Origin of the sequence: Streptomyces sp. 7N604, from assembly GCF_052245475.1 — a bacterium.
Classification (GTDB): domain Bacteria; phylum Actinomycetota; class Actinomycetes; order Streptomycetales; family Streptomycetaceae; genus Streptomyces.
Genome location: NZ_JBQQBX010000029.1, coordinates 57,114 through 111,840 on the forward strand (window position 1 = coordinate 57,114; position 54,727 = coordinate 111,840).

General features: G+C 72.5%; 51 protein-coding genes, 2 tRNA genes and 4 pseudogenes (2 of these 57 only partly in view). 29 read left to right on the top strand and 28 right to left on the bottom strand.

All coding sequences use genetic code 11. The features are described from left to right. From ACTWP8_RS28740 to ACTWP8_RS28755, 4 genes are all read right to left on the bottom strand, one after another. Nucleotides 1-526 carry the 5' portion of a class I SAM-dependent methyltransferase gene (locus ACTWP8_RS28740; RefSeq protein ID WP_443325010.1) on the bottom strand. 374 nt of this gene lie to the left of the window's left edge, so the window shows 526 of its 900 coding nt (coding positions 1-526); its start codon is at nt 524-526; the stop codon falls past the left edge of the window. Between the two features lie 97 nt (nt 527-623). Continuing rightward, nucleotides 624-2,129 (bottom strand): bifunctional phosphatase PAP2/diacylglycerol kinase family protein, encoded by a 1,506-nt coding sequence (locus ACTWP8_RS28745; RefSeq protein ID WP_443325062.1) that lies wholly within the window; start codon nt 2,127-2,129, stop codon nt 624-626. Between the two features lie 47 nt (nt 2,130-2,176). Next, entirely contained in the window at nt 2,177-2,623 is a 447-nt protein-coding gene (locus ACTWP8_RS28750; protein ID WP_443325011.1) for a CBS domain-containing protein, read from the bottom strand. Between the two features lie 125 nt (nt 2,624-2,748). Beyond that, complete coding sequence (locus ACTWP8_RS28755) at nt 2,749-3,129, bottom strand: DUF2795 domain-containing protein (protein ID WP_443325012.1); 381 nt, start codon at nt 3,127-3,129, stop codon at nt 2,749-2,751. A 152-nt stretch (nt 3,130-3,281) separates the two neighbouring features. On the opposite strand from ACTWP8_RS28755, the gene ACTWP8_RS28760 reads away from it, so the two are divergent. The 6 genes from ACTWP8_RS28760 to ACTWP8_RS28785 all read left to right on the top strand — a co-directional run bounded on the left by ACTWP8_RS28760 (nt 3,282) and on the right by ACTWP8_RS28785 (nt 6,526). Next, a complete protein-coding gene (locus ACTWP8_RS28760; RefSeq protein ID WP_443316989.1) occupies nt 3,282-3,530 on the top strand; it encodes a DUF6158 family protein in 249 nt (82 codons plus the stop codon). A 323-nt stretch (nt 3,531-3,853) separates the two neighbouring features. Next, nucleotides 3,854-4,003, top strand: a complete 150-nt coding sequence (locus tag ACTWP8_RS28765; RefSeq protein ID WP_443316988.1) for a hypothetical protein — start codon at nt 3,854-3,856, stop codon at nt 4,001-4,003. Continuing rightward, the gene (locus ACTWP8_RS28770; RefSeq protein ID WP_443325013.1) at nt 4,000-4,533 is read left to right on the top strand and encodes a phage holin family protein; all 534 of its coding nucleotides are present in this window, start codon (nt 4,000-4,002) and stop codon (nt 4,531-4,533) included. Before ACTWP8_RS28765 ends, ACTWP8_RS28770 begins: the two co-directional genes overlap by 4 nt. Then, nucleotides 4,530-5,066 carry a DUF3618 domain-containing protein gene (locus ACTWP8_RS28775; RefSeq protein ID WP_443325014.1) on the top strand — a complete coding sequence of 179 codons (537 nt, stop codon included), beginning with the start codon at nt 4,530-4,532 and terminating at the stop codon, nt 5,064-5,066. Before ACTWP8_RS28770 ends, ACTWP8_RS28775 begins: the two co-directional genes overlap by 4 nt. 16 nt (nt 5,067-5,082) lie before the next feature. After that, entirely contained in the window at nt 5,083-5,343 is a 261-nt protein-coding gene (locus ACTWP8_RS28780; protein ID WP_443325015.1) for a DUF4235 domain-containing protein, read from the top strand. Between the two features lie 358 nt (nt 5,344-5,701). After that, nucleotides 5,702-6,526, top strand: a complete 825-nt coding sequence (locus ACTWP8_RS28785; protein ID WP_443317126.1) for a SigB/SigF/SigG family RNA polymerase sigma factor — start codon at nt 5,702-5,704, stop codon at nt 6,524-6,526. A 64-nt stretch (nt 6,527-6,590) separates the two neighbouring features. On the opposite strand, the gene ACTWP8_RS28790 is transcribed toward ACTWP8_RS28785, so the two are convergent. After that, nucleotides 6,591-7,859 (bottom strand): PAS domain-containing protein, encoded by a 1,269-nt coding sequence (locus tag ACTWP8_RS28790; protein WP_443325016.1) that lies wholly within the window; start codon nt 7,857-7,859, stop codon nt 6,591-6,593. A 540-nt stretch (nt 7,860-8,399) separates the two neighbouring features. Here ACTWP8_RS28790 and ACTWP8_RS28795 point away from each other — a divergent pair. Both ACTWP8_RS28795 and ACTWP8_RS28800 read left to right on the top strand, forming a co-directional pair. After that, nucleotides 8,400-9,629: an aminotransferase class I/II-fold pyridoxal phosphate-dependent enzyme gene (locus ACTWP8_RS28795; protein WP_443325017.1), complete on the top strand. Its 1,230-nt coding sequence runs from the start codon at nt 8,400-8,402 to the stop codon at nt 9,627-9,629. Continuing rightward, the gene (locus ACTWP8_RS28800; protein ID WP_443325018.1) at nt 9,626-10,723 is read left to right on the top strand and encodes an MBL fold metallo-hydrolase; all 1,098 of its coding nucleotides are present in this window, start codon (nt 9,626-9,628) and stop codon (nt 10,721-10,723) included. Before ACTWP8_RS28795 ends, ACTWP8_RS28800 begins: the two co-directional genes overlap by 4 nt. A 43-nt stretch (nt 10,724-10,766) precedes the next feature. On the opposite strand, the pseudogene ACTWP8_RS28805 reads toward ACTWP8_RS28800, so the two are convergent. After that, nucleotides 10,767-11,413, bottom strand: a pseudogene (locus ACTWP8_RS28805) (DedA family protein). Nucleotides 11,414-11,421: 8 nt separating this feature from the next. Further along, nucleotides 11,422-12,204 (bottom strand): MBL fold metallo-hydrolase, encoded by a 783-nt coding sequence (locus tag ACTWP8_RS28810; RefSeq protein WP_443325019.1) that lies wholly within the window; start codon nt 12,202-12,204, stop codon nt 11,422-11,424. 179 nt (nt 12,205-12,383) lie between these two features. Between ACTWP8_RS28810 and ACTWP8_RS28815 the strand changes: the two genes are divergently transcribed. Together ACTWP8_RS28815 and ACTWP8_RS28820 are read left to right on the top strand one after the other, a co-directional pair. Next, nucleotides 12,384-13,298: a ketopantoate reductase family protein gene (locus ACTWP8_RS28815; protein WP_443325020.1), complete on the top strand. Its 915-nt coding sequence runs from the start codon at nt 12,384-12,386 to the stop codon at nt 13,296-13,298. Between the two features lie 133 nt (nt 13,299-13,431). Further along, complete coding sequence (locus ACTWP8_RS28820) at nt 13,432-14,274, top strand: aldo/keto reductase (protein ID WP_443325021.1); 843 nt, start codon at nt 13,432-13,434, stop codon at nt 14,272-14,274. 118 nt (nt 14,275-14,392) lie between these two features. Here ACTWP8_RS28820 and ACTWP8_RS28825 read toward each other — a convergent pair whose 3' ends face one another. Beyond that, nucleotides 14,393-14,593 (bottom strand): cold-shock protein, encoded by a 201-nt coding sequence (locus ACTWP8_RS28825; protein WP_443319977.1) that lies wholly within the window; start codon nt 14,591-14,593, stop codon nt 14,393-14,395. A gap of 269 nt (nt 14,594-14,862) precedes the next feature. On the opposite strand from ACTWP8_RS28825, the gene ACTWP8_RS28830 reads away from it, so the two are divergent. From ACTWP8_RS28830 to ACTWP8_RS28840, 3 genes are read left to right on the top strand one after another with little or no spacing between them, the layout of a single operon-like run. Further along, nucleotides 14,863-15,453, top strand: coding sequence for a sigma-70 family RNA polymerase sigma factor (locus ACTWP8_RS28830; RefSeq protein WP_443319976.1), 591 nt, complete (start codon nt 14,863-14,865; stop codon nt 15,451-15,453). After that, nucleotides 15,450-16,217 carry an anti-sigma factor gene (locus tag ACTWP8_RS28835; RefSeq protein WP_443325022.1) on the top strand — a complete coding sequence of 256 codons (768 nt, stop codon included), beginning with the start codon at nt 15,450-15,452 and terminating at the stop codon, nt 16,215-16,217. The genes ACTWP8_RS28830 and ACTWP8_RS28835 overlap by 4 nt, the downstream gene beginning before the upstream one ends. 9 nt (nt 16,218-16,226) lie before the next feature. Further along, nucleotides 16,227-17,606 (top strand): cryptochrome/photolyase family protein, encoded by a 1,380-nt coding sequence (locus ACTWP8_RS28840; protein WP_443325023.1) that lies wholly within the window; start codon nt 16,227-16,229, stop codon nt 17,604-17,606. A gap of 202 nt (nt 17,607-17,808) precedes the next feature. On the opposite strand, the gene ACTWP8_RS28845 is transcribed toward ACTWP8_RS28840, so the two are convergent. Both ACTWP8_RS28845 and ACTWP8_RS28850 read right to left on the bottom strand, forming a co-directional pair. Continuing rightward, nucleotides 17,809-19,098: a class I SAM-dependent methyltransferase gene (locus ACTWP8_RS28845; protein WP_443325024.1), complete on the bottom strand. Its 1,290-nt coding sequence runs from the start codon at nt 19,096-19,098 to the stop codon at nt 17,809-17,811. A 138-nt stretch (nt 19,099-19,236) separates the two neighbouring features. Beyond that, on the bottom strand, nt 19,237-19,554 hold the full coding sequence (locus ACTWP8_RS28850; RefSeq protein ID WP_443319972.1) for a 4a-hydroxytetrahydrobiopterin dehydratase: 318 nt from the start codon (nt 19,552-19,554) through the stop codon (nt 19,237-19,239). A 176-nt stretch (nt 19,555-19,730) separates the two neighbouring features. On the opposite strand from ACTWP8_RS28850, the gene ACTWP8_RS28855 reads away from it, so the two are divergent. Further along, a complete protein-coding gene (locus tag ACTWP8_RS28855) occupies nt 19,731-20,558 on the top strand; it encodes a helix-turn-helix domain-containing protein (protein WP_443325025.1) in 828 nt (275 codons plus the stop codon). On the opposite strand, the gene ACTWP8_RS28860 is transcribed toward ACTWP8_RS28855, so the two are convergent. The 4 genes and pseudogenes from ACTWP8_RS28860 to ACTWP8_RS28875 form a co-directional block, all read right to left on the bottom strand. Beyond that, the gene (locus ACTWP8_RS28860) at nt 20,548-20,922 is read right to left on the bottom strand and encodes a nuclear transport factor 2 family protein (RefSeq protein WP_443325026.1); all 375 of its coding nucleotides are present in this window, start codon (nt 20,920-20,922) and stop codon (nt 20,548-20,550) included. The genes ACTWP8_RS28855 and ACTWP8_RS28860 overlap by 11 nt on opposite strands. Before the next feature lie 228 nt (nt 20,923-21,150). Next, nucleotides 21,151-23,406 carry an alkaline phosphatase family protein gene (locus ACTWP8_RS28865; protein WP_443325063.1) on the bottom strand — a complete coding sequence of 752 codons (2,256 nt, stop codon included), beginning with the start codon at nt 23,404-23,406 and terminating at the stop codon, nt 21,151-21,153. Nucleotides 23,407-23,532: 126 nt separating this feature from the next. Next, the gene (locus ACTWP8_RS28870; protein ID WP_443325027.1) at nt 23,533-25,371 is read right to left on the bottom strand and encodes an AMP-dependent synthetase/ligase; all 1,839 of its coding nucleotides are present in this window, start codon (nt 25,369-25,371) and stop codon (nt 23,533-23,535) included. Between the two features lie 366 nt (nt 25,372-25,737). Next, nucleotides 25,738-25,904: pseudogene (locus ACTWP8_RS28875) on the bottom strand (LysR family transcriptional regulator); the annotation flags it as partial. A gap of 41 nt (nt 25,905-25,945) precedes the next feature. On the opposite strand from ACTWP8_RS28875, the gene ACTWP8_RS28880 reads away from it, so the two are divergent. Then, on the top strand, nt 25,946-26,140 hold the full coding sequence (locus ACTWP8_RS28880; protein WP_443325028.1) for a hypothetical protein: 195 nt from the start codon (nt 25,946-25,948) through the stop codon (nt 26,138-26,140). Here the strand turns inward: ACTWP8_RS28880 and ACTWP8_RS28885 are convergent. Then, nucleotides 26,137-28,056 carry an exo-alpha-sialidase gene (locus ACTWP8_RS28885; protein WP_443325029.1) on the bottom strand — a complete coding sequence of 640 codons (1,920 nt, stop codon included), beginning with the start codon at nt 28,054-28,056 and terminating at the stop codon, nt 26,137-26,139. The two genes, ACTWP8_RS28880 and ACTWP8_RS28885, sit on opposite strands and share 4 nt — an antisense overlap. Before the next feature lie 273 nt (nt 28,057-28,329). On the opposite strand from ACTWP8_RS28885, the gene ACTWP8_RS28890 reads away from it, so the two are divergent. Then, on the top strand, nt 28,330-29,547 hold the full coding sequence (locus tag ACTWP8_RS28890; protein WP_443325030.1) for a cytochrome P450 family protein: 1,218 nt from the start codon (nt 28,330-28,332) through the stop codon (nt 29,545-29,547). A gap of 89 nt (nt 29,548-29,636) precedes the next feature. Here ACTWP8_RS28890 and fdhD read toward each other — a convergent pair whose 3' ends face one another. Further along, nucleotides 29,637-30,485, bottom strand: a complete 849-nt coding sequence (gene fdhD, locus ACTWP8_RS28895; RefSeq protein WP_443325031.1) for a formate dehydrogenase accessory sulfurtransferase FdhD — start codon at nt 30,483-30,485, stop codon at nt 29,637-29,639. A 344-nt stretch (nt 30,486-30,829) separates the two neighbouring features. On the opposite strand from fdhD, the gene ACTWP8_RS28900 reads away from it, so the two are divergent. The 3 genes from ACTWP8_RS28900 to ACTWP8_RS28910 all read left to right on the top strand — a co-directional run bounded on the left by ACTWP8_RS28900 (nt 30,830) and on the right by ACTWP8_RS28910 (nt 34,132). Further along, nucleotides 30,830-31,729, top strand: a complete 900-nt coding sequence (locus ACTWP8_RS28900; RefSeq protein ID WP_443325032.1) for a glutamate ABC transporter substrate-binding protein — start codon at nt 30,830-30,832, stop codon at nt 31,727-31,729. A 216-nt stretch (nt 31,730-31,945) separates the two neighbouring features. After that, entirely contained in the window at nt 31,946-32,773 is an 828-nt protein-coding gene (locus ACTWP8_RS28905; protein ID WP_443325064.1) for a hypothetical protein, read from the top strand. Between the two features lie 132 nt (nt 32,774-32,905). Then, entirely contained in the window at nt 32,906-34,132 is a 1,227-nt protein-coding gene (locus ACTWP8_RS28910) for a lactonase family protein (protein WP_443325033.1), read from the top strand. A 204-nt stretch (nt 34,133-34,336) separates the two neighbouring features. On the opposite strand, the gene ACTWP8_RS28915 is transcribed toward ACTWP8_RS28910, so the two are convergent. Continuing rightward, on the bottom strand, nt 34,337-34,960 hold the full coding sequence (locus tag ACTWP8_RS28915; protein ID WP_443325034.1) for a GNAT family N-acetyltransferase: 624 nt from the start codon (nt 34,958-34,960) through the stop codon (nt 34,337-34,339). A 199-nt stretch (nt 34,961-35,159) separates the two neighbouring features. On the opposite strand from ACTWP8_RS28915, the pseudogene ACTWP8_RS28920 reads away from it, so the two are divergent. The 3 genes and pseudogenes from ACTWP8_RS28920 to ACTWP8_RS28930 all read left to right on the top strand — a co-directional run. Continuing rightward, nucleotides 35,160-35,427: pseudogene (locus ACTWP8_RS28920) on the top strand (succinate--CoA ligase subunit alpha); the annotation flags it as partial. Nucleotides 35,428-35,558: 131 nt separating this feature from the next. Continuing rightward, on the top strand, nt 35,559-37,109 hold the full coding sequence (locus ACTWP8_RS28925) for an aldehyde dehydrogenase family protein (protein ID WP_443325035.1): 1,551 nt from the start codon (nt 35,559-35,561) through the stop codon (nt 37,107-37,109). Nucleotides 37,110-37,580: 471 nt separating this feature from the next. Next, nucleotides 37,581-37,664 (top strand) — tRNA-Leu (locus ACTWP8_RS28930). A gap of 225 nt (nt 37,665-37,889) precedes the next feature. Here ACTWP8_RS28930 and ACTWP8_RS28935 read toward each other — a convergent pair. The 3 genes from ACTWP8_RS28935 to ACTWP8_RS28945 all read right to left on the bottom strand — a co-directional run bounded on the left by ACTWP8_RS28935 (nt 37,890) and on the right by ACTWP8_RS28945 (nt 38,968). After that, nucleotides 37,890-38,033, bottom strand: coding sequence for a hypothetical protein (locus ACTWP8_RS28935; protein WP_443325036.1), 144 nt, complete (start codon nt 38,031-38,033; stop codon nt 37,890-37,892). A gap of 199 nt (nt 38,034-38,232) precedes the next feature. Then, on the bottom strand, nt 38,233-38,685 hold the full coding sequence (locus tag ACTWP8_RS28940) for a PIN domain-containing protein (RefSeq protein WP_443325037.1): 453 nt from the start codon (nt 38,683-38,685) through the stop codon (nt 38,233-38,235). Beyond that, nucleotides 38,678-38,968, bottom strand: coding sequence for a type II toxin-antitoxin system Phd/YefM family antitoxin (locus ACTWP8_RS28945; protein ID WP_443325038.1), 291 nt, complete (start codon nt 38,966-38,968; stop codon nt 38,678-38,680). Before ACTWP8_RS28945 ends, ACTWP8_RS28940 begins: the two co-directional genes overlap by 8 nt. A 439-nt stretch (nt 38,969-39,407) precedes the next feature. On the opposite strand from ACTWP8_RS28945, the pseudogene ACTWP8_RS28950 reads away from it, so the two are divergent. Beyond that, nucleotides 39,408-39,521 (top strand): annotated as a pseudogene (locus ACTWP8_RS28950) (transcriptional regulator); the annotation flags it as partial. 157 nt (nt 39,522-39,678) lie between these two features. On the opposite strand, the gene ACTWP8_RS28955 reads toward ACTWP8_RS28950, so the two are convergent. From ACTWP8_RS28955 to ACTWP8_RS28970, 4 genes are all read right to left on the bottom strand, one after another. Next, on the bottom strand, nt 39,679-41,196 hold the full coding sequence (locus ACTWP8_RS28955; protein ID WP_443325039.1) for a carbohydrate-binding protein: 1,518 nt from the start codon (nt 41,194-41,196) through the stop codon (nt 39,679-39,681). Between the two features lie 334 nt (nt 41,197-41,530). After that, nucleotides 41,531-42,148, bottom strand: coding sequence for a DUF3060 domain-containing protein (locus ACTWP8_RS28960; RefSeq protein WP_443325040.1), 618 nt, complete (start codon nt 42,146-42,148; stop codon nt 41,531-41,533). Between the two features lie 32 nt (nt 42,149-42,180). Then, entirely contained in the window at nt 42,181-43,218 is a 1,038-nt protein-coding gene (locus tag ACTWP8_RS28965) for a sensor histidine kinase (protein WP_443325041.1), read from the bottom strand. Next, complete coding sequence (locus ACTWP8_RS28970; RefSeq protein ID WP_443325042.1) at nt 43,215-43,940, bottom strand: response regulator transcription factor; 726 nt, start codon at nt 43,938-43,940, stop codon at nt 43,215-43,217. The genes ACTWP8_RS28965 and ACTWP8_RS28970 overlap by 4 nt, the downstream gene beginning before the upstream one ends. A 111-nt stretch (nt 43,941-44,051) precedes the next feature. On the opposite strand from ACTWP8_RS28970, the gene ACTWP8_RS28975 reads away from it, so the two are divergent. Continuing rightward, nucleotides 44,052-44,966 (top strand): metallophosphoesterase family protein, encoded by a 915-nt coding sequence (locus ACTWP8_RS28975; RefSeq protein WP_443325043.1) that lies wholly within the window; start codon nt 44,052-44,054, stop codon nt 44,964-44,966. A 79-nt stretch (nt 44,967-45,045) separates the two neighbouring features. Next, nucleotides 45,046-45,876: a TylF/MycF/NovP-related O-methyltransferase gene (locus ACTWP8_RS28980; protein ID WP_443325044.1), complete on the top strand. Its 831-nt coding sequence runs from the start codon at nt 45,046-45,048 to the stop codon at nt 45,874-45,876. Between the two features lie 20 nt (nt 45,877-45,896). Here ACTWP8_RS28980 and ACTWP8_RS28985 read toward each other — a convergent pair whose 3' ends face one another. From ACTWP8_RS28985 to ACTWP8_RS28995, 3 genes are all read right to left on the bottom strand, one after another. After that, nucleotides 45,897-46,385 (bottom strand): glutathione peroxidase, encoded by a 489-nt coding sequence (locus ACTWP8_RS28985; protein ID WP_443325045.1) that lies wholly within the window; start codon nt 46,383-46,385, stop codon nt 45,897-45,899. 53 nt (nt 46,386-46,438) lie between these two features. Then, nucleotides 46,439-46,512, bottom strand: a tRNA-Met gene (locus ACTWP8_RS28990). A 196-nt stretch (nt 46,513-46,708) separates the two neighbouring features. Further along, nucleotides 46,709-46,951 (bottom strand): WhiB family transcriptional regulator, encoded by a 243-nt coding sequence (locus ACTWP8_RS28995; protein ID WP_443325046.1) that lies wholly within the window; start codon nt 46,949-46,951, stop codon nt 46,709-46,711. 152 nt (nt 46,952-47,103) lie between these two features. Here ACTWP8_RS28995 and ACTWP8_RS29000 point away from each other — a divergent pair, with 152 nt between their 5' ends. The 4 genes from ACTWP8_RS29000 (at nt 47,104) to ACTWP8_RS29015 (ending at nt 54,305) form a co-directional block, all read left to right on the top strand. Further along, nucleotides 47,104-48,573, top strand: coding sequence for an aldehyde dehydrogenase family protein (locus ACTWP8_RS29000; RefSeq protein WP_443325047.1), 1,470 nt, complete (start codon nt 47,104-47,106; stop codon nt 48,571-48,573). Continuing rightward, nucleotides 48,570-50,126 carry an APC family permease gene (locus tag ACTWP8_RS29005; RefSeq protein WP_443325048.1) on the top strand — a complete coding sequence of 519 codons (1,557 nt, stop codon included), beginning with the start codon at nt 48,570-48,572 and terminating at the stop codon, nt 50,124-50,126. The genes ACTWP8_RS29000 and ACTWP8_RS29005 overlap by 4 nt, the downstream gene beginning before the upstream one ends. Nucleotides 50,127-50,128: 2 nt before the next feature. Further along, nucleotides 50,129-51,697: a GMC family oxidoreductase gene (locus ACTWP8_RS29010; protein WP_443325049.1), complete on the top strand. Its 1,569-nt coding sequence runs from the start codon at nt 50,129-50,131 to the stop codon at nt 51,695-51,697. A 208-nt stretch (nt 51,698-51,905) separates the two neighbouring features. Next, on the top strand, nt 51,906-54,305 hold the full coding sequence (locus ACTWP8_RS29015; protein WP_443325050.1) for a DUF3376 domain-containing protein: 2,400 nt from the start codon (nt 51,906-51,908) through the stop codon (nt 54,303-54,305). Between the two features lie 14 nt (nt 54,306-54,319). Here the strand turns inward: ACTWP8_RS29015 and pdxR are convergent, their stop codons facing one another. After that, a protein-coding gene (gene pdxR / locus ACTWP8_RS29020) for a MocR-like pyridoxine biosynthesis transcription factor PdxR (RefSeq protein ID WP_443325051.1) crosses the window boundary here: on the bottom strand, nt 54,320-54,727 show its end. It continues 1,089 nt past the right edge of the window; only the last 408 of its 1,497 coding nucleotides appear in the window; its start codon lies off the right edge, out of view; it ends in the stop codon at nt 54,320-54,322.

The window sequence follows — 54,727 nt, forward strand, 5'->3', positions numbered from 1 at the left end:
CCAGGCCCGGCACGGACGGGTACCACGTCATCGCCGCGTAGTCGGAGTCACGCGCCGCCACGACGCCGCCGGGCCGGCACACGCGCCGCATCTCGCGCAGTGCGCGCACCGGGTCGCCGACGTGCTGGAGCACCTGGTGGGCATGGACGACGTCGAAGGAGTCGTCGGGGAAGTCCAGGCCGTGGACGTCGGCGACCGCGAAGTCGACGTTGTCCAGGCCGCGTTCGGCGGCCGCCCGGCGCGCCTGGTCCAGGATTCCGGGTGCCGCGTCGACCGCCGTGACGCGGCCGGGCGCGAGCAGGGCGGCCAGGTCCGCGGTGATCGTGCCGGGGCCGCAACCCACGTCCAGCAGGTCGAGGCCCGGGTGGAGCTCGCCGATGAGGTAGGCGGCCGAGTTGGCGGCCGTCCGCCAGCTGTGCGAGCGGAGCACCGACTCGTGGTGCCCGTGGGTGTAGACGGCGGCCTTGCCCGGTGCCTCGCCGGCGCGCGCCCTGTCGACAGACCTCTCGGGTGCCTTCTCCGGCATGGCGGATCCCCTCTCTCGACCGTGCGGCGGCAGGTATCCGCAGCCTACGCTCCATCTCGTATAGCGAGAGAGTCGTATCACATACTGGTCAATGGTCCTATGTGGGGCGGTACACCGTCAGTGCCTCTTCGGCTTTGTGGATGAGGAACGCCGGAGGCGCGGGCGCCACCTCTCCGTCGTAGGCCATGTCCGTGCCCTCCGGCAGCCCGGAGACCCGCAGGCGCCGAGCGCGGACCGCCGCGTAAAAGGGGGAGCGCCGGTGCACCCCCGTCACCGCCGCCGCGAGCAGCCACGTACGGGCGAAGCGCCCGGCCCGCGCGATCCGGACGTCGAGCAGCCCGTCGGCAAGGTCGTAGCGCCGCACCGGGGCCAGACCGACGCTGCGGTAGGCGCCGTTGCCCGCGAACAGCAGCCACAGCGACCGCGGCCGCCCGTTCACCACCGCCGTGACCGGCCGCGACGTGCGCAGCACGTGCACCGCGCCCAGCAGTCCCGCGAGCGGCCCGCCCAGCCGGGGCGACCAGCGCTCCCGCACCCGTACGAGCTCCGGATACGAGCCGATGCTGAAGGTGTTGAGGAAGTGGACCGGTTCGGCCGGAGGACCCGCCACCGGGGACACTCGGCCCACGTCCACCCGCACCGCGGTGCCCGCCGCCACCGCGCGGCACGTGTCCTGAACGGTCTCCACCCCGAGGTCGGCGGCGAAGTGGTTGAACGTGCCGCCCGGCAGCACCGCGAGCGGCACGCCGTAGCGCAGCGCCACGCCCGCCGCCGCGTTCACCGAGCCATCGCCGCCGCAGACGCCCAGCGCGCCGGCCCGCCGCAGTGCGTCCTCCGCCGCCTCCTCCAGCACCTTCGGCAGCGGCCCGGCATCCTCCTCGTACAGCACCACTTCCGCCTCGGGCAGGGCGGTCCGCAGCTGCCGCACGGGGTCGGCCAGGGTGGGCGGCGCACCCGAGGCGGGATTGACGACCACGATCAGCCCGTCCCCGCCGGGCAGCGCGGGCGCGTCCGCCCGCGGCCGGGCGGGCGGCGGCAGTTGAGTGCGCGTCGGTACGAGCCCGCGCACCGCGAACGCCGCGCCCGCGCCCAGCGCTGCCCCGACCACCACATCGCTCGGATAGTGGACGCCCGTGTATACGCGGGAGAACGCGACGGAAGCCGCGACCGGCGCCAGCGCGGCGCCCCAGCGGCGAGACTCGAGGGCCGCTCCCACGGTGAAGGCGGCAGCCGAGGCCGAGTGGCCAGAAGGGAAGGAGGTGGTGATCGGGTGGCGGGCCAGCCGCCGCACCAGCGGCACGGCGTGCGCAACCGGGCGGGCCCGGCCGATGGATCCTTTCAGCACGGTGTTGACCGTGGCCGAGGCGAGCGCCAGCGAAGCGACACCGCGGGCCGCCGCGCGCCGCCCGCGCGGGTTGCCGACCGCCCACATGACGCCTGCGATGCCGAACCACAGCCGCCCGTGGTCGGCGCTCCGGCTCAGCCGCGGCAGCACGCCCTCGGCGCCGGGCCAGTGACGGGACGCCACCATATGGAAGAGGGACCGGTCGCGCGCGCTCAGCCATCGGCGGAGCCCGCTCTGTTTCAGCGCATGCCGTATCAGCCTGTGCCTCCTCTGCCGGTCCGTGTGCCGGCCGGACGACGTGCCCGTCAGCCCGGCCAGCTGTCCGGCGACGGCCAGCTGTCCGGCGACGCCCGGCTGATGTCCGCGAGCGCCGAGTCCGGGTCCTGCTCCTGCGCCAGATCCCCGATGCTCACCACGCCCATCGCCGCGCCGTCCTGGACGACGGGGAGTCGCCGGATCGCATGCGTCCGCATCAGCGCCACCGCCGTCGTCACCGAGTCGTCGGGTCGGACCGTCACCGGCTCCGGCGTGCAGACGGACTGGGCGCTCACCGTCAGCGGATCCACGCCGTCCGCCACGGCTCGCAAGGTGATGTCCCGGTCCGTGAGCATGCCGAGCAGCCTGCCGTCCTGGGCGACGAGTACGTCCCCGATGTCCTGCTCCCGCATCAGCTGTGCCGCCTCGACGAGCGACGCATCGGGACGTACGGCGGTCACGGCGGGAGTCATGACGTCCCTCACGTACCGTGCCATCGCTGTTCGCCTTCTCTCATCCGTGCATACGTCGGTCCCGCAGCACGCTGTACCCGACTCTCGGTGCGCCATGCGTGCCCGTCGCTCCACTGCACGATGTGCCTGCTTACGCGCTTGCCCACGCCCTACGCGCGCGTGGAGCGGCCGAGCGCCGTCACCACCTCCTGCACGTTGCTGTACGTGTCCTGGGGCGGCAGATGGCCCACGATCTCGACCAGCCGGTCCGGGGCGTTCCGCTCCTGCAGGGTGTGCACCAGTTCCCGCCGCTTGGCCGGGAACGGGGTGCGGGCGAAGTACCGGGCCAGTTCGTAGCGGAGCGCTTCGGCGTCGCCGGGGGAGCCGAGACCCGCGACCCGGCCGGCGGCGACCTCCGGGTCGTCGTCTGCGGCGGGCTCGGGGTCGTGCCATTCCTCGGACCTGGTGGGGTGGCCGGAGCGAAGCAGACCCTGGAGTTCGTGCTTCATCTCGTCGTCCTTGTGCACATTGAGCCGGTTGCCTCGCTCCATGGCGTCCTCCGTACTGATCCGTCGTACTGATCCGTCCGGATCCCGTGCGGATCCGTGTCGGTCGTGCCGAGCGGGTACCCGTCGAGCGGACAGCAACACGGCTGCGCTGCGTGGCCGGCCCGGTCACGCAGGTGACGGAAGGGAGTGGCCTCATGGGCGACCCCGGACGGCGGGGCGGCGGCATCGACGCGGCTGCGCTCGACGAACCACACCTGATCAAGGAACTCGAGACGATCCACCGCACCCGCCACGAGACGCTGCTCTACGGGTCGGAGGACGCACTGGAGAGGCACACGTCCCGGATGGCGGAGCTGGAGGCGGAGTATCTGCGCAGGCACCCGGACCGGTCCGTGGCGGCAGGCCGGACGCGGGACGGCGCCAGGGCCAGGACCTGCAGCTGAGCAGCCGGAGCGGGGGCGGGGAGGGCCGAGGAAAGAGCTGGGGGGAACAAACGTCCCCGGGGGTGTTTGGAGTCGGCCGGGACGGGGACCCGGATGTCGGCCGAGCGGCCGTGAGTTGGGGAGAAGAGAGGCTTCGGGCCCGGGACTTCAGGGATCCCGGGCCCAAGCCATGCCTGGGCCATGCGCGGGCCGTGCTTCGGCCACGTCTGCGCCCACGCCCTGGATATTCCGGACGTTTGGTGACGTCGAGCGCGGTCACTCGGTCCTGAGTCCGCGGCGTTCTTCCAGAGCGCGCGCGGGCGCACAGGGAAGGGACAGGGCCCATGGCGTTGTTGCTCGCCCTACTCATGCCGATCGTGATGCTCGGTGTCGTTCTCGCACTGGGCCGGTACGAGGAATTGCTGCTGACGCCGCCGGCAGGGCTGGTCACAGCCCCACCGTTCACGCCTGAAGAGGGAGGTGAGGACACGTGACCGACACCTCGGAGCGCACCGGAAGCACCGGAAGCACCACGCGCGCGGAAACCACAACCCCTCCTGATACGGGGGCCTCGGGAGCACCTGCTGATACGAGAACCCCCACCCCCGCGGATACGAACGGACACCGCGCCGCCTCGCCCGACGACAAGTCCGTGGGCGTGCTCGTCAAGCAGGCCTCGGAGCAGCTGTCCGACCTCGTGCGCAGCGAACTCCGACTCGCCCAGGCGGAGATGGTGAGCAAGGGCAAGCGGGCCGGACTCGGCGGTGGGTTCTTCGGCGGGGCCGGGATCATGGCCCTGATCGGACTGCAGGCGCTGGCCGCCACGGGCATCGCGGCCATCGCGCTGGCCCTGCCCGTCTGGGCGGCCGCGCTGATCGTGACCGGCGTGCTGTTCGTGCTCGCAGCCGTTCTCGCACTGCTGGGCAGGATGCAGACCCGCAAGGCCGCGCCGCTCAAGCCGGAGCAGGCCATCAGCGGGGTCAGGACCGACGTCGAGGAGATCAAGGAGAGGGCACACCGATGAGCAGCAACCCCGAGGAGCTGCGCGGACAGGTCGCACAGGCCCGCGAGCGGCTGGGCACGACGGTCGAGGAGCTCGCGGCCAAGGCCGATGTGAAGGGCAGGGCGCAGCACAAGGCCGCGGAGGTCAGGGAGCGCGTACAGGCCCGGGCCGCCGAGGCCAGGCAGCACGCGCGCGACACCGCGTCCCACGCCCGGCACGCGGTCCAGGACAGGACCGCCCACACGGCCCACGCCGTGCAGGACAGGACCGCCCACACGGCCCACGCCGTGCAGGACAGGACGTCCCACGCCCGCCACGCCGTGCAGGACAGGACGGCCCACGCCGCCCATGTGGTCCACGACAGGACCCCGGAGCAGATCTGGTCGGCCGCGTCGAAGGCCGCGGAGGCCGGACGGCGGCGCCCGGTCCCCGCCGGCCTCATCGGCGGCCTGCTGGTGCTCGCCGCGGTGCTGGCCACGCGCGGCATGCGCGCCCGCCGAAGGAGCCGCCGGAGCCGGCCGGGCCGTGGCCGGGCCCGCGCGATCCGCCCATGACAGGAGGTGGTGAGCCGTGGCGAGAGCGATCTACAAGGTGCTGGCCATGGTGTCCGGGATCCTCGGCGGCATGATCGCCGGCGCGATCTTCAAGCGCGTGTGGAGGCTGCTCCCGGGCCAGGACAAGGCTCCCGCCCCCACGGACGAGGACGCCACCTGGCGCGAGGTGCTGCCGGCGGCCGCCCTCCAGGGCGCCATCACGGCGGGCGTCCGCGCGACCGTCAAACGCGGCGAGGCCACCGGCATGCGCCGCCTCACAGGCACCTGGCCGGCCTGACTCCTGAGCCTCCCGGAGCGCCTCGTCGGGCGCACCGCGCCGATGCCCGTCCGTCGGTCCACGGCACCTGGCCGACGTGCTCGGGCCACCGGTAGCCCGCCCGGGAAACCTCCCGCGCGGGCGGCCGGCCTGCGGAATCACCCGTCCGGATGCGTCCGCCGCCCCCCGTGGCTACCGTGGAGTTAGTCCCCCGGCTGCCGCGTTTACGCCCCAACCGGCCGGGCAAGCGAAAATCGTGCTTCGGACCGAAGGCACGCCCCGCGGGAGCAATAGCGCCCGCCCCGGGTGTCCCTGGCCCGTCCCGGGCGCATTCTTCGCTTCTGCGGTGAACAGAACGCCGTACTGGGAGCTGTTCCTCATGACGACCGTACGAGCACGGGGCAAGGCTCAGGCCACCAGGCGCCCCTCAGCGAAGCACCCGCATGACGACGCCCCCGACACCACCGCCGAATTCCAGGAGCTCGCCCATCTCCCCGACGGGCCCGAGAAGGAGGCCCTGCGGCAACAGGTCGTGCAGGCGTGGATCCCCATGGCCGAGCGGCTGGCCCGGCAGTTCCGCAACCGCGGAGAGTCCCTCGAGGACCTCGAGCAGGTGGCCGCCCTCGGGCTGGTGAAGGCCGTGATCCGCTACGACCCGGCCCGCGGCACCGCATTCGAGAGCTTCGCCGTGCCGACGGTCGTAGGCGAGGTCAAGCGCCACTTCCGCGACCACATGTGGGGCCTGCACGTGCCCCGCCGGGTCCAGGAGCTGCGCAATCGCGTACGGGCCGCCCACCGCGAGCTGTCCCACTCGCTCGACGGGCGCGGCCCCACCGTCCAGGAGATCGCCGACCACACCGGCATGACCGAGCAGGAGGTCCGGATCGGTCTGGAGGCCCTGGACAGCTACACCCCGCTCTCGCTCGACGCCGAACTGCCGGGCTCCGAGGACGGTTACGCCCTCGTCGACACCCTCGGAGACCAGGAGTCGGGCTACGACCGGGTCGTCGACCGCGAAGCCCTCAAGCCGAAGCTCAGCAGTCTGCCCGAGCGCGAGCGGCAGATCCTCTACATGCGCTTCTTCTGCGACATGACGCAGAGCCGGATAGCCGAGCAGCTCGGCATCTCCCAGATGCACGTCTCCCGGCTCATCAGCCGTACGTGCGCGGCACTGTGCGACCAGGTGATGGCCGACGCGAGCTGACGATTGACGAGGGACCGCGTCGGTCACCGGGCCGTCGGTCGGTCGTCAGGTCGTCGGCCGGTCGTCAGTCGGTCGGCGCGGCCTGGAGGCCCGCCTGGCGCAGGGCCATCGCCAGATGGCGGGACATGCGGTCGACGACGCCCGCCTCCGCCATTTCGAACGCGCGCCGCCAGCCCGTACGGAAGAGGGTGAGTGCGCCCAGCGCGGGGGCCGTTTCCCCGTGGGAGGGCGGCAGGCACAGCGGCACGCACAGCAGCGATGTGACCTGGGCCCGTACCAGTACGGAGGCCCCGGACGCGTCGTGGCCGAAGGCGTCCGGGTCGTCGGGCCGGACGCGCAGGGCCGAGACGCCGTTCCGGACCGCGTCCACCACCAGCGGGCAGTCCGCCGGGTCCTGGGCCCTGAGGGATGCCTCCTGCTGGGGGTCGGGGCCGAGCACCGCGATACGGCGCAGCGGCCAGCCGCCGTACTCGTCCCCGCTCCGCCCCTCGGCGAGGTCGGCGACCACCCACTCGGCGAAGCGGCCGTGCAGCAGCCGGGCCGCTCCGTCCAGTACGGCCTCGCGGCCGACCGGTTCGGCGCGCAGCAGCTCGCTCGCCATGTCGTCCATCAGGTCCATCAGCTCGGCGTTCCGGGACACTTCGGCCAGGTCGGGGCGGGGCGCCTTGGACACGCGCGGCCCGTGGCCGCCGGGGTGGCCGGCCGCGCCCGCGGCGGCCGGGCGGACCGCGCGCCCGGCCGCGGCGGCGGCGCGGCGGGTGCCCTCCGCGTCCTGGAAGACGGCGAGCACGGCAGGGCGCGGCTCGCCCGGCGGCCGCAGCGCCGTGAGCGTGACCCGCAGGGCCCCGCCCGGCCGGGGCTTGGCGCCCTCCTCCTGCAGCAGCCGCACCTCCAGGCTCCGGTCGCCCTCGCCGCGGGCCACGGCGGCCACTTGGGAGCGGAAGGCGGGGCGGCCGTCGTGGGCGAGCAGTCCGGTCAGGGCGCGCCCGGTGGCGTAGCCCATGCGCATCCCGAAGAGCTCGGTTGCGGCGACGTTGAGCCGCCGCACGACGGTCGTGTGGTCCAGCAGCGCGACCGGCAGCGGCAGCCGCTGGAACAGGCCGCGCAGCAGCCGCAACTCCGGCTCGTCGCGCCGCCCGCCGTTGCGGCGAGCCTCCGCGGCGAGCTCCTCGTAGCGGGGCCACAGCACCTCGGCGACGTGCTGGAGCTCGAAGAGGGCGGCGTCGAGGGCAGCGGTCTGCTCTTCCGGGGGCAGCGAGCGTGCCGACCGCAGTTCCTCGACCCTGCTGCGGAAGTCCGAAAGGTCCGCTCCGAACTCAGAGGACTCGGCCATGGACCCAAGGTTATCCGCCCCGGCCCCCGGCGCTCCGCGTCCCCGGGTCGGCCCGCGCCGCTCCCGCTGCCCAGGCCCCCTGCGCCCGCAGCCCATCCCCGCGGGATCCCGGGCGCCGGTCCGTGGTCCGCCCCACTTTTGGGGCGGGCGGGCAGGAAGAGCGCCCCGCGGGGGACGGAGGGTGGGGCGGGGATACTGGGGCAGGGGAGCGGGCGCAGCGCAGGGCCCGGGCCCCCGCATGCGGGGCCGCGGAGCGGACCGGCCGCCGCGCCCTACCGGCCGCGCCTTCGGCGGAGATTCCCACCCGCCCGGTCCTGAAAAGGGGCGGACGGGCGGGAATCTGCTGCGCGGAGCGCCCAGGGCTTCGCGCGGGCCGGCGGGCCCGCCCGCCGAGCGTTCCCACCGGGCCGGGCCCGTCACGTGCGGGAGCACTTGGCGGGTACGTGTCGTCCCGTTGCCGGTCAGCGGCGATCTGGGAAGGTGGAGGTCCGGGTCCTGGGCGGGACCCCGGGCGCGGATCGACCCCCGTCGGAGGTAGGGATGGAGCGCACCGCACCGGAGGCACGCGGACCGGCGCCGTTCGGGCCGCCGGCCTCCGTGCCCGGGCTGCCGGTGCTGCCGGAGCTCGCGGAGCGGCTCGCCGGGGCCGCCCACGGCGCCGGTCCCGAGCCCGTGGGCGGCGGGCGCGACGTGCTCGAAGCAGCCTGCGGCTACTGGTCGCGGCGCGGTCTGCCCACCGACACCTCCCACGCCGCCGCCGCCCCCGGCGGCGAACCGCTGCTCCTCGCGCTGCTCGCCGCGACCGGCGGCGACGTCCTCGTCCCGCGCCCCTGCGCCGCCTGGTACGCCCCGCAGGCCCGGCTGCTGGGCCGGTACGCGTACCACGTGCCGACGCCCGCCGAGTGCGGCGGCGTGCCCGACCCGTTCGCCCTGCTGGAGACCGTACGCCGGGTCCGCCGCGAGGGCGGCGACCCGCGGGCGCTGCTGCTGTCCGTGGCCGACGATCCGTCGGGCACCGTCGCGCCGCCCGAGCTGATGCACGAGGTCTGCGAGGCCGCGCTCGACGAGAGCCTGCTGATCATCAGCGACGAGACATTCCGGGACACCGTCCACGACGCGGGCGGAACCGTGCTGTTCAGCCCCGCCGAGATGTACTCGCGGGACGTCGTCGTCCTCGTGGACCTCGGCGAGGCCCTCGTACCGCCCGGCTGGCCCGCCGCGATCGCCCGCTTCCCCGGTACCAGGCGCGGCGGCGAGCTGCACGCCGCCACGCTCGACGCCCTCGCCGGCCTGCGCGCCGTATTCGCCGGGCCCGTCGCGGCCGCCGTGGCGCATGCCCTCGGCGAACCGGGCACCGTCACCGCCCGCCTCGCCGCGGCCAACCGGCTGCACGCCGTCCTCGCCGGCGCGCTGCACCGCACCGCCGCCGCGGCCGGTGTCCTGGTGCGCCCGCCGCAGGCGGGCAGCCACCTCTACGCCGATCTCGACCCGCTGCGCCCCGCGCTCACGGACCGCGGCATCACCGACTCCGTCGAGCTCGAGGACCATCTCACGCGGCGCCTCGGGGCGCCGGTGCCGGGCGGGCACCGCTTCGGGGACGGCCCCGACACGCTTCGCGTACGCCTCTCCACGGGACCGCTCCTCGGCGGCTCCGACGAGCAGCGGCTGCAGGCCCTCACCGCTCCGGACCCCCTGGAATTGCCGCATGTGGACGAGGCGTTGAGGTTGTTCGCATCGGCATGCGCAGAACTGGACGGAGCCCCGCGATGACGGAACGGACCGAGCACCCGATTCCAGGAACCCCCGGGGCCGGGTCCGTTCCCGGGTCCCTTCCCGGTGCCGGACCCGGTGCCGGGCCCGGCTCCCGCCCCGCCTCCCGCCCCGGCACCGCACTGCGCCCCCTCGGCGAGTCCCGCGCCTGGCCCGGCTCCTTCGCCGGCCGGCTCACCTCCCCGCTGCCCGGCGTCCGCGCCTTCGCCCGGGTCGCGCGGGAAGGCGGTCTGCGCCCGGCCGCGGCCGACGCCCGGCGCGACATCCCGCGCATCCCGTTCGAGCCCGGCTCGCTGCCGGAGGCCGGGCCCGACACCGTCGCCGTCACCTGGGCGGGACACGCCAGTTGGGTGGTACGGATCGGCGGCCTCACCGTCCTCACCGACCCCGTATGGTCGCGCCGGATCCTCGGCACGCCCGCCCGCGTCACGCCGGTCGGCATCCGCTGGGAGGACCTCCCGGAGATCGACGCGGTCGTCATCTCCCACAACCACTACGACCACCTGGACGCCCCCACCCTCAAGCGGCTGCCGCGCGACACCCACCTCTTCGTGCCGGCAGGACTCGGCGGTTGGTGCCGGCGCCGCCGCTTCACCCGGGTCACGGAACTCGACTGGTGGGAGGCCGCGGAGCTGCCGTCCGAAGGCGGTGGCGTCCGCTTCGACTTCGTGCCCGCGCACCACTGGAGCAAGCGGACCCTGACCGACACCTGCCGCTCGCTGTGGGGCGGCTGGGTGCTCAGCGACGCGCAGGGGCGGCGGGTGTACTTCGCGGGCGACACCGGCTACGGCCACTGGTTCGCCGAGATCGGGCGGCGCCATCCGGGCATCGACCTGGCCCTGCTGCCGATCGGGGCGTACGACCCCGGCTGGATGCTCCGTACCGTGCACACCGACCCCGAGGAGGCGGTCCAGGCCTGCCTCGACCTCGGGGCGCGGGTCATGGCCCCCATGCACTGGGGGACGTTCCTGCTGTCCGCCGAGCCGCCGCTCGAACCCCTGACGCGGGTGCGCGCGGCCTGGGATGCGGCGGGCCGCCCGCGCGACGAGCTCTGGGACCTCCCGGTCGGCGCCTCCCGGGTGCTCGCGCCGTGACTGGCGGGCCGTCAGTCAACCGGCATGTGCGCCATCCGGCCGGTCAGCTCGCGCTCGCCCGGCCGGGCGCGACGCGTCGCCACACCGCAGGAACCGCGCTGATCAGCAGTGTCAGCGCCACCGCCGCCACCACGCCCTCCCAGGGCTCCGGGAAGAGCGAGCCGCCGAGGATCCCGATCAGCCCGTACGCCGCGGCCCACGCCAGGCACGCCGGGACGTCGCCGCGTACGAACCGCCGCATCGGCATCCGCGCGAGCAGGCACGCCAGCATCACCGGAATCCGGCCCGCCGGGATCAGCCGGGAGCCACCAGCACCGCCACCCCGTGGTCGCCCAGCTTCCGCTGAGCCGCCTCGAGCCGGTCGGGCGCGGCCCGCTCGCGCAGCCGCCCCAGCCAGCGCGAGCCGTTCTTCGACCCCACGCCGCGCTGCCCCAGCCAGTAGAGGCCGATGTCGCCGAGGAACGCCGCGAGGGCCGCCACGCCGAAGACCACCAGCAGCGTGAACGGCGCGGTCTGGTGGAAGGCCACCACGGCGGCCGAGCTGACCAGCGCTCCGGTCGGCACCACCGGCACCAGCGACCCGAGCACGACCAGCAGGAACAGCGACGGATAGCCCACCGCCTGCTGGGTCGACTCCGGCGGCACCGAGCTCACCACATCCCGGGACAGGTCCCGCAGCAGCTCGGGGATCACCGCGATCACCGTGCGACCTCCGGCCGCACGCTCTCCCCGTGGCCGAGCCGGTGCACCGCCACGCCGGGCGCCAGCTGTGCCGCGTGCCGTACGAACTCCTCGCCCGGCGCGTGGAATTCATGCGGCCGGACCGGGTCGAGACCGATCGGCCAGTACGTGCCGTAGTGCACCGGAACCGCGCTGCGCGGGGCCAGCCGGGCCAGGGCCTGCGCGGCACGGGTGGCGTTGAGGTGACCGGGACCGAGGTACGGGCCCCAGCCGCCGACGGGCAGCAGCGCCACATCGCACGGCCCCACCTCGTCCGCCAACTCCGCGAAGAGACCGGTGTCGCCCGCGAAGTACGTCCGCGCCTCGCCGCACACGACGTAGCCGAGCGCGGGGGAGCGGCGCGGCCCGTACGGCAGCCGCCGCCCGTCGTGCGCCGCCCGCACCGCGCGGATCACCACATCGCCGACCACGACCTCGTCGCCCGGCACGACCTCGGTGACGCGCAGCCCGGCATCCGCGGCCAGCCGCCGCAGCCCGGGCACGGCGCGCTGCGCGCCGTGCGGCACGAGGAGCCGGGTGCCGGACGCGAGCCGTTCGAGGGACCGGAGGTGGAGGTGATCGGCGTGCAGATGCGAGACGACGGCCACGTCGGCGACGGCGGCCTCGGGCGGTGGCAGCGCGCCCCTGCGGCGCCGCAGGTGCGCGAGGCGGCGGACGAAGAGGGGGTCGGTGAGCACGCGGACACCGGAGTCGGCGACGGTCGCGGTGGCGTGACCCCACCAGGTGATGTCCACCGGCACCCCGCCACCTCCCGGTCCCTCTGCTCGCCGCGCAGCACCGCGCACTGTCGAGCGTAGCCACGTTGTGGGCTTTTTTTCCGCAGGGCGACGGGGGCACCCCCCTCCCCCCCGAAAGAAAACCCACACCCGTAAACTCCAGCGGAGCGATCAGGACGGAAGTCCCGGCCAGGGGAGGACAAGTGAACGCGATACCCGAGACCGAGACGGGGACCGAGACCGTGGCGGTGCTCGGGCCCGGTGGAGTCGGAGGGCTCGTCGGGGCGCTGCTCGCCCGCGCGGGACACCGCGTCGTATGCCTGGCCGGGGCGGAGACGGCCGAGGTGCTGCGCCGCGACGGGCTGTCCGTGAGCAGCGGAAAGTACGGCGACTTCACGGTGTCCGTCGAGGCCGCCACCGAATTGACGGAGCCGGTCGGCACCTGCCTGATCGCGGTCAAGGAGACCGCCCTCGCCCAGGCCCTCGCGCGCGTGACACCGGAAGCGCTCGGCTCCGGCCTGGTCGTGCCGCTGCTCAACGGCTTCGCGCACGTTGCGCAACTCCGCGAGCACTACCCCGCAGAGCAGGTGGCCGCCGCCACGATCAAGGTCGAGTCGACCCGCGTCGCGCCGGGCCGTATCGAACACACCAGCCCGTTCGCCGCGATCGAGCTCGCTTCCCAGGCAGCGCCCCGCGACGGCCTGGACCGGACCGCGAAGCTGCTCCAGGGCGCCGGCCTGGATGTGCGGGTCCGCGACGACGAGGCCGCGATGCTCTGGGACAAGCTCGCCTTCCTCGCCCCGATGGCCCTGCTGACCACCCGGTACGGCCTGACGGTCGGGGGCGTACGCACGGAGCGGCGGCCCGAGTTGCTCGCCGTCCTCGGCGAGATCACCGCCACCGCGCACGCGTCCGGAGGGCCGGTCGACGCCGGCCGCATTCTCGGCATGTTCGACCGCGCGCCCGCCGGGATGAAGTCCTCCATGCAGCGCGACGCCGAGGCCGGCCGCCCGCTGGAACTGGACGCGATCGGAGGGGCGGTGCTCCGCGCGGCACAGCAGTACGGGATCGACGTGCCGGTCACGTCCCAGGTCGTGGACGAACTCCGCACCCGCTGACCGCTGCCCGGTGATGACCGGCCTCGGTCCGGCTCCGGGTCCAAGTCCGGACCCGGGGCCGGGAATGCGGGTCCGCTGATGATCGTTGATCCTGGGACGAAACACTGCCCGACGAGACAAGGATCGACCGCTCGTGAGCAAGGTCCCCCAGATCACCCTGAACAACGGCGTCCGCATGCCCCAGCTCGGCTTCGGCGTCTGGCAGGTGCCGGACGACGAGGCGGAGCGGGCCGTGGGCACAGCGCTCGAGGCGGGATACCGCAGCATCGACACCGCCGCCGCGTACGAGAACGAGCAGGGAACAGGCAAGGCCGTCGCCGCCTCCGGGATTTCCCGCGAGGAGCTGTTCATCACGACCAAGCTGTGGAACAGCGCGTCCGAAACATGGACGCGGGACAACGTCCTGCGCGAGTTCGACGCCTCCCTCACCCGGCTCGGCCTCGACTACCTCGATCTGTACCTGGTCCACTGGCCGAGGCCGATGCGCGATGACTACCTCGCCATCCTGCGGGCGTTCGACGAGATCGAGAAGAGCGGCCGCGCCAAGGCGATCGGCGTCTCGAACTTCAAGCCGGCCCACCTCCGCCGCGTGGTCGACGAGACCGGCGTCGTCCCGGCCGTCAACCAGATCGAGCTGCACCCGAACCTCCCGCAGGCCGAAGCGCGGGCCTTCCATGCGGAGCACGACATCGCGACCGAGGCGTGGTCCCCGCTGGGCCAGGGCAAGGGGCTCCTCGAGGACCCGACAATCGGCGAGCTCGCGCGGAAGCACGGCCGTACGCCCGCGCAGATCGTGCTGCGCTGGCACCTGCAGATCGGCAACGTCGTGATCCCCAAGTCGGTCACGCCCTCCCGCATCCGCGAGAACATCGACGTCTTCGGCTTCGAGCTCGACGCCGACGACCTGACCGCCCTCGCTGCCCTGGACACCGGAACCCGCCTCGGACCGGACCCCGACACCTTCGACTGGAACTGATCCAGGACGCTTCGGGCAGGACCGCGACGGCCCACCTACCCGCCCGCCCGCCCACGCGCGCGTGGCGCCGCCCGACTCAGCCCGGCGGCGCCACCCCTTCCGCGCGGCTCCTCCGCTCCTACAGCGGGACGACGTTCAACGCGCGCCACTCGCCTCCCGACCCCTTGGTCAGTTCGTACGACACGTGCTGGTCCTTCTCCAGGGTCTCGACGACGTTCAGCGCCGTCTCGTCCACGGACACGTCCGGGCCGCCCCCGTCCGGAACGAGGTAGCCGAAACCTCGGTCGGCGTCGTAGAACTTCACCTTTCCTGTGGGCATCGCGGCACTCCTCCGCCTGGGCCGTCCACCGCCCCGCCGGGCACCCCCGTCCGGGCCGGGCACCGCGGAGGGCGGTGCGATACCCCTGTCCCCGGTCGGGCGCGGGCGGAATCCGACTGCACTCGGATGAACGAATCAGGGGAAGATGTTCGCCACCGCGGCCAATCCGCGTACGCTCCGGCTCCGAATCATGTACGGAGCCTGCGTGCACGCGGGCCCGCCCGCATGAAGGACGGGCGGCGGACGGCCGCTCCATAAGGGGAGGAAACATGGCGCCCGCTGATCTCCGCAGCCATCCCAGGCCCGGTCCTGCCGGGCCGGATCTGCAGGAGCTGCTCGGCTTGGTGGCCCGCGGCGATCAGGAGGCGTTCAGCCGCCTCTATGACGCGGTGTCAGGACCAGTGCTCGGGCTGGTGCGCACCGTCCTGCGGGACCCGGCACAGTCCGAGGAGGTGACCCAGGAGGTGCTGGTGGAGGTCTGGCGCACCGCGGCGCGCTTCCGGCCGGACCGGGGCAGTGCGATGGCCTGGGTGATGACACTCGCCCACCGTCGCGCGGTGGACCGGGTGCGGGCGGCGCAGGCTGCGGCCGACCGGGAGCACAGGGCGGCGCTGCTGGCGCGGACACCGGCCTTCGACGACGTGACGGAGCAGGTGGAGGCCCGGCTGGAGCGCGAGCAGGTACGCCGCTGCATCCGCACGCTCACCGAGCTGCAGCGCCAGTCGGTGACCCTCGCGTACTACCGGGGGCTGACCTACCGGGAGGTCGCCGAGCTGCTGTCCCTGCCCCTGGGCACCGTGAAGACCCGGCTGCGCGACGGGCTCATCCGGCTCCGCGACTGTCTGGGGGTGAGCGCGTGAACGCCCCGGATCTGCACATGCTCACCGGCGCCTACGCCATGGACGCGCTGCCGGACGCCGAGCGCGAGGAGTTCGAGCGGCACCTGATTGCGTGCCCCGCCTGCGAATTGGAGGTACAGGAGCTCTCCGCCACCGCCGCGCGCCTGGGTCTGGCCGTCTCACTGGTGCCGCCGCCCGCCATGAAAAGTCAGGTGCTGGCGCGCGCCGCCGCCATCCGCCAGGAGCCGCCATGGATTCCGGGGATGCCCCGGGCGGGCGGCGGATCACGGCGGCGGGCCAGGACCGTACCGCGCTTCGCGCTCGCGGCCTGTCTGGCCGCGGCCGCGGCGCTCGGCGGGGCCGCGGTGCTCCAGTACCGGGCCGCGCAGGAAGCCCAGCAGGAAGCCCGGGATGCGGAGCGGAGCAGCCAGGACCTGGCCCGGGTGCTCGCCGCGCCGGACGCCACGGCAGGCACCGGGAAGCTGAAGGGCGGAGCCACCGTCACGGTCGTGGTCTCCCACAGAGAGGACAAGGCCGCCTTCCTCGCGGGCCGCATGCCGGAGCCCCCGGCGGGCAAGGTCTACCAGCTGTGGTTCGCCGACGGAGGGAAGATGCGCCCCGCGGGCCTCATGGACTCCTCCGCGACGACCACCGCGATGCTGATGGACGGCCCCCTCGGCGACGCCACCGGCATGGGCATCACCGTCGAACCCGCGGGCGGATCGAAGCAGCCGACCACCGATCCGCTGGCCCTCATGGAACTCCCGCGCGCGCGGGGCGCGTAGGAGCAGCACATGCGCGTGTCGATCGCCCTGTTCACCGCCGACCTCCGGGTTCACGACAACCCCGTGCTGCGGGCGGCGCTCCGCGGCTCGAACGAGGTGGTGCCCCTGTTCGTCGCCGACGCGCGCGTGCGCGAGGCCGGCTTCGACGTTCCCAACCGCCGGGCGTTCCTCGCCGACTGCCTGGCCGACCTGGACGCGGGGCTGCGGCGGCGCGGGGGCCGGTTGATCGTGCGTACGGGCGACGTGGTGGAGCAGGTGTCCCGGGTGGTGTACGAGTCCGGGGCGCGCCGGGTGCACATCGCGCGCGGCGTGAGCGCATACGCACAGCGCCGCCAGGAGCGGCTTCGGGTCGCTCTGGAGGACGACGGGTGCGCGTTGCAGATCCATGACGCGGTGATCACGGCACTCGCGCCCGGGGCCGTGACCCCGGAAGGCGCCGACCACTACGGCGAGTTCACGCCGTACCTCAGGCGCTGGGAGAGCGAGGCGCTGCGGGATCCGCTGGGCGCGCCGCGGGTGGTGCGGGTTCCGGAGCAGATCCGGTCGGACGACCTGCCCGCGCGCGCGGATGTGAAGGGCGTCTCGCCGGGGCTCGCCGAGGGCGGGGAGACCGTGGGCCGCAGGCGCTGGAAGGCCTGGCTGGCGGGGCCGGTGGCGGACTACGCGGACCGGCTCGACGACCTGAGCGCGGACGCGACGTCGCGGCTCTCGCCGTACCTGCACTTCGGTGCCCTGTCGCCGGTGGAACTCGCCCACCGGGCACGGCAGTCCGGAGACGGCGCGGGCGCCGGCGCGCATCTGCGGCAGCTCGCCCGGCGGGACTTCCACCACCAGGTCCTCGCCGCCCGGCCGGAGGCGGCGTGGCAGGACTACAGCCCGCGGAACGACCGGGGCGGGAACGGCGGGAACGGCGAGCCGGAGGAGATCGCGGCGTGGTGGGCGGGCCGTACCGGCTGGCCGGTGGTCGACGCGGCGATGCGGCAGCTGCGGTACGAGGGGTGGATGCCGGGCCGCGCGCGGCTGCTCGCGGCGGACTTCCTGACCAGGGTGCTGCACACGGACTGGCGGGTGGGCGCGCGGCACTTCCTCGGTGTCCTGGTGGACGGGGACGTGGCCGTCAACCAGCTCAACTGGCAGGCGGTGGCGGGCACTGGCCCCGATCCGGGAGCCCGTCCCTCCCCCGGCCTGCTCGCGCAGGCGGAGCGCTACGACCCGCGGGGCGAGTACGTGCGCCGCTGGGTGCCCGAGCTGGCGGGGGTGGCGGGCGCGGCCGTCCACCGGCCGTGGCTGCTGGCGGAGACGCTGCGCGACCGGCTCGACTACCCGGAGCCGATCGCGGACCCGTACGACGGCCTGGCCCGCTGCCAGGAGGCCTGGCCCACCGGCTGAACGCCCCCTGGCTGATCGTCATCCGGGCTGGACGCCACGCGGGCTGAAGGCCACGCGGGCTCAAACGTCACCTGGGCTCAACGCCCAGCGGGCTCAACGTCACTCGGCCTGAACGCCACGCAGGCTCAACGCTCCGCGCTGAACCCCCGCGCTGAACCCCCGCACTGAACGCCCGTGGGGGCCGAACCTCACCCCTCGGCCGTCAGGCCACCTCATCCGGTGTCAGCAGCAGGTGCTGCACGTCCAGTTGGCGCGACCGGAAGCCCGCCTCTGCGGCGGCCAGATGGAACGTCCACATCCGCCGGAAGGTCTCGTCGAACCCGAGGGGGGTGAGTTCCTCGGCCGCCCGCTCGGTGAACCGCTCCCGCCACAGCCGCAGGGTCTCGGCGTAATGCGCCCCGAAAGTCTCGCGCCCGGCGATCCGCAGGTCGGTGTGCGCCGCGATGATCTGCTCGATCGCCTCGGCGGAGGGGATCCGGCCGCCGGGACGGATGTACTTGCCGGCCCACGTGGGGGCGGAGAGTGAGGCGAGCATCCGGTCGTGCGGCATGGTGACCGTCTGCAGGGCGACCCTGCCGCCTGCCGCGAGCATCCGGTCCAGGGCGGTGAAGTACACCGGCCAGGACTCCGCGCCGAGCGTCTCGGCCATCTCCACGCTCACGATGGCGTCGAAGCTGCCGATGACGCGCCGGAAGTCGCGCAGCAGCACGGTGGCCCGCGCTGTGAGTCCCGCCTGCTCGATACGCCACCGGGCCAGCTCGTACTCCTCCCTGGACGAGGTGACGGACAGGACCCGGGCGCCGCGCCCGGCGGCCCGGATCGCCAGCTCGCCCCAGCCGGTCCCGAGTTCGAGCAGCTGCGTGCCCGGGCCGACGGCGGCCAGGTCCAGCAGCCGGTCGATCTTGCGGTGCTGCGCGGCGGGCAACTCCGCGCGGTCCGCGGGGAAGCCGCCGAAGACGGCCGACGAGTACGTCATGGTCTGGTCGAGGAAGCTCGCGAAGAGCTCCCTCGGCAGGTCCTGGCGGTACGGAGTGGCGTGGAGGGTGCTGCGGGGAGTGCTGTGGGGACGGGACGCGGGCGGGCTCAGGGCCCGGCGTCCGCGCAGCCGTTGCAGCCCGCGCAGCGGCGCGGGGACGAGTCCTGCCGCGTCGTCGGCGAGCACGGTCAGCAGGCCCACGAGGTCGTCCGCATCCCACTCCCGCGCCATGTACGACTCGCCCAGGCCGATCTGGCCGGCGGCGCCGATCCGGCGGAAGAGGGCACCGGGGTCGTGCACCCGCATCAGCGGGCCGCGGGCGCCGAGCGACTCCCTGTGGTGCAGCTGGACCCGTATCGGCAGCCGGGCCGGAGCGCGGCGTACGGCTCGCTCGGCCGCGGCGGCGTGCGCCCGCGCGCAGCGCGGCACGCTCGCCACATCTGGCCATCGCTCCGGATCCACGGCGGCGGCCGCCACCGCATCCATCAGGGCCGTCGGATGCCGTTCCACCGTCATGCCGCTCCCCTCGCACCTGCCGCGGGGCCATGCCCCCTTGGTGGTTATTCGGGGCAGCGGCGGCGGGGGATTGGTGGCGGAGGGAGATCGTGCCGCGAACGGGCCTACCGCGCCCCGCTCTGATCCCCGCCGGCCCTGTTAGCCCGCCGTGCCGCCCACCCCGTGCTCGGAGGCGATCTGCTCGATCCGGTGGGCCAGTTCGAGGTCGAGCTCCGTCACCTTGCCGCCCACGCTGTGGGTGCTCGAGGAGGCCGTGAGCTTGTTGTACGAGAGCGTCAGATCCGCGTGGTGGTCCAGGGCATCCTGGACCCGGGCGATCTGCCCGACCATGGCCGCCGCCGCGAGGTGCCCCTCGAAGGTGTACGTCCGCTCGATCCGGTTCTTGGTCAGGGCCCAGCCGGGGAGCTCGGTGAGCGCGTCCTCGATCTCCTTGTGGGACAGCGGTTCGGGTGCCATGGCTGCTGCCTTCCGTACAGGGGATGCCGTATCCGGATGCCGTATGGGGGTGCCGTATCCGCGTGCCCCGTCTCCCAGCCTGCCATCGGACGGGGCCGGTTTCCCGCCGATGTGCTCCTGGTGCGGGACCGCACCTCCCCGGTGGCCGGACAGCGGCTCCGGTTACGGTCGGCCGTATGACGACACTTGCGCCGGACTCGGGAGTGGGGCCGTTGCTGCGCAGCTGGCGCGAGCGGCTCCGGATCAGCCAGCTCGAGCTGGCGCTGCGCGCCGACTCCTCGGCCCGCCACATCAGCTTCATCGAGACCGGGCGCGCCCGGCCCAGCCAGGAAATGATTCTGCGGCTCGCGGAACACCTCGACGTGCCCGTACGGGAGCGGAACGCCCTGCTGCTCGCGGCCGGCTACGCGCCGCAGTACCCGGAGACGCCGCTCGACGACCCGGCGATGGACGCGCTGCGCAAGGGCATGGAGCGGCTGCTGGCGGGCTACGAGCCGTATCCCGCGCTGGTGGTGGACGGCCTGTACACCGTGCTCGCCGCCAACCGGGGCATCGCCATGCTGCTGGAGGGCGTGCCCCGCGACCTGCTCGAACCGCCGCTGAACGCCATGCGGATCACCCTGCACCCCGAAGGCCTGGCGCGGCGCATCCGCAACCTGCGCGAGTGGCGCGGGCACCTGCTGGAGCAGATGGAGCGGCAGATCGCGCTGCTCAGGTCGGAGCCCTTGCGCGAACTGTACGAGGAGGTGAGCGCGTATCCGCTTCCCGCTCCGCCGGATGACGGCGGGGGTGCCGGGGACGGGGCGGCGCCTACGGGCGGCCGGAATCCGAAGCCGCTCGCGCTGCCGCTGCGGATCGAGCACGGCGGGCGGGTGCTGTCCTTGCTGTCGACGATCGCCACGTTCAACACGCCGATGGACGTGACCGTCTCCGAGCTGGCCATCGAGACGTTCCTCCCGGCCGACCCGGAGACAGCCACCCACCTTCAGGCGCTCATGCCGTAGGGACGCGGTCGAGGAAGCCGTAGACGGTGCGGATCCGGCCGTCCTCGGCGAGGACGGCGACGTCCGAGCCCGCCACGGGCGCCGAGCCGTCGGCGGCCGAGACCAGCTCCCAGCTGAAGCGGGCGATGCGGTGGTGTGCGTCGACGGTCCCGGTCCGGCGGAACGTGAAGCCGGGGAACTGCTCCTGCGCGCCCGCGATGACCGCGGCGAGGCCGTCGTGCCCTGCGGTGTCGGCGAGCGGATCGGTGTACGTGCCGTCCTCGGTCCAGGCGGCGGCGACGGCCTTGGCGCGGGCGTCCGGGCCGGTGGCGTTCCAGGCCTCGAAGTAGCGGGCGACGGCAGCGTTGGCGACGGGGTCGGTCATGGCGGCTCGGCCTCCGGTCTCGTGCGCATGCGAATGCGCTGGTCAGGGGCCGGGTTCCGGGGCGGAGTGCGCCGCCCCGGAACCCGGTGACGCCACCTTGCCCGCCGAAGCGCGCGACCGTCGATTACGCCGGAGGTAATGCGCGAGGGGCCCTTCCCGCTTCCCACCCGACCCGCCTGCCCGTTCTCGGGCAGAAGGGACGTCCCGTCAAAGGGCGGGTGGGGCGGGTTACCGCGCCGCGGGAGCGGGTGTCGCGTCGGGGCCGGCCCCGGACCCGGGTGACCGCGCTGGCGCGTCGGCAGCCCCGGGTGCGGTGGGCGCGGCTCGGGGGGCCGAGATGGGCACCTCCGGCCCGTACGCGTCGTGCAGCCAGGCGCGGAGCACCTGGTGGAGCCGTTCCGCGCCCGCCAGTCGCCCGCCGTCGCCCACCGGCGGCGTGAGCCCGACCGGCCAGAGCAGGAACGCCCGGGTCTGGCTGCCGCCGAGCCCGCCGTGCGAGCCGATCTGGTCCTCGAAGGCGTACACCTCGCCCGTCGCCGGGTCGTACGCGGAGTTGACCATGACGTCCCCCGCGTGCGGGAACGACGCCGTGCGCCGCACGGCGTCCTCCGCGCCCGGTCCGAAGCGGGCCAGCGGATTCACCGCGCCATCGCCCGAACCGTCCCCCACCAGCTCGCCCGTGTCGAGCCGCAGCTCCGCGCCGCCCGCGCCCAGCACCACAGGCCCGTGCTCCGCGCTTCGGACGAGCACGAAGCCCACGCCCGGATGCTCCGCCAGCGTGCGCAGCAGCGCCGGGTGGCGGGCGTCGATCTCCTCGCGGCTCACCCGGCCCGGCAAATCCGGGAAGGTGACGAGCCCGAGATTGCCCGAGGCGAGCACGACCGGGTCGGCCGCGGGGACACGCCCCCGGTTCCGCGCCCTGCCGTGCCCGTCGCCCCGGCTCTGCCTCCGGCGGACCCGTTCCATCCGGGCTCGGCCCCGCCCCCGGCGCTCGCCGTTGGCCTTCTCCGGCCGGTGCAGTGCCGCCCGTGCCGCACCCCGCGCCTCCGCACCGGTGGAGGCCGTGGATCCCCGGCCTCCACCACGCAGCACCCCGGCTCGCCGCGCCAGGGGCAGCCCGCACCCGGCGCGGACCAGGTCGTGCAGCGTCAGGCCGTAGGTGGCCGCGAAGGTCGGCCCGGGGCTCTGGCCGTGGTCGGACAGCAGCACGATCCGGTACTCCCGCGGCGCGTGCTCCGCGACCTTGGCGATCAGCGCGATGCTCCGGTCGATGCGGGCCAGGACCTTCTCGGCGTCGCGGCTGCGCGGCCCCGAGTGGTGGGCCACCTCGTCGTAGCCGACCAGGTCGGCGTAGACCGCCGTACGCCCCGCCAGCATGTCCCCGATCACCGCCGCGACGACGACATCCCGCTCGACGACGGTCGCGAACGCGCGGATGAAGGGGTAGAGGCCGCCCCGCCTGATGCGCGGCTCGTCGCGCCGCAGCCACGCGCGCGTGGACTGGCCGATCTCGCGGCAGACTTCGGCGGCGTACGAGACGGCCGTACGGGTCGCGTTCGCGGGGTCGGAGAAGTACGCGTAGTAGCCCGCGCGGGAGCGGTTCCGGCTGCCGCGCCTGGCCGACATCGACAGCACGAGCGCCAGCTGCTCGGCCCCGCCGCTGAAGAGATTCCCGCGGCTCGCCCCGTCGACCGTGAGCAGCCCGCCGTTGCCGGTACGCGCGATGGCGCGGCGCTGGAGCTCGGCGACGGTCGTGGGGCGGCTGCACACCATGACCTCGCCGGTCTCCTTCTCGTACCAGCGGAAGGCGGGCACGTCGAAGTTCGAGCCGTGGAGGATGGCCAGCTGGCTGGCGCCGGTCTGGCTGGACCAGTCGGTGTGCCAGGGCGTGAGCCGGTGGCTGCCGCCCGCGTACCATCCGGCCACGGTCTCCATGAGCGGCGGTCGCCCGCGCACCGCGTCGGCCAGGACGTCGTACCCGACCCCGTCCAGCTGCAGGAACACCGTCCCGGGCGCCTTCGACTGCCCCGGGCTGTCGTCGCGCCGCCGTCTGCGCCGGTCGGCGAGCCGGTAGAGCCGCCGCCGGTACGCACCGTCGTCGCGCACCGCCAGCGCCGTGCTCGTCGCCGAGGCGACGGCCGACATGACCGCCGCGACGACCACCGCCGTCTCGGGCGCGACCTCGCCCCGCTGGTCAGGTACCAGCCGCAGCGCGATCAGCAGCACCGAGCCGTTGAGGAAGAACACCAGCAGCCCGAGGACGAACGCGGGCACCAGCAGCAGCGCCCGTACGAGCGCGGGCCAGACCAGCGCGCTGAGCAGGCCGAAGGCCCCGGCCCCGAGGGCGGCGGTCACACCGATACGGGTAGCGCTGTCGCCGTCGGCGGACTGCAGCCGGAAGTCGGGCAGGACGCCGGCGAGCACGAGCATCGTCAGGGTGCTCGCTCCCCAGACGACCAGCACCCGCAGCACCGCGCCGCCCACCGCACGCCACGTGCCTTCGACCACGGCGCTCCCACCTCATCGGCCCGCCCGCGCGGCAGCGCGGGCCCGCTCTCCAGCGTGGCACAGCGCCGGTCAGGCGTAGGTCAGGCGTAGGTCAGGCGTACGTCAGCCGTGGTAGAGCGCATCGACCTCGGCCGCGTACGCCTTCTCGATGACTTTGCGCTTCAGCTTCAGGGAGGGCGTCAGCATCCCGTGTTCCTCGGAGAACTGCCCCGCAAGAATCCGGAAGGTACGGATCGACTCGGCCTGCGACACCAAGGTGTTCGCGGCGACGACGGCCCGTCGTATCTCGGTCTCCAGGTCCGGGTCCCGCACCAGTTCCGTGGGCGTCAGCTTCGGCTTGCCGTGCATCGTCAGCCAGTGGTCCACGGAGTCCGGGTCGAGGGTGACCAGCGCCGCGACGTACGGCCGGTCGTTGCCGACGACGATGCACTGGCCGACCAGCGGGTGCGCCCGCACCCGTTCCTCCAGTGGGATCGGCGAAACGCTTTTGCCGCCCGAGGTCACCAGGATCTCCTTCTTGCGCCCGGTGATGGAGAGATAGCCGTCCTCGTCGAGCGAGCCGAGGTCGCCGGTCGCCAGCCAGCCGTCCCGCAGGGTGGCCTCGGTCGCCTTGGGGTTGTTGAGGTAGCCGTCGAAGACCTGCCCGCCGTACAGCCACACCTCGCCGTCGTCCGCGATGTACACCGTGGTCCCGGGGATGGGCTTGCCCACCGTGCCGTAGCGGGTCCGCCGGGGCGGATTGGCGGTGGCGGCAGCGGTCGACTCGGTGAGCCCGTAGCCCTCGTAAACGGTGATGCCCGCGCCGTAGAAGAACAGTCCGAGCCGTCGGTCCATCGCCGAGCCGCCCGACATCGCGGTCCTGATCCTGCCGCCCATCGCCTCGCGCAGCTTGCTGTACACGAGCTTCTCGAACAGCTGGTGCTGCACGCGCAGGGCCGCACTCGGGCCGTTCCCGGTACCGTGGTTGCGGTGCTCCACCGCCTCCGCGTACTTCACCGCGACGTCGACGGCCTTGTCGAAGGGACCGAGCTTTCCCTCCGCCTCGGCTTTGCGCCGCGCCGCGTTGAAGATCTTCTCGAAGACGTAGGGCACGGCGAGGATGAAGGTCGGCTTGAAGGCGGCCATGTCCGGCACCAGCTCGGCCGCGCTGAGATTCGGCTGGTGACCGAGCTTCACCTTGCCGCGGATCGCCGTGATCTGCACCATGCGGCCGAAGACGTGCGCGAGCGGCAGGAAGAGCAGGGTGGACGCCTGGTCGCCGGGCTTGGAGTGGAACACCGGCTCCCAGCCGCCGACGAGGGTGTCGACTTCGAACATGAAGTTCGCGTGGGTGATCACGCAGCCCTTGGGGCGGCCGGTGGTGCCGGAGGTGTAGATGATGGTGGCGGGGGAGTCCGGCGTGACGGCCAGCCGGTGCCGGTGCACCACGTCGTCATCGATGTGGGCACCCGCGGCGACGAGTTCGCTCACGGCGTCGCTGTCCAGCTGCCAGAGCCGGTTGAGCTGCGGCAGCCGGTCGATGACCGAGCCGATCGTCATGGCGTGGTCCTCGTGCTCCACGATGACGGAGGAGACGCCGGCGTCGTAGAGCATCCAGAACGCCTGCTCGGCGGAGGAAGTCGGGTAGACCGGTACGGACTGGGCTCCGATCGACCACAGCGCGAAGTCGAAGAGGGTCCACTCGTAGCGCGTGCGGCACATGATGGCGACCCGGTCGTTGAACCGGACGCCCTGGGCGAGCAGTCCCTTGGCGATGGCCAGTACCTCATCGCGGAACTGCGCGGCGGTGACATCCTGCCACTCGTCGTCGACCTTCCGGCCGAGAGCCACCCGGTCGGGGTCCTCGGCGGCATGGTCGAACACGGCGTCGGCAAGCCCGCCGACGTAGGCGGCGTCCACCTCGGCGGGGACGGTGATCTCGCGCAATGACCTGCTCCTCATGTGCATCGCACAGCGCGGCGACCGTACCCGATAGCGCTCCGGGAGGGGAGGCCCTCGGCGGACCCGGGTGTCGCGCCGAACGGGCTGGTCAGACGTCGATGTGCGGCCCATGCAGGCAAATTGGTCCGCTGGGGCTGACTCTGGAGTAAGAACGGTGGCCTGAAATCTCCACCGAATCCGCGCCCTGTGGTCACGGGCGCATTACAGTACCCAGCGACTTCCGTTTTCTCCATCGCCATGACGGGACTGTTGCGTACGGGCCGACGGACCGGTGGAGACGGTCGCCGCCCTCGGGAAGGCTGCGGCCAGTGCATCGGCCGCCTCCCGGGCGGCAGGCCTCCGGCCGGCCGACTGCAGCAGGAGATGCCCGGCGGGCGGGTAGACGATCAGCGGCACGGGCCGGTCCGGCTCGATGCGCGGCAGCTCGGCGCCGATCCACACCAGCTTGTCCCGCCTTGTCCCGCCACACCAGGCGGCCGTGCGTCTGGCTCGGGGCGGCGCTTGGCCAGTACGAGGTCCAGGCGCCCGGCGGCCGGCTTGAAGAGCCTGGCGACCGGGCTGCCGATGGCGACGGGTGCTGTTCGGGGCCCAGGCGGGCCTGGCCGTGCTGCCGCTGATGCTCCTCCACCTGATGCACCTGATGGTCGGTGCGGGCATCGCCAGGCGCTACGCGAGGATGCCTGCCGTCGGCCCCGGCCCGGATCCGCTGCCCGCCGTGGCGGCGGGCAGGAACTCGCCCGCCGCGACGGCGATGGCCAGGAGGGGCTAACTGGTGCGGTCGAACGGCAGCCACAGGACCGTGGAGCCGTAGATCGGGGCGTTGGACTCGCGGACGCGCGCGAGTTCGGCGTCGGACAGCGCCCGGCTGTAGACCCTCACCTCGTCGAGCGATCCGGTCAACCAGCCGCGGCTGTCGGCCTTCTGGCCCACGTGGACGCCGAACGTCGAGCTGCGGCTCACCGTGCCCGGCGCGTCCGGCGCGACCGTGTCAACTCCGTCGACGGTGAGGTGGAGCTGCCCGTCGGTGCGGCGCAGCGCCAGGTGGTGCCACTGGCCGTCGTTGTACGGCTGGGTGGTCCTGACCGCGGCCGTCGCGGCCGGTGCCGCGCCGTTCACCGTGGTCATCAGGGCCGTGACCCTGCCCCGGTCGGGCTCGCCGCGCACCCAGACCTGCGGGTTCCTGGTGCCGACGCCGCCCATCCACAGGAACGGCTGGTCGCCGTCAGTCGCGCTGTAGCGGAACCACAGGCTCGCGGTGAAGTCCCGGGTGCCGAGCGGCAGCGAGCGTCGGAACGGAAGCCGCACCGCGTCGTCGGTGCCGTCGAAGGACAGCGCACGGCCGAACCGTCCGTCCACCGTGGACGCCCCGCCGAGCACCGCCGCACCCCGGGCGAACGGTGCCAGATCCGGCGTCGTCGGATCCGGGCCGCGCCGGGGGCCGAGCCAGTCCTCGGTGAAGCGCGCGAAGCGGATCTCGTCCCGCGCGTCGACCGCCCCGCCCTCGTACAGCAGGCCGACCTCCTTCCCCGAGATGGCGACCATGTCGGAGTAGCCCGACCAGTCGGTGGTCACGGTCGCTCCGCGGTCCACGCTCTCCCAGGTCCTGCCCTCGTCGTACGAGGAGCGGATGCTCATCGTGCGGCGCCGGTCGGGGTCGGCGGGGGCGGAGAACAGCAGCCGGCCGGGCTTGGTGCGGGAGCCGCCGGGCAGCCGCAGGACCGAGCCCTGCACCATGGGCGTGTAGAGGTCGGGGATCGCGCGGAACGGATGCTCGAAGCTCTCCCCGCCGTCCCGGCTCACCGCGTACGTGCGGTGGCCCAGGTCGGTGCCGTCCTGCTCGCGCCCGTTGACGTAGATCGTGCCGTCGTGCCGCTCCACCAGGGTCATCTCGGACGGCTTCTGGCGGAACAGCCCGTCAGGCGCTATGGCCCAGCTGTCCACCGCGCCGATGCGCCAGTTGCGGCCGCCGTCGTCGCTGTGCACCAGGGCGGCGTGGTTGGCGGTTATCCGCGTCCCGTCGTGGGTCTCGGTGTTGACTCCGAACACCAGCCGCCCGGCGTGCGGGCCGTGCGCCAGCTGGATGCCGTGCACGGGACCGGTGGCGTACCAGGAGTTCCAGTCCGGACGGCGGATGGAGCCGGTCAGGTCCTGCGGCTCGGACCAGCTCGCCCCTTCGTCGTCGCTGTACTGCAGATGCGGGGTCCTGTCGCACGGCACGTCGCACGGCAGGGAGTCGTCGCGGCCCTTGTTGTACGTGCTGGCGAGCACGATCCGGCCGGTCCGCCGGTCCACGATCGGCGCCGGGTTCCCGTGCGTGTCGCCGCGGCCCTCGTCGATCACCTGGAGCGGACCCCAGGTGCGCCCGCCGTCGGTGGACCGCTTGAGGACCAGGTCGATGTCCCCGGCGTCGCCGCAGTTGTCCACCCGGCCCTCGGCGAAGGCGAGCAGCGTGCCGCGGGTGGACTTCACTATCGCCGGGATCCGGAAGCAGGCGTACCCGGGATCCTGCGAGGCCTTGAAGAGCACCTGCTGCTCGATGCCGGTACGGGCCGCGGCCGGGGACTCCTCCGCGGCTGCGGCCCGTACGGTGACGGCCGGTGAGATGAGGGCCGCGACGGCGAGTAAGGCCATTACGCGGAGAAGAGGGCGTCTGGCGGCTGTGCGTGCGGGGAGAACTGACGGCATGACACGTCCCTTCAGCCGATAGTCCGGACATCCCACGTCCCATGTCCGGAGCGTCGAAGGTACGTGCCTGGTAATCCTTCCCACAAGCGCCGTGCGCGACTCGGCTCGTCCGGAGTACGGCCCTTCCCCGGAATGGCCCGCGACTCACCGTCAGGTCCCGCGGCAGCCCCGCGAGAGTGCGCCGGGTCGCGGTCGGAGCGGCGGCGCCGGATCATGTGTACCCGAGTGGTCCCACTGCCCCAATTCATTGACGCCCAGAGGAAGTTGACGCTTATGGACACTGCTGGCCGCAGAACCGGACCGGCCTGCCCCCTCGGCTACGACCAGCACGCCGACAACGCCCGGCTGCGGGAGGCCGGAGCCGCGGCCCCGGTGGAGCTTCCCGGCGACGTCCCCGCCTGGGCGATAACCCGCCACGACGCGCTCCAAGCGGCCCTCGCCGACCCGCGGTTCGCCAAGTCCCACGAGCACTGGGCCGCGCTCGCCGAAGGCAGGGTGCCGCCCGGCTGGCCGCTGATGACCTTCATCGTCAACAAGGGCATGACCACGGCCGACGGCGAGGAGCACCGGCGGCTGCGCACCCTGGTCACCCAGGCGTTCACGCCGCGCCGCGTCGCCGCCCTGCGCCCCCGGATCGAGGCGCTCACCGACGAGCTCCTCGACGGCCTCGCCTCCGCCGCGCCGGGCCCCGTCGACCTGCGCGCCCGCTATGCGTACCCGCTGCCGATGAGCGTCATCTCCGAGCTCCTCGGCGTCCCGGAGGACCGCCGCGACCAACTCCACCGGCTGTGCGAGATCCTCGTCAGCAGTGACACCGCCCCGGCAGACGCGATCGCCAACGTCCGCGCCCTGCACGCCGTACTCGGCGAGATCATCGAGGGCAAGCGGCGGGCCCCCGCCGACGACCTCACCTCCGCGCTCATCGCCGCCCGCGAGGAGGGGGACCGGCTCGGCGAGGAGGAGCTCGTCGGGACGCTGCTGCTGATGTTCCTCGCCGGGCACGCGACCACGACGAACCTCATCTGCAACGCCGTACGGGCGCTGCTCACCCATCCCGGGCAGCTCGCGCTCGTGACGTCGGGGGAGCGGTCCTGGGGCGACGTCGTCGAGGAGACGCTGCGGTTCGACAGCCCGGTCGGGCAGTTCCCGATGCGCTACGCCACCGAGGATGTGGAGGTGGAGGGCAGGGTCATCCGCAAGGGCGAGGCGGTCCTCGCCTCGTACGCCGCGGCCGGGCGCGACCCGCACAAGTACGGCGAGGACGCCGGGAGCTTCGACATCACCCGCGGGCCGGCCCGGCACCTGTCGTTCGGGTACGGGGCGCACTTCTGCTTAGGGGCGGGGCTGGCCCGGACGGAGGGCGAGACGGCGCTGAGCCGCCTCTTCGAGCGGTTCCCGGATCTCGCGCTCGCCGCGAGGCCCGGCGACCTCGAGCCCCTCCCGTCGATCGTCTCGAACGGCATCCGTGCCTTGCCGGTGACGCTCGCCTAGCGTTGTGGGCATTCGTTCCGCGGGGCGGAACGAATGCCCACAGCTCGTGGGAACGCCGGCCCACAACCCGGCGAGGACCGGCCCGCGCCTCAGCGTCCCGCAGCCGCGGCCCGCAGGGCGACGCGCTCCTCACCCGCGTACACGTTCATGGACCTGCCGCGCAGGAACCCGACCAGCGTCAGCCCGCTCTCGACCGCCAGGTCCACCGCGAGCGACGAGGGCGCCGAGACCGCCGCGAGCACCGGGATGCCCGCCATGATCGCCTTCTGGGCCAGCTCGAACGACGCGCGGCCCGAGACCAGCAGGATCGTCCGCGACAGCGGCAGCGACCCGGACTGCAGCGCCCGGCCGATCAGCTTGTCGACGGCGTTGTGGCGGCCGACGTCCTCCCGCAGGTCCAGCAGCTCGCCCCCCGCGGAGAACAGCCCCGCCGCGTGCAGCCCCCCGGTCCGGTCGAAGACCCGCTGAGCGGCCCGCAGCCGGTCGGGGAGTGCGGACAGGAGGGCGGGCTCGACCCGGACCGAGGGAGTGTCGGTGATCGGCCAGCGGGCCGTGGTCCGTACGGCGTCCAGGCTGGCCTTGCCGCACAGCCCGCACGACGAGGTGGTGTAGACGTTCCGCTCGAGGGTGATGCCGGGGACGGGCACACCGGGCGCGAGCTGCACGTCCACCACGTTGTACGTGTTCGAGCCGTCGGCCGTAGCCCCCGCGCAGTAGACGATGTTCGCCAGCTCGTCCGCCGTGCCGAGAACGCCCTCGCTCACCAGGAACCCGGCGGCGAGCGCGAAGTCGTCGCCCGGCGTGCGCATGGTGATCGCCAGCGGCTTGCCGTTGAGCCGGATCTCCAGTGGCTCCTCGGCGACGAGCGTGTCGGGGCGCGTGCTGACCGCCTCGTCCCGGATGCGTACGACGCGGCGTCGCTCGGTGCCCCGTCCCATGATCAGCCTCACTCGGTTCAATCGACGCTGCGTATGTGCTGGTAGCCGAAGCGGCCCTAGGTGAAGAGGTTGCCGTGGGTCACCGGGTTGCCGTGCGGTGAGGTGACCTTCACGACCTCATTGTCCTGCACGTGCAGGGTCAGGCCTGACATCGGCGCCGATCGCACGGTGCCGGCAACTCCGACTCTCACATGTGACCTGCTCCGCAGTTCCGGGCGATACCGGCAGGCCGTTGCCGTGCCGTACAGTGCTCGCCTCGGCGGGGCCGGGGGAGCGGGGTGAGGGTCGGACCACGCGAGTCTCGGCCGCCGGCGAGCCCGGCATCACCATCCTTGGAGCACCGCATGACCGTCCGTAGACGCAGACAGAGATTCGCGGCGGGCATCGCCGTATGCATAGCCGCCGCCCTCTTCGCCGCCGGGTGCGGCGGCACGGACACCGAGGCGGATGACGAGGTGTGGGTGGTGCCCAACCCCACCTTCGAGCCCGGCAGCAGCATGGAGAAGCTCCACTCCGCGGGCAGGATCAGGATCGGCGTGGGGTTCGACCAGCCCGGGATCGGCCTGAAGAAGTCCGGTTCCGAAGAGCCGGTGGGCTTCGACATCGAGATGGCGAAGATCATCGCCGGGAAGCTGGGCATCGCGCCCGAGAAGATCGAGTGGGTCGAGACGGTGCCGAAGGACCGCGAGGCGAACCTGCAGAACGGGACGGTCGACCTCGTCCTCGCCACTTACTCGATCACCCCCGAGCGCCGCAAGGTCATCGGCATGGCGGGCCCCTACTACGAGACCGGTCAGCAGCTGCTCGTACGGAAGAACGACACGAGCATCTCCGGCCCGCGGGACGTCAAGGGCAAGAAGGTCTGCTCGGTCGCGGGCACGACATCGATTCAGCGGGTCGAGGAGACGTACGGGGCCAAGCCGGTTTCCGACGACACCTACACCGCGTGCGTCGACCGGCTCCTCGACGAGTCGGTCGACGTGGTCACCACGGACGGCGCGCTCCTGCTGGGCTACGCCGCAGAGAAGCCCGAAGAACTGAAGGTCGTCGGCGATCCGTTCAGCTCCGAGCGCTACGGCGTGGGGTACCGCAAGGGCGACACCCAGATGTGCGAGTTCCTCAACAGGGCCCTGAGCCGCTCCTACCGGGACGGGACGTGGGTCGACGCGCTGTCGAAGACGCTGTGGAAGACCACGGGTGCGGCGCCCTACCCGGACCTGGACCCCTGCCCGGCCGCGAGCTGACGCAGACCGCCGTCGGGTGGCTGCCGCGTGTCCGCCACTTCACATCCCTGAGATGACACGGAAGTTGGGGAGAAGTTGGCCTGTCCATGACCGATCCCTCTGCCAGACTGAGCCGCAGTCCCAGGCGGTCCGGTGCGGTTGAAAGGGGTCACGATGAGTTTCTGGCAACGTTGTCGGCATGGTGAGCGCGGTCGTTTCGGTCGGCGCGGGGTCACCATGGCGGTCGCGGCGGCGGTGGCCGTAGCCGTATGTGCCGCGCCCGCGCTGGGGGCGGACACCTGGACGGAGGCCGGGTCGGACCGCGCGGATCCGTTGACGGAGAGTCAGGGGCTGACCTCGGTCGAGGTCCCCGCGGACAGCCCCAACCGCTACACCGGCATCGGCACCATCCCCGGCGACGTCAGCAGCCGTGGCTGGAACCATGTCGGTGACCCGGACGCCTCCTACGACGGCCACTACATCGAGCCGTACCAGCGGGACGACGGCGGCGCCAAGATGTTCCGCGTGCAGGCGCCGGACGGCAGCTGGTCCGAGTACACCCACGAGCTGGTGTCCGGGGAGGCCCTGAACAACTCGTTCGTCACGATCTCGCCCGACGGGCAGTGGATGGTCTCCGGGGAGTGGGGTACGACCACCCGGCTGCTGGTCTTCCCCACCCCCGGCATCAACCCCGCGACCTCCCCCTCGGCGGACCTGCCCTACGGCTTCGCCATCAACCTCGACCACGCCGTACGCGATGTGCAGGGCTGCGACTTCTCCGGCCCGGCCACGCTGCTGTGCTCCTCCGACGACCCGGAGGGGTCGCTCTTCGGCATCACCAAGCCCCTGCTCCAGGTGGACCTCTCGGCGGCCCCGTCCGGCTCGGATGTCACCGGCCACGTCACGGCGCTGCGCCAACTGCCCCTGCAGAGCAGCTGCTCCGGGAACTTCGAGGCCGAGGGCATCGACTTCGACCGCCGCACCGGGACTCTGCGGGTCATCGTGCTCTCGCCCGGCGTCTGCGTGGTCAGCGACAGCAAGACATGGCGTTTCACAAAGGGTTGAGCCTGAGCCCGCCCCTTCCTTTCGTTGCGCTGTGTGCAATCTCGATTGCGTGCCTTGTCATGTGCATTGGTTCAGGCCAATGTTTCACCCACGGTCGACAGGAACCGAACCGGAATCCGGAGGGTGCAGAGCATGGGCGCAAACGGAGGGATGGGCCGCCGCCGTTTCCTCGGCGTGGCCGCAACGGGCATGGCGGCAACGGGTATAGCCGCGGGGTCGGCGGCAGCCGGGAACGCTGTCGCGACCCCGCCGCTCCAGAACGGCCAGGGCCACGGCCACGGCGAAGGCCACGGCCGCCCCACTCGTACGAGGCCGTGCTATCTCGGTACGTACACCTCGGGCGGCGGTGGCGGCACCGGCATAGGGCTCGCCACCTATCAGCCGGAGACCGGACAGCTCACCTCGACCGGAGTGATCGGGGGAGTCGCGGACCCCTCCTTCCTCGCGCTCGCGCGAGGCGGGCAGGCCCTGTACGCGGTCAACGAACAGGATCAGGGTGCGGTGACCGCCATCGCGCTCGGCGGCGGCGCAGGCGGACCGGTCGTACTCGGCTCGGAGAGCACCGGAGGCGCCGCTCCCTGCCATCTGTCCGTGCACCCGGGCGGCCGCTACCTGCTGAGCGCGAACTACGGTTCCGGCAGCGTCGCCGTGCACCCGATACGCGAGGACGCGAGCCTGGGTGCGCGTACCGATCTCGTACAGCACACCGGCTCCGGTCCCGACCCCGATCGGCAGACCGGCCCGCATGCGCACCAGGTCATCACCGACCCGGACGGCGCGCACGTCCTGGCGGTGGACCTGGGCTCCGACAGGGTGCACAGCTACCGCCTCGACGAGCGCACGGGCCGACTGGCGCATGCGTCGGAGGCCGCCACGCGGCCGGGCGCCGGGCCGCGTCACCTCGCCTTCCACCCGTCGGGCCGATTCGTCTATCTGGCGAACGAGCTGGACAACACGATCGTGGTCTGCGGTTACGAGAGCGGCACCGGAAAGCTCAGCGTCGGCACGCCCCAGCCCACGGCGCCCAAGGATGCCCCGGCAGTCGAGCGCAACTACCCGTCCGAGGTGCTGGTGTCGGCGGACGGCCGGTTCGTCTTCCTGGCCAACCGCGGACTCAACGGCATCACGCGCTACGCCGTGGGCGACGCCGGGGCGACGCTCACGCTGCTGGACGCGGTGCCGGTGCGCGGCGACTTCCCTCGGCACACCGCCTTCTCTCACGACGGAAAGCTGCTCTTCGCCGCGAACCAGAAGTCCGGCTCCGTGACCACCTTCACGGTGGACAGGTCCACGGGCGAACTGGCCGCCACCGGAAGTCCGTTCGCGGCACCGGCCCCGGTGTGCGTACTGCCCGGCTAGAGGACGTCCGACAGCGACCTGCCGCTCGGCGACCGGCCGGCAGGTGCACACGTGCACGACCGTGCGTGCCGGACACGCCGTACTTCGGGATGGCATTCATCCGGTCGGCGAACGGGTCGCCGGCTCGCTCGGGGCCACGCCGCGGCCATCGTCCGCCACGTGCGGCGCCCGAAGAGCTCTTCCCAGCTGCGGACGATATACGGGTCAGGGGCGCGGTTCGCGCCACATGGGCCACATATGCGGGCCGCCCGGGAGGTCGACCGTCTTGCCGGTGGAGACGAAGCCGAGGCGCTCGTAGAGAGCCTTGCTGCGCTTGTTGCTCGCCTCCAGGTAGGCGGGGGTTTCCTCGCGGTCGCAGCGCCGCAGGACCTGGGCCAGCAGTGCGCTGCCGAGGCCCTGGCCGTGGCGGGAAGGGGTGACGGCGATGAGGGGCAGGTAGTAGTGGGCGCTGTGCTGGGGGTGGGCCTCGGAGGTGAGGCGGCCGACGATGCCGGGGCGCTCGTTGCCGGGGTCGGCCTCCGCCAGCAGGGCGCCGATGTCGTCGCCCTCGTCCTCGTCGCCCTCCCCGTTCCCCGCCGGTACGGGCAGCCACAGCGCTGTCGCCGAGAGGTCGTCGGTGACGTCGACCCACCCCCCGCTCAGGGCCGCGTCCAGGAAGACGCCGAAGAAGCGGGGTTGGACGGCCCGTCGGTGCGCCTCGTCGGGGAACACCCAGCCGCTGACCGGGTCGTCCATGAACGCCTCTCCCAGCAGCCTGCTGATCGCGTCCCGCTCCTCCTGGCGGGCGCGGCGAATCCGCGCGCCCGGCTCGTTCTCCAACTGACTCACCGACGACTCCCTGCTCCACGAATGCCTGGGATCGGTATATCAGTTGGGCCGGTCCGCCCTCCCGCGAGGATGCATAGCCGGCGGAACCCCGGCTGACGGCAGCGCCGTTCGGGGCCCGGCCGCTCACCGCCGAGCTTCGTCCTGACGCGGTCTGACCCGAAGCCGCTGTGCAGGAGCTGCTGATCGTGCTCACCGGAGAGGCGGCGACGCGGGGGAGCGCGCCGCCGCGTACGCCGCCGAGCACGTCAGCAAGCCGGTCATCGGCTGCGTCGCGGGCTTCACCGCACCCGAGGGCAGGACGACGGGCCACGCCGGGGCCATCGTGCCGGGCTCGTCCGGCACGGCGCAGGCGAAGAAGGAGGCCAGGCCCTGGAGGCCGCAGGCATCAGGATCGGGGCACGCCGTCCGAGGCCACCGGTCTCGTCCTGGACCGGATCGCGGCTCCAGGTGACCTGACTCATAGTTGACACGGAGTCCGTATCCGGATCCGCCCTCACTCACTACCGTCCAGTAAAGAGAGGTCGGGCACTTCGCTCGGGGTACCCGGCCGAAAAGCCACATCCCCGCCCCGCCCGTGCAACGAGAGCGGAGACACCCGATGGCATCCACCCTCACCCTCAAGCCCGGAACCGCCTGGTCCGACGCGTGGCAGCGCTGTCTGGCCGTCGCCCCCGAGGCCTTCCGGCACGACCGCGTCCTCAACCTCTGGGCCGGGAGCTGGCAGGCCGACGGCCGCCCGCTGCCCGCCGCCAGTCCCGTCGACGGCAGCCCCATCGCCGGACCGCCCCGGCTCGACTCCACCACCGCCCAGCAGGCCGTACGCGCCTCCCTCGACCAGCACCGCGGCTGGCGGCACGTACCGCTGCCCGAGCGCAGGGCCCGCGTCGCCGCCGCTCTCGACGCGCTCACCGAGCACCGCGAGCTGCTCGCCCTGCTGCTCGTCTGGGAGATCGGCAAGCCGTGGCGGCTGGCCCAGGCGGATGTGGATCGCGCCATCGACGGGGTGCGCTGGTACGTCGACGGCATCGAGCCCATGCTCGGCGACCGCGTCCCGCTCGACGGACCGGTCAGCAACATCGCCAGCTGGAACTACCCGATGAGCGTGCTCGTCCACGCCATGCTCGTCCAGGCGCTGGCCGGGGACGCCGTCATCGCCAAGGCCCCCACCGACGGCGGCCTGGCCTGCCTCACCCTCGCGTGCGCCCTGATCCACCGCGAGGGTGTCCCGGTCACGCTGGTCAGCGGCAGCGGCAGCGAGCTGTCCGAGGCCCTGGTCCGCTCACCGGAGATCGGCTGCGTCTCCTTCGTCGGCGGCCGCGACACCGGCGGCCGGGTCGCCACCGCCGTCGCCGACCTCGGCAAGCGCCACATCCTCGAGCAGGAGGGCCTCAACTGCTGGGGGATCTGGGAGTACAGCGACTGGGACGCCCTCTCGGCCGTGATCCCCAAGCTCTTCGACTACGGCAAGCAGCGCTGCACCGCCTACCCGCGCTTCGTCGTCCAGCGCTCGCTCTTCGACTCCTTCCTCGCCGCCTACCTCCCGGCGGTGAAGTCCGTACGCCTGGGCCACCCGCTCGCGGTCGCATCCCCCGACGACCCGCTGCCCGAGCTCGACTTCGGCCCGCTGATCAACGCGGCGAAGGCCAAGGAGCTGGGCGACCAGGTGGCCGAGGCCATCGACCGGGGCGCCGTACCCCTGCACCGCGGGAGCCTGGACGACAGCCGCTTCCTGTCCGGGCAGGACACCTCCGCGTACCTCCCGCCCGTGACGCTGCTGGGCCCCCCGCCCAGCTCGCCGCTGCACCACGCCGAGCCCTTCGGCCCCGTCGACACCATCGTGCTGGTGGACACCGAGGCCGAGCTGCTGGCCGCGATGAACGCCAGCAACGGCGCGCTGGTCGCGACGCTGTCCTGCGACAACGAGGAGACCGCGCGGCGGCTCGCCTCCGAGGTGCGGGCCTTCAAGGTCGGCCTGGGCAAGCCGCGCTCGCGCGGCGACCGGGAGGAGCTGTTCGGCGGCTTCGGCGCGTCCTGGCGCGGCGCGTTCGTGGGCGGCGAGCTGCTCGTACGGGCGGTGACCCAGGGCCCGGCGGGCGAGCGGCTGCCGGGGAACTTCCCCGACTACCACCTGATGCCGACGGCGGCGTAGGCAGCGGAGGTACGGGGCCGGGCCCAGCGCGCGCCCGGCCCCGCAGCCCGGCCGCTCGGCCACTGGCCCGTCCCGTCCGGCCCGGGCCGGGCGACGGTCCCGGCCCGGCCTCAGCTGATGCCCTGCCGGGGAGTCGGGAGAGCTGGAGAACTGCCGCTCGGGGCCCCGTCCCCGTCCCGGTGGAGCACCTCGGCAGCGACAGCACCAGCAGCGAGCAGCCCCCGGCACCGGCGCGAACCAGGACGAGTCGCGCAGCCGCTCGCGCAGCCGCTCGCGCAGCCGCTCGCGCAGCGGCGACAGCGGCCTGGGCCTCCGGCGGCTGTGCCTCCTGCCGATCGCCGATCCGCTCGGCACAGGTTGTGTCACGCCGCTCACTCCAAGTGCAACAGCACCCGTGGATACGCAGGTGAAAGCCACGTCGAACCCCTGGTATCGTGGTGGACGTCGCCGCGGGAGACCGCGGTTCACCTCGTCCGGGTGGCGGAATGGCAGACGCGCTAGCTTGAGGTGCTAGTGCCCGTAAAGGGCGTGGGGGTTCAAGTCCCCCCTCGGACACTTACTTCTTAAATGTGTGTTCAAGTGACGCGGATTGTGGCTAACGGTCGCAGTCCGCGTCTTTGTGTCTGTGCTCGCGCCTCGCCCCAGAGCAAGCCCGGCGACGGAGACGGCGAGTCCCTCCGCCTCGATGCCGACCTGCTCCACGCCCCCGAGTCGGTGCAGTTCACGAGTCCCGCCGTCGAGGCCAACCGGTGACCCGCCCTCGGGCACCCAACAGCCGCCTTACGAGGTCGCGGCGGCCATATTCGAGCCGCGGACCAGCCGGGCCTTGTGCGGGGTGCGCCAGGAGTGGCCGAGGTAGTCGACCAGTGGGAAGTCGTCCTCCGTACGCCACTCGGCCAGGCCGTCGGAGCTGCGCCCGGCCACCACCGAAGCCGCGCCGAGGGAGAGTTGCTATGCCGGGCAGCGTCTCGGCGCGGACGGGCGAACCGGCGAGGACGAGGAACTTCAGGCTCCCGTCGGCGCGCAGCACCGGCGATTGCGACTCGATCACGCCGTCTCCTACGAGGCTCTTGGGGAAGCTCGTCCCCCCTCGACGGGCGGCGGCTCCATGCCCCGGAAGTCGTCAGAGATCGTCGGGGAGCAGCCGGAAGGCGGCCTGGCCCGTGAGCGGCCGCATCATGCGGAAGTGGCTGTCCGTGGTGAACACGTCCGCCGTCTGGAAGGCTGACGCCAGGGCCACATTCATCGCGTCAACGAGTCCCACCCCTGCTCCGCCGTCCGCGTCCGCGTACCCGCGCATCACCGCCATGGCGCTCCGGAGGTGGGGCGCGGTATCCGGGATCTCGAACCGGCGGGTCTCCGCCTGCTGGGCAATGAAGTCGAGCGCGTTCATGGACGCCGTAGGGCCGATCCTTGAGGTCAACAAGTAGTCCAGCTCGGTGAGCACCATGGGCGACACCACGAGGTGGCCCATGCGCGCGAGTGCTTCCCGGTGGGCCGCGTGGCGGGGGTCCTTCGCCGTGAACAGTCGGTACAGGGCGTTGGTGTCGGCGATCGCGACCGGGATGTCAGGCATCTGTCCCCTCAGCCGCATCGGCTCCGCCCATGCCCCGCAGAGTCGCCTCGATCTCGTCGTCGTCAAGTACGGGACCGCCCAGATCCGGAAGGTTCAGGTCCCCCATGGGGTCGGTCCGGAACGGGTACGCAGGCCGGCCCGTCAGCGCACCCCGGGGCACGATGTCTCCTATGGGCACCCCGTCCTTGGTGATGGTGACCGTCTCCCCGGCGGCCACACGGGCCAGGACGCGCGATGTCTGCTGGTTGAGTTCCCTCAGCGGGACCTCCGCGTTGTCACTCATGCGCCCAGCGTACTACTCGTTCTACATGGCTGCACGGTCACCGTGGAGTCCCCGGCGGACGGCGGCCTCGTCCTGCGCCCTGGAAGGCGAGGGTAATGAGGAACTCGCCGCCTGGCCGCCCGACCCGATGCCGCGTTCAGTCGGGGCCGTAGCCCAGCTTCGGCCACAAGGTCTTGCTCGCGGGCGGGTACGGCTCCGTGCCTCAGAGGTCGGCGAGCGCGACGACCAGGAGTAGGCCAGATCCCGACTCGCCGTCCGGCTGGGAGGTCGGCCGGATTGGGCGGGGAGTATCTCGCCGCACGTGACGGTGGCCGCGATGCGGAGCGTGCCCGTCGGGGCATAGAGCGCGGGGGTGAGCCGGCAGGCGCGGCCTTGCACACGTCCGTGCGTGGCCGGGGTTGGCGGCTGGCTCAGCGACGATCTGCTGGAGGGGCCGCGTATGACAACCGACAACGCCGAGGTCACGGGAAACGTCGACTGGGAGCGGGAGCCGGATCCCTCGGGCAGTCTGCGGACCTTCGGGGCCGTCGTCCAGGCCCTGCGCCCCGGAGCCTGCGAGGGCGGCGATGCGGGGCCGCGCCGGTCGTCGCCCACCGGGACCGCTCGGTGCCTCGCCAAGGGATGTGGAAAACGGCTGCTCTCCTCCTCACGGGGCGGTACGGCACGGGTGACGACCGCCGGATATGACCGTGTGCGTGGATGGGAGTCCGTCACCGATCGCCGCCTGACCGGCCCGCCCCGAACCACAGCACCTCGGTGCACGCCGCGGCCGATGTCGAACAGTGGGCGGTCAGGTACACCTCGTGCACGCCCCGGGTCGCGGGGATCGGGGTGGACACCTCGCCGACGGAGCCGTCGGCGGGCGCGGCGAGCACTGCGAGCGGGCGTGCGGCGAGCGAGTCCAGCCGCACTTCCAGCACACCGCGCCCGCCGACCGGGGCCGAGATGCAGGCATTGAGCCGGGTGGCCGCGGCGCCGGTGAAGTCCACTCGGTCGTAGCGCAGCCAGGAGGAGGGGCCGAGTGCCCTGGCCTGTGGGTGCTCGCCACGGCCGGGCACGGTACGGGCCTGCACCGCGTAGGTGTCGGCGGGCACGGGCGGGTTGTCCTGAGCGGCCGGCTCTCCCTTCGGCAGGCACACCAGGGCGGCCAGCACAGCGATGAACCCCACGGCACCGAGCCCAGTGGCCCGCAACGGCAGCGGCAGCGGGTGCCGTGGGCCGGAGGCTCCGGTTCCGCGCTCCCCGGGCCTGCGCCCCGGGCCGGTGGGCACCACTTCGGGAACTGATCCGTGACGGGATTCGGGAATCGGTCCGGGTCCGGTTTCGGGAATCGGTCCGGGGCCGGTTTCGGGTATCGGTCCGGGTCCGGGTCCGGTTTCGGGAATGGGCTCGGGGCCGGTCTCGGGAATCGGTTCCGGAAAGGATCCGGGGATGGAATACGGCGCCGGTTCGGGCAGAAGGCTCTCGATGTCCAGCCCGAGCAGCGCGCGTTCGAGGAACCGCGGTTCGCGTTCCGGCGGCGCGGTGGCTGCCTTGGTCACCTGATAGGTGTGCCCCGGCCACCAGCCCAGCAGCAGCGGCGGCAGCATCCGCCGCAGCCGGATGGACAGCTCCTCGGAGGAGCCGGCCCCGGTGCCGGCGTCGGCGACCGCGCGGTGCAGCATGTCCGTGGCCTGCCCCGTTCTCAGGGCGAGCTGCCTCGGGTCCAGCCCGGTGATTCTCGCCACCAGCCCGGGCTCGTCCCGCTCCACGACGGCGTGCCACAGCAGGCACCGCGCGCATTCCGGCAAGCCGGTGAACGAGGTGATGAGCGGCCGGTCGTCGTACAGCGGCCACTGGCAGCCATGGGCCACCCAACTGCGGAACCTCGGTGTGAAGGAGACCTCGCACGCCTGGCCCTGGACGGCCGCGGTGTGCATCTGGACGGCCGTGGTGCGCACCGCGTTCAGGAGCCGTAAGCGCAGACAGCCATGGTGGCGCCGGTCGAGCACCGCGACGGTTCCCTCCAGGGTCTCCCGCAGCACTTCGGCGTAGGCCCTGCAGGCGAGCTGGTGTGCGTCGGCGGGACGGCGGACGCAGTGGGCCGCGTAGCCGAACACCGCGGGATAGTGGCGGCGGTAGAGCGTCCCGAACGCGGCGGTCCACCCCTCGCGCACCAGGCTGAGCAGCTTGGCGTCGGAGCGGGATTCCGCGCGATCGTCGGAATGGGGACCGCGGCGTGGCCGCATGGCGAACCTCCTTGGGGGCGGAGGGGCGGGTGCACCGGAGGCCACGCACCCGTCCCCGGTGTCGCGGTGTCCGCGCGCCGTGCGGCGTACGACATTCGGCTGTACGAAATTTGCTGTACGAAATTCGGCGTACGAGATCGTCCGGCGGCGGGCGTACGGGAATGGCCGCGGCCGAGTTCCGGTGCAGGGCGCCCGGCCGGTGCCGGGTGGCGGGCCGGTGCAGGGTGCCCGGCCGGTGCAGGGTGCCCGGCCGGTGCCGGGGCGGGCCGGCCGGGTGTCAGGGCAGGTGGCGCGGGCGGTCGCGAGAAGCCGCGGGGTGCCGGAGGAGCAGGGCTCAGTCGGGCGTGCCGCAGCCGGTGAAGTCGTTGTCGCCGCCGTTGGAGTGGGCTCTCGGCTGCGCGCCGTCGAGGCCGCGGCCGCAGCTCACGTCGTTGTTCTCGCCGTACACCGTGACCTCGCCGACCCGGTCGATGACGATGTCGTCGACGTCGCCGTACACCGAAACGCTGGGGCACTCGCCGCGGAGGCCCACCGTGGCACCGCTGGCCTCGATGACGACCTCTCTGCCCTGGCAGTCGATGGTGGCGCCATCCCACTCCTGGACACCTGCGCCGTATGTGGGCTGCGGCTTCGGGCTCGTGGGGGAACTGCTCGGCTTCCGGGGCTTGTCGGACGTCTCGGGCGCCTCGCGCACCTCGGTCGTGTGCTCGACCGGTCTGACGCGACTGGGGGTGTGCGAGGGCGTCGCCGTCGCGGTGAAGGTGGTCGGGCGCGCGGACTTGGTGGGCGCGTCGGAGGACCGCTCACGGCCCTCAATGGCGTCGGGGAGGTCCGGGGGCGCTGCCGTCGGGGCCGTCGGGCGCGGTGCCTTGTCGACCACGCCCACCTGGCAGGCGCTGACCGCCAGCGCCGCCAGGCCGACCCCGACAGCGGTGATGACAGATACGCGCATGGGCGCTCCCCGGGATGTCCTGAACTGCCGCGTCAAGAAACGCTCTTACGGTAGCGGGCGGGTGTGGCACGGGTTTGCCGAGCGTGTGCCGAGTTCGCGACATCCCGTCGTGCCCCCGGCCTGCCGGGAAGGTCCGGATGGACCGGCAGGCGCAGCCGTACCACCGTTCCCACCCCCGCGACGCTGTGCAGCTCGCAGCCGCCCTCATGCCGCTGCACGATGGTGCGCACCAGCGACAGTCCCAGCCCGCATCCGGGAAGGGCCCGCGCCGCGCGCCCGCGGACGAGTTCCTCCCACACCTGGGGGGCCTCGTCCGCCTCGATGCCCATGCCGGTGTCCGCGGCCTCCACGACGACATGCCCGCGCTCGTGGAAGCCGCGCAGCTCCACCGTCCCGTCCGGGCCGCTGTACTTGACCGCGTTGACCACCAGGTTGTGCACGGCCAGTGCCAGCAGGTCGGCGTCCCCGACGACCGGCGGGAGCGGCCAGGGGACCGTCGGGACCACCACCTTGATCTCGCGCCCGTTCATGCCCTCCACGTCCGCGGCCGCCTCCGCGGCCTCGGTCAGCAGCTCCCCGATGTCGACCGGCCTCCGGTCCAGCGGGCGGTCGGCGAGATCCGTGAGCTTGCGCAGGTCCCTCACCAGCCGTTCCAGCCGTACCGTCTGCGCCTCCACGCCCGTCACGGTGGCTCGGAGGGGCTCTGTCGCCGCGCTGGACGCCGCGATGTTCGCCAGGCCCGCCCGGATCGCCGTCAGCGGGTTCTTGAGTTCGTGGTCGAGCCGCTCCAGGAAACGGTGGTGCGCCGCCCGGCCGGCCGCCGCCTCCTGGAGCGCCCCCGTCCTGCGAGCCGCGACGATCCGGAGCCGGACCAGGACCGTGGCGGCGGCCAGCAGCACCAATGTCGTCCCGCAGCCCAGCGCCGCCGCGGCGGCCGAGCCGCTGATGTAGACCTCCGTGCCGGGAGCCGTCCGCCTCAGCCAAAGGGCCGCCCCCGCCGTCACCGCCACGCACAGCAGCGGCCCCTTCCACACGCGCAGCATCCGTAGCGCAGGCGATCGCACGGTCATGCCATCCGCTCCACCGGCACCGCGAAGCGGTAGCCCTGGCCCGGAACGGTCTCGATCCACCGCGCCGCCCTGCCCGGTTCGTCACCCAGGGCGCGGCGCAGCTCCGCTATCCGGTTGTCGACCGCCCGGGTGCCCGTCGCGCACTGCCATCCCCACAGCGCCTCCAGCAGCCGCTCCCTGGTCAGCAGTTCGTCGGGATGGGTCATCAGGTAGTCCAGCAGCAGAGCGGCCTTCGGGGTCAGCGTCAGTTCGCGCCCCGCGAGCCAGGTCCGCCGCGAGACCCGGTCGAGGCGCAGCGCACCCGCGCGCAGCTGCTGTGCGGCGACCAGCGGGGGGAGCCCGCGCCGCGCCCGGCGCAGTACCGCGCGGAGCCGGGCCACCAGCTCGTAGGGGTCGAACGGCTTGTTGAGGTAGTCGTCCGCGCCCTCCTCCAGGGCCATCGCGCGCTCGGTGGACTCGCCGACCCGGGTCAGCAGGACGACCGGGGTCCACCGTCCCTGCCGGCGCAGCTCCCGCAGTACGTCGCGCCCGCTCAGTCCCGGCATGACGACGTCGAGGACGATCAGGTCCGGGTCGTCCTCGACGAGCCGCCGTAACGACGCGGACCCGTCGTGCACCACACTCACCTGGAATCCTGCCCGCTGCAGCACCGGCCTGAGCTGCTCGGTGATGGCCTTCTCGTCATCGGCCAGCAGCACTGTGGCCGCATCCCCGGATTGCACGCAACTCCCCACACAGACCCGCGCCGCCGTTGGCGCCCGACACAACGTAGCCGACCGGCGCAGGGCGCGGCACGCGGTGGGGCGCGCCCCGCTCGGTGCGCGCCCCACCGTATGCCCCATCCTTGGAGTGCGGGCGGGCCGCTCGGCCCGTGCGGAGGGAGAGGAGGGGCGTTGCCGAGTCTGCCGAGTCTGCTCGCCGTCAGCGACCTGCACGTCGGACACAAGGAGAACCGGCCCATCGTCGAGGGGCTCCGGCCGACGACCGACGAGGACTGGCTGATCGTGGCCGGCGACGTGGGCGAGTTCGTCCGCGACATCGAATGGGCCCTGACCACGCTCAAGCAGCACTTCGCCGAGGTGATCTGGCTGCCCGGCAACCACGAGCTGTGGACCCCGCCGGACGACCCGGTGCAGCTGCGTGGCGAGGAGCGCTACCGCCATCTCGTCGCCCTGTGCCGCCGGTTGGGCGTGCTGACCCCCGAAGACCCGTATCCCGTCTGGGAGAGCGAAGGCGGCCCGGTCGCCGTCGTACCGATGTTCCTGCTCTACGACTACTCGTTTCTGCCCGAGGGCGCCGCCAACGCGCGCGAGGGGCTGCGCATGGCGTACGACGCCGGGGTGGTGGGCACGGACGAGATGCTGCTGCACCCCGATCCCCTGACGTCCCGTGAGGAGTGGTGCCGCGCCCGCGTCGCCGAGACGGAGCGGCGGCTCGCGGACCTCGACCCCGGCCTGCGCACCGTCCTGGCCAACCACTTCCCGCTGACCCGTGAGCCGACCCGCATCCTGCGCTACCCCGAGTTCGCCCTGTGGTGCGGCACGGAGCTCACCGCGGACTGGCATGTGAAGTACCGGGCCGCGGAAGTCGTCTACGGGCATCTGCACATCCCGCGCACGCTCTGGCAGGACGGCGTCCGGTTCACCGAGGTCTCGCTCGGCTACCCGCGCGAATGGCGCCGGCGCGCGACTGGTCCGTACGCCGCGCAGCCGATCCTCCGCCGCGCGGCGGGCCGGGTGCCGCGCTGAGGCGCTCGGGCGGCGGCCGCACTCGTCCCCCCGCCCCTCTCCCCGAGCAGCCGGGCCAGTCCGGGGCTACGTTGCCTGTATGGGCTGGAAAGATGCGGTCAACCGATCACTTCGCGGTCTCACCGGTTACGAGGTGCGCAAGGCGCCCGCCGCGCGGCTGCGGCGCCGCGCCAGGGGCAAGACCCCAGCGCCGTCGTCCGGCGGGCCGAGCGGGCCGAGCGGGCCGAGCGCGCTGAGACTCCCCGCCGACTACGACGACGAGGCGCGCGAGTGCATCCAGGCCGTGCGGCCGTACACGATGACCTCCCCCGAACGGCTGAACGCGCTCATCCTCGCCACCCGTCACGTCGCCAGGCACCAGATCCCGGGCGCGTTCGTCGAGTGCGGCGTGTGGCGCGGCGGCAGCATGCAGGCGGTCGCCCGTACGCTCGTGTCCGCCCGCGAGACCACCCGCGACCTCTATCTCTTCGACACCTTCGAGGGCATGCCCCCGCCCACGGACAAGGACCGGCGGGGCGACGGCGAATTCGCCGCGGACCTTCTGGCCCGCCAGTCGAAGGACCGCCCCATCTGGGCCGTCGCCACGCTGGACGACGTACGGCGGGGCTTCGAGGAGATCCCGTATCCCGGGGAGCGGATCCACTACGTGCAGGGCCTGGTCGAGGACACGGTCCCCGCCGCCGCGCCGGACGAGATCGCGGTCCTGCGCCTGGACACCGACTGGTACGAGTCGACCCGGCACGAGCTGGAGCACCTTTACCCCCGCCTGGTCAGCGGCGGCGTGCTGCTCATCGACGACTACGGCTACTGGCAGGGCTCCCGCCAGGCCGTGGACGAGTTCCTGGAGAAGACCGGAGCGGCCCTCCTCCTGCTCCGCATGGACGAGGGCCGCATCGCGGTGAAGCCGTAGCGGCGGCCGGCCGGGCTTGCCTACGCCGGGAGTTGGGCCTCCACGGCGGAGACCAGCGCCGCGTCCTCCGGCTCGGTGCGCGGACGGAACCGCCCGACCACCTCGCCGGCCGGGCTGACGAGGAACTTCTCGAAATTCCACTGGATATCGCCCGCAGCGCCCTCCGCGTCCGGCGTCTTCACCAGCTCCGCGTACAGCGGGTGCCGTCCCTCGCCGTTGACCTCCGCCTTCTCCAGGAGCGGGAAGGTCACGCCGTACGTCGCTGAGCAGAACTCCGCGATCTCCTCCGATGTGCCCGGCTCCTGCCCGGCGAACTGGTTGCAGGGAACGCCGAGGACACTGAAGCCGCGGCCTGCGAAGCGCTCGTGCAGCTGCTCCAGGCCGGTGTACTGCGGGGTCAGACCGCACTTGGACGCGACGTTCACGATCAGCAGGGCCTTGCCCCGGTGCTCGGCCAGGGTCGTCGGTTCGCCGGAGAGGGTGCGCAGCGGAATCTCGTAGATGCTCATGCCGCCCATCAAAGCAGCAGGCCCGGTGCGCTTGCACCGGGCCCACCAATGAGTAGCGGGGACAGGATTTGAACCTGCGACCTCTGGGTTATGAGCCCAGCGAGCTACCGAGCTGCTCCACCCCGCGTCGGTGAACACGACCTTACGCGCTCGGGGCCCTTCCGCCAAATCGTTTTCGCGCCGCCCCTGCTCAATCCCTGCCCAACCCCAGATCAGCCCAGATCAGCGCCCTGATCAGCCCCTGCTCAACCCCTCCCCGACCTGCTCGGCCTCTGCTCCGTCCAAGCCGTACGCGTGCGCCGCCCCCGCAGCGAAGCACGCCCTCAGCGGCGACGGAGCCTGGCCCGCTCCTTCTCCGACAGGCCGCCCCAGACGCCGTAGCGCTCGTCGTTGACCAGGGCGTACTCCAGGCACTGGGCGCGCTCCTCGCAGGCCAGGCACACCCGCTTGGCCTCCCGCGTCGAGCCGCCCGCCTCCGGGAAGAAGAACTCGGGACCGGTCTGCGCACACAGCGCCTGCTCCCAGTCGGGCTCGCGCACTTCCGGACGTATGAAGTGGATCAACATAAGGGCCACTCTCGCGGCCGCCGATCAACGGTCTCTGAACGTCTCATCAACAGCGTGGCGCGCCTGTGACGGGCATCACATAAACTCATCCCTGGTGCACGTCACGTGGGCACGCCGCGCCCCGGGGCACCGGGCGGACCCGGAGGTAGCCCATGCCGGAGCTCTTCATCGACGGCCGATGGACCGCCGCCGTGGCCGGACAGACCCGCGAGATCCGCTGCCCCGCGGACGGCGCGTTCGTGGCCGCCGTGGACGAGGCCGGGCCGAAGGACGCCGCAGCCGCGGTCGCCGCGGCCCGCGACGCCTTCGACCGCGGCCCCTGGCCCCGGACCCCTGCGGCCGAGCGGGCCCGCCTGCTGCTCCGCGTCGCCGACCTTCTGGAGCGCGACAAGGACGCCCTCGCCAGAGCCGAGTCGCTGGACACCGGCAAACGGCTCGTGGAGAGCGAGTACGACCTGGACGACATCGCGAACTGCTTCCGCTACTTCGGCAACCTGATCGGCTCCGGGGCGGGCGACCGGGTCGTCGACACCGGGCAGCCCGGCGTCGACAGCCGGGTGGTGCACGAGCCGGTCGGCGTCTGCTCGCTGATCACGCCCTGGAACTATCCGCTGCTGCAGACCGCCTGGAAGGTCGCCCCCGCGCTCGCCGCGGGCAACACCTTCGTCCTCAAACCCAGCGAGCTCACCCCGCACACCGCCATCGGGCTCATGCACCTGCTGGCCGAGGCAGGGCTGCCGAGCGGGGCCGCGAACCTGGTGCTCGGCGCGGGGCCCGCCGTCGGCGCGCCGCTGACCAGCGACGAGCGGGTCGACCTGGTGTCCTTCACCGGAGGCGTCGCCACCGGGCGGCACATCATGGCCGCGGCCGCGCCCACCGTGAAGAAGATCGCGCTCGAGCTGGGCGGCAAGAACCCGAACATCGTCTTCGCCGACGCCGACTTCGACACCGCGGTCGACTACGCCCTCACCGCCGTCTTCCTGCACTCCGGGCAGGTCTGCTCGGCCGGGGCGCGGCTGCTGGTGCAGCAGGAGCTGCACGACGCGTTCGTCGACGAGCTGGCGGCCAGGGCCCGTACGATCCGGCTCGGCGGCCCCTTCGACGAGCACGCCAGGACCGGCCCGCTGATCTCGGCCGCGCACCGCGACAAGGTCGAGGCGTACGTGGCGGCGGGCCTGGACGAGGGCGCGGTGCTCCGTGTGGGCGGCAAGCGCCCCGACGACCCGGCGCTCCGGGACGGGTACTACTACCTGCCGACCGTGCTGGACGACTGCGTGCCCGGCATGTCCGTGGTGCGGGACGAGTCCTTCGGCCCCGTCCTGACAGTGGAGCGCTTCCGCGACGAGGACGAGGCCCTCGCGCTGGCCAACGACACGATGTACGGCCTGGCCGGAGGCGTGTGGACGCAGGACGCCGGGCGAGCGGAACGGATCGCCTCAAAACTGCGCGCCGGCACTGTCTGGATCAACGACTTCCACCCCTACGTACCGCAGGCGGAATGGGGAGGCATGAAGCAGTCGGGCATCGGCCGGGAGCTCGGGCCCGCGGGGCTCGCCGAGTACCAGGAGTCCAAGCACATCTGGCGCAACACTTCGCCCCGGCCGCAGCGGTGGTTCGAGTGACCGCCACGGAACCGTCGGGCCCGGCCCCCGCGCCCGGCGACCGGCACGACGACGAATCGCTCGCGGAACTCGGCTACCGCCCCGAACTCAAGCGCACACTCGGCAACTTCCACACCTTCGCGGCCGGCGTCAGCTACATCTCCATCCTCACCGGCACCTTCCAGCTGTTCTACTTCGGCGTCGCCTTCGGCGGGCCCGCCTACTGGTGGTCCTGGCCCATGGTCTTCGCAGGACAGCTGATGGTCGCCCTGTGCTTCTGCGAGCTGGCCGCCCGCTACCCGGTGGCCGGCTCGGTCTACAACTGGGCGAAGAAGCTCGGCGGCCCCCATGTCGGCTGGATCGGCGGCTGGATGATGATGACGGCGACCATGGTGACGCTGTCGGCCGTCGCCCTCGCCTACCAGATCACGCTGCCGCAGATCGACCAGTTCTTCCAGTTCGTGGGCGACGGCACCGGCGAGACCGACGCCGCGGCCAACGCCGTACTGCTCGGCTCCGCGCTCATCCTCTTCACCACGCTGATCAACGCCTTCGGCGTCAAGCTCATGGCCCGGATCAACTCCGCAGGCGTCTTCATCGAGCTGATCGCCGCCATCGTGCTGATCATCCTGCTGGCCGCGCACATCACCCGGGGCCCCGGCTCCACCCTGACCGAGACCTACGGGCTCGGCGGCGGCGAGAACCTCGGCTACTTCGGCGCATTCCTGACCGCGTCGCTGGCCTCCGCTTACGTGATGTACGGCTTCGACACGGCCTCGTCCCTCGGCGAGGAGTCCCTGGATCCCTCGCGCAACGCGCCGCGCGCCATCCTGCGGGCCCTGGTCGCCTCCTTCGTGATCGGCGGGCTCATTCTGCTCTTCGCGCTGATGGCCGTGCCGGATCTGCGAGCCGAGCAGCTGTCCACGGGCGGTCTGCAGTACGTGGTGCTCACGGTGCTCGGCTCGACCGTCGGCGAGATCGTGCTGTGGAGCGTGGTCGTGGCGATCACGGTGTGCGCGCTGGCCGTGCACGCCGCCGGCATCCGGCTGATGTTCGCCATGGCCCGGGACAACAACCTCCCCGCGGGCTCGCTCCTCGCCCGGGTGAGCCCCCGCTTCCAGACCCCGGTGGTGCCGTCCATCGTCATCGGCCTGGTCGGCGTCGTCATCCTGGTGGTCAACATCAACCAGCCGCAGATCTTCTCGGTGATCACCAGCATCGCGATCATCATGATCTACCTGGCCTATCTGGCCGTCACCACGCCGATGCTGGTCCAGCGGCTGCGCGGCCGGTGGAAGCCGGCCGAGGGGCGCTTCTCGCTCGGCCGCTTCGGGCTGCCGGTCAACATCATCGCCGTGCTGTGGGGCGCGGCGATGTCCATCAACCTCGCCTGGCCGCGCCCCGACGTCTACAACGCGACGGGCCCGCGCCACTGGTACCTGCAGTGGGGCGCCTTCGTCTTCATCGGCATCGTCGCGGGCGTGGGCTTCGCCTACTACTGGTTCGTCCAGCGGCACCGCACGGGCGTCCTCGAAGAGCACCGCGCCCGGCCCGCAGGGCTGCTGAAGGAGTGACCATGGATGATCCGACCGTGGACGGGGGCTCGTTCGACTACGTGGTCGTCGGCGGCGGCACGGCCGGATCCGTCGTCGCGGCCCGGCTGTCGGAGGACCCGGACGTCACCGTCTGCCTCCTCGAAGCGGGACCGTCCGACGTCGACGACGAGAACATCCTCCGCCTCGACCGGTGGATGACCCTGCTGGAGTCCGGCTACGACTGGGACTACCCCGTGGAGCCCCAGGAGTCCGGCAACAGCTTCCTGCGGCACGCCCGCGCCAAGGTGCTCGGCGGCTGCTCCTCCCACAACTCCTGTATCGCCTTCTGGGCCCCGGCGGAGGACCTCGACGAGTGGGAGGCCCAGGGCTGTACGGGGTGGGGCGCGAAGCACACCTTCCCTCTCTTCCAGCGGCTCGAGTCCAACGACGCGCCCGGCGACCACCACGGCAGGAACGGCCCGGTGATCCTCCGTACGGTCCCGCCGTACGACCCGTGCGGGCGCGCGCTCCTGGAGGCCTGCGCCGCGGTCGACATCCCCACCACGCCCTTCAACACCGGCAGGACGGTGGTGCGCGGCGCGAACTGGTTCCAGATCAACGCCCGCGAGGACGGCGTACGTTCCTCGGCCTCGGTCTCGTATCTGCACCCGGTCCTCGGCAAGCGGCCGAACCTCGACATCCGCACCGGGCTGCAGGCCAAGCGCCTGGTCCTGGACGATGCCGGGCGCTGCACGGGAGTGGAGTACCTGGCGCCCGACCTGATCCATACGCTGGCGGTCGGGGCGCGGCGGGAAGTCATCGTCTCCTGTGGGGCCATCGACACCCCGAAGCTGCTCATGCTGTCCGGGATCGGACCTGCGGAGCACCTGCGTGAGACGGGCGTCGAGGTGCGGGCGGACGCCCCCGGGGTCGGCGGTAACCTCCAGGACCACCCGGAGGGCGTCATCATGTGGGACGCCAGGCAGCCCATGGTCACCTCCTCCAGGCAGTGGTGGGAGATCGGCATCTTCTACGACACCGAAACGGGCCTGGACCGGCCGGACCTGATGTTCCACTACGGCTCGGTGCCCTTCGACATGAACACCTACCGGCGCGGCTATCCGACCTCCGAGAACGCCTTCTGCCTCACCCCGAACGTCACGCGGGCCCGCTCCACCGGCACCGTCCGGCTCCGCACCCGCGACTTCCGCGACAAGCCGAAGGTCGACCCCCGCTACTTCACGCACGAGCACGACGTCCGGGTCATGACGTACGGGCTCCGGCTCGCGCGGCGGATCGCGGAGCAGCAGCCGCTGGCGGACTGGGCGGGCACCGAACTGGCTCCCGGCCCTGGGGCGCAGTCGGACGACGAGTTCTTCGACTACATCCGCAAGACCCACAACACCGTTTACCACCCGGCGTGCACGGCACGGATGGGAGCGCCCGAGGACCCGGACGCGCCGCTCGACCCGCGGCTGAAGGTCAAGGGAGTCACCGGGCTGAGGGTCGCCGACGCGTCGATCATGCCGTTCCTGACGGCGGTCAACCCGTGCATCACGACGATGATGATCGGCGAGAAGTGCGCGGACCTGATCAAGGGGCCGGCGTGACGGCAGATCCCTTCCCCGGCCTGCCGGGGGAGGGGCCTCCGTCCTGATGGCCGCCCGGCCACCGATCTGGGGCGGGCGGACTGCGACGGACTGTATCTGCTGGGCGTGATCCTGGACTGAGGCCGGGGCAGCGGCCGGCTCGATGAGCCGACGCCCGATCGGCTCGTCACCGCATGCGTGCGTACGGCGCGGCGGCGAGGGTGGCCACATGAGCGTTGCGACTGACGAGGAGATCCGGCTCGCGCTGGTGATGAATGGCGGCGTGAGCCTGGCCGTATGGATGGGCGGGGTCACCCACGAGATCGATCTGCTGCGCCGGGCCTCCGATCCGCAGGTGGGACCCAAGACGGTGCGCCCCGAGGACCGGCCCGTCTTCGAGCGGTGGCGCGAGGCGTGCGGCGGGTCGCCGGACGGGCCGAAGCGCCGCGTCGTCGTCGACGTGGTCGCGGGTACCAGCGCCGGCGGGCTGAACGGCACGCTGCTCGCCACCGCCATCGCGCGGGGCACCGCCCTCGACGCCCTCCCGGACAAGCCCGCGAAGCGCAGGAACTCCCATGGGCCGAAGCTGAAGAACGTCTGGCGCAACGACGCGTCACTGGAGTTCGGCAAGCTCCTTCCCCGGCCTGGCGACCGGCCCCGTCCCTCCGTCCTCAGCGGCGATCACTTCGCCTCGGCGATCAGATCCTTCATCGAGAGCATCCCGGAGGCGGAGGGAGGGGAGGGAGCCGAGGGAGCGGCGGGGGCCGAGGACAGGCCGGTCAGCCTGTTCGTGACGGCGACGTCGACGGGGCCGGAGGCGCAGACGTACGTCGACGCGTTCGGCAATGCGCTGTCCTGCGCCGATCACCGCCGGATCTTCCGCTTCGAGAGGCGCGTGGACAAGTACCGGTACCACGCGGTGGTCGCCGGTCTGGAGCCACGTCAGGACGCGTTCGAGAAGCTGTCGCGCAACGACTTCGGCATCAAGAACGGCTTCCCCGAGGCTCTCGTCTCCGCCGCCCGCGCCTCCGCCTCGTACCCCGTGGCCTTCGCGCCGGTCGACGAGACCGGGCTCCAGGAGCTCCGTGTGGATGAGCCACGCGTGGGCGGCCCCGCGTGGCTCATCGACGGCGGAGTCCTCGACAACGCCCCCTTCGCGCCCGTACTGCAGGCCATCGCGAGCCGCGAACTGTCCGGGCCGGTGCGGAGGCTGCTGGTCTACGTGGTGCCCTCCTCCGGCAGCCAGGCCTCCGCCGCCGCGACAGCAGCCGCGACCGCACCGGCGGGTCCGCTCCCCATGCCCCGGTGGACGGAGATCGTCTCCTCCGCGATCCAGTATCCGAGGGAGGCGGACTTCCGGGCGGACGTGGAAGGCATCCAGTCCCTGCTCGGCCAGGCGGACGGGCTCTGGGGCGACGGCACCGAGTTCTTCGGCAGTCTGCTGGACGAGCCCGGCGATGCCCGGGATGCGGCTGCCGCCGACGAACGGCGCGAGCGGGCGACCGCTGCGGCCAGGACGCTGCTGCCCACTTACTGCCGGGCGAGAACCGTCGGCGACATGTTCGAGGCCCGCCGGCTGGTCGCCACTTCCTCGCTCGCCCCGACCAGGGCCGCGGGGCGTGACCTGCCGGCGGCCCCGCTGTGGGTCCCCGGCCCCGCCACCGACCTCGACCGGGACCTCGCCGCGGACCCGTGGCGGTGGGGCGTGACCGGGGCGAGCCAGACGGTGCGCCTGCTCCTCCGCGACCTGCGCAGACGCCTCGACTCGGCCGACGAAACCATGCCGGCCGGAGCGCGGACCGCCCTCTGCGGCGGCCTCGCCGGTCTGAGCAGGGAGTGGATTCCCCGTATCGACGCCGTGAGTGAGGAGATCGTCCGGGCTCAGCGGACCGAGCTGGCGAAGGCGGACGCAACGGATGACGTCGCGGCCCTGATCGCCATGAACCGCTCGCTCGAGAGCCTGCGCGCACCGGAAACGCTCGCGTGGCTGGTCCGCCAAGCCGTGGATGCCTACAAGAGCGCTGCTCAGACCAGGTTCGGTGCGCATGACATCCTGCGGTACGCGCTGAGCGTCGAGGTGATCTCCCGCGCCTTTCACGCCCGGTCCCCGGTCTGCCCGGTGCCGCCGTTCGAGTTCCTACGACTCGGGCCTGACGTGGAATCGCCCATTCTGGGCCCGAGTTTGAACACCCGGGTCAAAATCAAGGCGGAAAGCAAGCTCTACGGCACGCAGCTCCACCACTTCGGCGCCTTCGGCGACCCCTCCTGGCGGGACTGGGACTGGCTGATCGGCCGCCTCGACGCCGTCGCCCACCTGGGCAAGGTGCTCGGCAAGGGCCCGGACTGGGTGGAGGAGACGCAGCGGGCCGTCCTCAAGAGCGAGGGTGTCGAGGTGGACCAGCTCACCGCGCAGGTCGACAGGATGCTGAACATCTCCTGGCCCAAGCTGCTGGATGAGCTCAAGCGCCAGCCCAGGGGGCGGGGCCGCAAGCTGGTGCGGAATGTCGTCAACTCCCTGGCCGACGGCCTGGAACACATGGACCATCCGCCCAAACTCCGCGGCCCCGCCCGCTTCCTCGCCCGCCGCCGGACGGCCCGGCGCATCTGGCTGTGGCGCAAGGGTTTCTGAATCCTGAAAGCACGTCAGGCCAGCCGCCGCAGGACATTCCCGAGGGTCGCCACTCCCTCGTCGATGTCGGTCGGCGTCCTCGCGGCATAGCCCAGTACAAGCCCTGGCGGGCTATGAGGGTTCTGGGTGTGCCACGACAGCGGCTGGACCTTCACTCCCTCGGCGAGCGCGGCGGCCGCGAGGTCGGTGTCGGTGAACTCGGCGCCGTCGAGCGTGATCATCAGGTGCAGGCCCGCTGCGGCGCCGTGTACGACCGACCCCGGAAGGTGCTTTGCGATCGCCTCGATCATGGTGTCCCGGCGGCGGCGGTGGCGGCCGCGCAGGAGGCGCAGATGGCGTTCCAGCTCGCCCGATTCCATCAACCGCGCCAGAACGAGCTGCGGCAGTACGGCGTTGCCCAGGTCGGCGTACCGCTTGGCCTC

Coding starts and splice junctions, on each gene's coding strand:
- ACTWP8_RS28890 (WP_443325030.1), top strand. CDS start 28,330: ATGGACACTGCTGGCCGCAGAACCGGACCGGCCTGCCCCCTCGGCTAC.
- ACTWP8_RS28845 (WP_443325024.1), bottom strand. CDS start 19,098: ATGACGGTGGAACGGCATCCGACGGCCCTGATGGATGCGGTGGCGGCC.
- ACTWP8_RS28905 (WP_443325064.1), top strand. CDS start 31,946: ATGGCGGTCGCGGCGGCGGTGGCCGTAGCCGTATGTGCCGCGCCCGCG.
- ACTWP8_RS28975 (WP_443325043.1), top strand. CDS start 44,052: ATGCCCCATCCTTGGAGTGCGGGCGGGCCGCTCGGCCCGTGCGGAGGG.
- ACTWP8_RS28960 (WP_443325040.1), bottom strand. CDS start 42,148: ATGCGCGTATCTGTCATCACCGCTGTCGGGGTCGGCCTGGCGGCGCTG.
- ACTWP8_RS28940 (WP_443325037.1), bottom strand. CDS start 38,685: ATGCCTGACATCCCGGTCGCGATCGCCGACACCAACGCCCTGTACCGA.
- ACTWP8_RS28840 (WP_443325023.1), top strand. CDS start 16,227: ATGCGCGTGTCGATCGCCCTGTTCACCGCCGACCTCCGGGTTCACGAC.
- ACTWP8_RS28995 (WP_443325046.1), bottom strand. CDS start 46,951: ATGTTGATCCACTTCATACGTCCGGAAGTGCGCGAGCCCGACTGGGAG.
- ACTWP8_RS28855 (WP_443325025.1), top strand. CDS start 19,731: ATGACGACACTTGCGCCGGACTCGGGAGTGGGGCCGTTGCTGCGCAGC.
- ACTWP8_RS28825 (WP_443319977.1), bottom strand. CDS start 14,593: ATGCCCACAGGAAAGGTGAAGTTCTACGACGCCGACCGAGGTTTCGGC.
- ACTWP8_RS28945 (WP_443325038.1), bottom strand. CDS start 38,968: ATGAGTGACAACGCGGAGGTCCCGCTGAGGGAACTCAACCAGCAGACA.
- ACTWP8_RS28800 (WP_443325018.1), top strand. CDS start 9,626: ATGACGGAACGGACCGAGCACCCGATTCCAGGAACCCCCGGGGCCGGG.
- ACTWP8_RS28870 (WP_443325027.1), bottom strand. CDS start 25,371: ATGAGGAGCAGGTCATTGCGCGAGATCACCGTCCCCGCCGAGGTGGAC.
- ACTWP8_RS28900 (WP_443325032.1), top strand. CDS start 30,830: ATGACCGTCCGTAGACGCAGACAGAGATTCGCGGCGGGCATCGCCGTA.
- ACTWP8_RS28985 (WP_443325045.1), bottom strand. CDS start 46,385: ATGAGCATCTACGAGATTCCGCTGCGCACCCTCTCCGGCGAACCGACG.
- ACTWP8_RS28955 (WP_443325039.1), bottom strand. CDS start 41,196: ATGCGGCCACGCCGCGGTCCCCATTCCGACGATCGCGCGGAATCCCGC.
- ACTWP8_RS28980 (WP_443325044.1), top strand. CDS start 45,046: ATGGGCTGGAAAGATGCGGTCAACCGATCACTTCGCGGTCTCACCGGT.
- ACTWP8_RS29000 (WP_443325047.1), top strand. CDS start 47,104: ATGCCGGAGCTCTTCATCGACGGCCGATGGACCGCCGCCGTGGCCGGA.
- ACTWP8_RS28860 (WP_443325026.1), bottom strand. CDS start 20,922: ATGACCGACCCCGTCGCCAACGCTGCCGTCGCCCGCTACTTCGAGGCC.
- ACTWP8_RS28750 (WP_443325011.1), bottom strand. CDS start 2,623: ATGGCACGGTACGTGAGGGACGTCATGACTCCCGCCGTGACCGCCGTA.
- fdhD (WP_443325031.1), bottom strand. CDS start 30,485: ATGGGACGGGGCACCGAGCGACGCCGCGTCGTACGCATCCGGGACGAG.
- ACTWP8_RS28885 (WP_443325029.1), bottom strand. CDS start 28,056: ATGCCGTCAGTTCTCCCCGCACGCACAGCCGCCAGACGCCCTCTTCTC.
- ACTWP8_RS28830 (WP_443319976.1), top strand. CDS start 14,863: ATGGCGCCCGCTGATCTCCGCAGCCATCCCAGGCCCGGTCCTGCCGGG.
- ACTWP8_RS28760 (WP_443316989.1), top strand. CDS start 3,282: ATGGGCGACCCCGGACGGCGGGGCGGCGGCATCGACGCGGCTGCGCTC.
- ACTWP8_RS28790 (WP_443325016.1), bottom strand. CDS start 7,859: ATGGCCGAGTCCTCTGAGTTCGGAGCGGACCTTTCGGACTTCCGCAGC.
- ACTWP8_RS28785 (WP_443317126.1), top strand. CDS start 5,702: ATGACGACCGTACGAGCACGGGGCAAGGCTCAGGCCACCAGGCGCCCC.
- ACTWP8_RS28795 (WP_443325017.1), top strand. CDS start 8,400: ATGGAGCGCACCGCACCGGAGGCACGCGGACCGGCGCCGTTCGGGCCG.
- ACTWP8_RS28765 (WP_443316988.1), top strand. CDS start 3,854: ATGGCGTTGTTGCTCGCCCTACTCATGCCGATCGTGATGCTCGGTGTC.
- ACTWP8_RS29015 (WP_443325050.1), top strand. CDS start 51,906: ATGAGCGTTGCGACTGACGAGGAGATCCGGCTCGCGCTGGTGATGAAT.
- ACTWP8_RS28850 (WP_443319972.1), bottom strand. CDS start 19,554: ATGGCACCCGAACCGCTGTCCCACAAGGAGATCGAGGACGCGCTCACC.
- ACTWP8_RS28910 (WP_443325033.1), top strand. CDS start 32,906: ATGGGCGCAAACGGAGGGATGGGCCGCCGCCGTTTCCTCGGCGTGGCC.
- ACTWP8_RS29010 (WP_443325049.1), top strand. CDS start 50,129: ATGGATGATCCGACCGTGGACGGGGGCTCGTTCGACTACGTGGTCGTC.
- ACTWP8_RS28775 (WP_443325014.1), top strand. CDS start 4,530: ATGAGCAGCAACCCCGAGGAGCTGCGCGGACAGGTCGCACAGGCCCGC.
- ACTWP8_RS28925 (WP_443325035.1), top strand. CDS start 35,559: ATGGCATCCACCCTCACCCTCAAGCCCGGAACCGCCTGGTCCGACGCG.
- ACTWP8_RS28755 (WP_443325012.1), bottom strand. CDS start 3,129: ATGGAGCGAGGCAACCGGCTCAATGTGCACAAGGACGACGAGATGAAG.
- ACTWP8_RS28965 (WP_443325041.1), bottom strand. CDS start 43,218: ATGACCGTGCGATCGCCTGCGCTACGGATGCTGCGCGTGTGGAAGGGG.